The organism is Ignavibacteriales bacterium, from assembly GCA_026390815.1.
In the GTDB taxonomy this organism is placed as follows: Bacteria; Bacteroidota; Ignavibacteria; order Ignavibacteriales; family SURF-24; genus JAPLFH01.
Window position 1 is genome coordinate 57,672 of the sequence record JAPLFH010000055.1, and the last position, 57,671, is coordinate 115,342.

Annotated in this window: 42 protein-coding genes and 1 tRNA gene (2 of these 43 cut by a window edge); 17 read left to right on the plus strand and 26 right to left on the minus strand. The window is 32.5% G+C overall.

The window, feature by feature from the left end:
* Positions 1-552, minus strand: partial view of a TonB-dependent receptor plug domain-containing protein gene (locus NTX22_16880; protein MCX6152203.1) — the 5' portion only. The gene continues 1,497 nt to the left of window position 1, outside the view; only the first 552 of its 2,049 coding nucleotides appear in the window; the start codon lies at positions 550-552; its stop codon lies off the left edge, out of view.
* Between the two features lie 239 nt (positions 553-791).
* On the opposite strand from NTX22_16880, the gene NTX22_16885 reads away from it, so the two are divergent.
* Positions 792-1,088 (plus strand): HU family DNA-binding protein, encoded by a 297-nt coding sequence (locus tag NTX22_16885; GenBank protein MCX6152204.1) that lies wholly within the window; start codon positions 792-794, stop codon positions 1,086-1,088.
* 93 nt (positions 1,089-1,181) lie between these two features.
* On the opposite strand, the gene NTX22_16890 is transcribed toward NTX22_16885, so the two are convergent.
* The 3 genes from NTX22_16890 to NTX22_16900 all read right to left on the minus strand — a co-directional run bounded on the left by NTX22_16890 (position 1,182) and on the right by NTX22_16900 (position 5,047).
* A complete protein-coding gene (locus tag NTX22_16890; GenBank protein MCX6152205.1) occupies positions 1,182-3,443 on the minus strand; it encodes an aconitate hydratase in 2,262 nt (753 codons plus the stop codon).
* A 167-nt stretch (positions 3,444-3,610) separates the two neighbouring features.
* Entirely contained in the window at positions 3,611-4,192 is a 582-nt protein-coding gene (locus NTX22_16895) for a D-sedoheptulose 7-phosphate isomerase (GenBank protein MCX6152206.1), read from the minus strand.
* Between the two features lie 90 nt (positions 4,193-4,282).
* Positions 4,283-5,047, minus strand: a complete 765-nt coding sequence (locus NTX22_16900) for a geranylgeranylglyceryl/heptaprenylglyceryl phosphate synthase (protein MCX6152207.1) — start codon at positions 5,045-5,047, stop codon at positions 4,283-4,285.
* A gap of 115 nt (positions 5,048-5,162) precedes the next feature.
* Between NTX22_16900 and NTX22_16905 the strand changes: the two genes are divergently transcribed.
* The 6 genes from NTX22_16905 to NTX22_16930 all read left to right on the plus strand — a co-directional run bounded on the left by NTX22_16905 (position 5,163) and on the right by NTX22_16930 (position 15,662).
* Entirely contained in the window at positions 5,163-5,357 is a 195-nt protein-coding gene (locus NTX22_16905; GenBank protein MCX6152208.1) for a hypothetical protein, read from the plus strand.
* A 252-nt stretch (positions 5,358-5,609) separates the two neighbouring features.
* Positions 5,610-5,813 carry a hypothetical protein gene (locus NTX22_16910; protein ID MCX6152209.1) on the plus strand — a complete coding sequence of 68 codons (204 nt, stop codon included), beginning with the start codon at positions 5,610-5,612 and terminating at the stop codon, positions 5,811-5,813.
* A 133-nt stretch (positions 5,814-5,946) separates the two neighbouring features.
* The gene (locus NTX22_16915; protein ID MCX6152210.1) at positions 5,947-9,810 is read left to right on the plus strand and encodes a PAS domain S-box protein; all 3,864 of its coding nucleotides are present in this window, start codon (positions 5,947-5,949) and stop codon (positions 9,808-9,810) included.
* Between the two features lie 24 nt (positions 9,811-9,834).
* A complete protein-coding gene (locus NTX22_16920) occupies positions 9,835-13,692 on the plus strand; it encodes a PAS domain S-box protein (GenBank protein MCX6152211.1) in 3,858 nt (1,285 codons plus the stop codon).
* Positions 13,693-14,259: 567 nt separating this feature from the next.
* Positions 14,260-14,886, plus strand: a complete 627-nt coding sequence (locus NTX22_16925; GenBank protein MCX6152212.1) for a sigma-70 family RNA polymerase sigma factor — start codon at positions 14,260-14,262, stop codon at positions 14,884-14,886.
* A 116-nt stretch (positions 14,887-15,002) separates the two neighbouring features.
* Positions 15,003-15,662, plus strand: a complete 660-nt coding sequence (locus NTX22_16930; GenBank protein ID MCX6152213.1) for a response regulator — start codon at positions 15,003-15,005, stop codon at positions 15,660-15,662.
* A gap of 241 nt (positions 15,663-15,903) precedes the next feature.
* On the opposite strand, the gene NTX22_16935 is transcribed toward NTX22_16930, so the two are convergent.
* Both NTX22_16935 and NTX22_16940 read right to left on the minus strand, forming a co-directional pair.
* Positions 15,904-17,067, minus strand: coding sequence for a hypothetical protein (locus tag NTX22_16935; protein MCX6152214.1), 1,164 nt, complete (start codon positions 17,065-17,067; stop codon positions 15,904-15,906).
* Positions 17,064-18,212, minus strand: coding sequence for a hypothetical protein (locus NTX22_16940; GenBank protein MCX6152215.1), 1,149 nt, complete (start codon positions 18,210-18,212; stop codon positions 17,064-17,066). Before NTX22_16940 ends, NTX22_16935 begins: the two co-directional genes overlap by 4 nt.
* Positions 18,213-18,378: 166 nt before the next feature.
* Between NTX22_16940 and NTX22_16945 the strand changes: the two genes are divergently transcribed.
* From NTX22_16945 to NTX22_16965, 5 genes are all read left to right on the plus strand, one after another.
* Entirely contained in the window at positions 18,379-21,216 is a 2,838-nt protein-coding gene (locus NTX22_16945; protein MCX6152216.1) for a S8 family serine peptidase, read from the plus strand.
* Positions 21,213-23,198 carry an oligopeptide transporter, OPT family gene (locus NTX22_16950; protein MCX6152217.1) on the plus strand — a complete coding sequence of 662 codons (1,986 nt, stop codon included), beginning with the start codon at positions 21,213-21,215 and terminating at the stop codon, positions 23,196-23,198. Before NTX22_16945 ends, NTX22_16950 begins: the two co-directional genes overlap by 4 nt.
* 129 nt (positions 23,199-23,327) lie before the next feature.
* Positions 23,328-24,401, plus strand: a complete 1,074-nt coding sequence (locus NTX22_16955) for an aminotransferase class V-fold PLP-dependent enzyme (protein ID MCX6152218.1) — start codon at positions 23,328-23,330, stop codon at positions 24,399-24,401.
* A gap of 143 nt (positions 24,402-24,544) precedes the next feature.
* The gene (locus tag NTX22_16960; GenBank protein MCX6152219.1) at positions 24,545-26,155 is read left to right on the plus strand and encodes a T9SS type A sorting domain-containing protein; all 1,611 of its coding nucleotides are present in this window, start codon (positions 24,545-24,547) and stop codon (positions 26,153-26,155) included.
* A 38-nt stretch (positions 26,156-26,193) separates the two neighbouring features.
* Positions 26,194-29,004, plus strand: coding sequence for an alpha-amylase family glycosyl hydrolase (locus NTX22_16965; protein MCX6152220.1), 2,811 nt, complete (start codon positions 26,194-26,196; stop codon positions 29,002-29,004).
* Positions 29,005-29,082: 78 nt separating this feature from the next.
* Here NTX22_16965 and NTX22_16970 read toward each other — a convergent pair whose 3' ends face one another.
* A complete protein-coding gene (locus NTX22_16970; GenBank protein MCX6152221.1) occupies positions 29,083-29,850 on the minus strand; it encodes an RNA methyltransferase in 768 nt (255 codons plus the stop codon).
* 191 nt (positions 29,851-30,041) lie between these two features.
* On the opposite strand from NTX22_16970, the gene NTX22_16975 reads away from it, so the two are divergent.
* Positions 30,042-30,114: transfer RNA gene (locus NTX22_16975), tRNA-Thr, on the plus strand.
* A 634-nt stretch (positions 30,115-30,748) separates the two neighbouring features.
* Here NTX22_16975 and NTX22_16980 read toward each other — a convergent pair.
* The 19 genes from NTX22_16980 to NTX22_17070 form a co-directional block, all read right to left on the minus strand.
* Complete coding sequence (locus tag NTX22_16980) at positions 30,749-32,008, minus strand: DUF3987 domain-containing protein (GenBank protein MCX6152222.1); 1,260 nt, start codon at positions 32,006-32,008, stop codon at positions 30,749-30,751.
* A 109-nt stretch (positions 32,009-32,117) separates the two neighbouring features.
* The gene (locus NTX22_16985; protein ID MCX6152223.1) at positions 32,118-33,266 is read right to left on the minus strand and encodes a toprim domain-containing protein; all 1,149 of its coding nucleotides are present in this window, start codon (positions 33,264-33,266) and stop codon (positions 32,118-32,120) included.
* A complete protein-coding gene (locus tag NTX22_16990; GenBank protein ID MCX6152224.1) occupies positions 33,259-33,510 on the minus strand; it encodes a hypothetical protein in 252 nt (83 codons plus the stop codon). The genes NTX22_16985 and NTX22_16990 overlap by 8 nt, the downstream gene beginning before the upstream one ends.
* 25 nt (positions 33,511-33,535) lie before the next feature.
* Positions 33,536-34,117 carry a phage tail protein gene (locus NTX22_16995; protein MCX6152225.1) on the minus strand — a complete coding sequence of 194 codons (582 nt, stop codon included), beginning with the start codon at positions 34,115-34,117 and terminating at the stop codon, positions 33,536-33,538.
* 1 nt (position 34,118) lies between these two features.
* The gene (locus NTX22_17000) at positions 34,119-35,081 is read right to left on the minus strand and encodes a tyrosine-type recombinase/integrase (GenBank protein MCX6152226.1); all 963 of its coding nucleotides are present in this window, start codon (positions 35,079-35,081) and stop codon (positions 34,119-34,121) included.
* Positions 35,082-35,274: 193 nt separating this feature from the next.
* Positions 35,275-35,931: a hypothetical protein gene (locus tag NTX22_17005; GenBank protein MCX6152227.1), complete on the minus strand. Its 657-nt coding sequence runs from the start codon at positions 35,929-35,931 to the stop codon at positions 35,275-35,277.
* Between the two features lie 208 nt (positions 35,932-36,139).
* Positions 36,140-36,595: a hypothetical protein gene (locus NTX22_17010; protein ID MCX6152228.1), complete on the minus strand. Its 456-nt coding sequence runs from the start codon at positions 36,593-36,595 to the stop codon at positions 36,140-36,142.
* 22 nt (positions 36,596-36,617) lie between these two features.
* A complete protein-coding gene (locus NTX22_17015; GenBank protein ID MCX6152229.1) occupies positions 36,618-36,827 on the minus strand; it encodes a hypothetical protein in 210 nt (69 codons plus the stop codon).
* 1 nt (position 36,828) lies between these two features.
* The gene (locus NTX22_17020) at positions 36,829-37,884 is read right to left on the minus strand and encodes a tyrosine-type recombinase/integrase (protein ID MCX6152230.1); all 1,056 of its coding nucleotides are present in this window, start codon (positions 37,882-37,884) and stop codon (positions 36,829-36,831) included.
* A gap of 366 nt (positions 37,885-38,250) precedes the next feature.
* The gene (locus tag NTX22_17025; GenBank protein MCX6152231.1) at positions 38,251-40,479 is read right to left on the minus strand and encodes a TonB-dependent receptor; all 2,229 of its coding nucleotides are present in this window, start codon (positions 40,477-40,479) and stop codon (positions 38,251-38,253) included.
* Between the two features lie 179 nt (positions 40,480-40,658).
* Positions 40,659-41,609 (minus strand): hypothetical protein, encoded by a 951-nt coding sequence (locus NTX22_17030; GenBank protein ID MCX6152232.1) that lies wholly within the window; start codon positions 41,607-41,609, stop codon positions 40,659-40,661.
* A 32-nt stretch (positions 41,610-41,641) separates the two neighbouring features.
* Entirely contained in the window at positions 41,642-43,183 is a 1,542-nt protein-coding gene (locus tag NTX22_17035) for a PEGA domain-containing protein (protein ID MCX6152233.1), read from the minus strand.
* Positions 43,184-43,325: 142 nt separating this feature from the next.
* Positions 43,326-44,426 (minus strand): T9SS type A sorting domain-containing protein, encoded by a 1,101-nt coding sequence (locus tag NTX22_17040; protein ID MCX6152234.1) that lies wholly within the window; start codon positions 44,424-44,426, stop codon positions 43,326-43,328.
* 9 nt (positions 44,427-44,435) lie between these two features.
* Positions 44,436-45,395: a DUF4249 family protein gene (locus NTX22_17045; GenBank protein ID MCX6152235.1), complete on the minus strand. Its 960-nt coding sequence runs from the start codon at positions 45,393-45,395 to the stop codon at positions 44,436-44,438.
* Positions 45,396-45,405: 10 nt separating this feature from the next.
* Complete coding sequence (locus NTX22_17050; protein ID MCX6152236.1) at positions 45,406-46,881, minus strand: PEGA domain-containing protein; 1,476 nt, start codon at positions 46,879-46,881, stop codon at positions 45,406-45,408.
* 274 nt (positions 46,882-47,155) lie between these two features.
* A complete protein-coding gene (locus NTX22_17055) occupies positions 47,156-48,592 on the minus strand; it encodes a PEGA domain-containing protein (GenBank protein MCX6152237.1) in 1,437 nt (478 codons plus the stop codon).
* Positions 48,593-48,611: 19 nt separating this feature from the next.
* Positions 48,612-49,565: a hypothetical protein gene (locus NTX22_17060; protein ID MCX6152238.1), complete on the minus strand. Its 954-nt coding sequence runs from the start codon at positions 49,563-49,565 to the stop codon at positions 48,612-48,614.
* A 2-nt stretch (positions 49,566-49,567) separates the two neighbouring features.
* The gene (locus NTX22_17065) at positions 49,568-51,796 is read right to left on the minus strand and encodes a TonB-dependent receptor (protein ID MCX6152239.1); all 2,229 of its coding nucleotides are present in this window, start codon (positions 51,794-51,796) and stop codon (positions 49,568-49,570) included.
* 184 nt (positions 51,797-51,980) lie between these two features.
* Complete coding sequence (locus NTX22_17070; protein MCX6152240.1) at positions 51,981-52,343, minus strand: DoxX family membrane protein; 363 nt, start codon at positions 52,341-52,343, stop codon at positions 51,981-51,983.
* Between the two features lie 409 nt (positions 52,344-52,752).
* On the opposite strand from NTX22_17070, the gene NTX22_17075 reads away from it, so the two are divergent.
* The 4 genes from NTX22_17075 to NTX22_17090 all read left to right on the plus strand — a co-directional run.
* The gene (locus NTX22_17075) at positions 52,753-53,898 is read left to right on the plus strand and encodes a sensor histidine kinase (protein MCX6152241.1); all 1,146 of its coding nucleotides are present in this window, start codon (positions 52,753-52,755) and stop codon (positions 53,896-53,898) included.
* A gap of 3 nt (positions 53,899-53,901) precedes the next feature.
* A complete protein-coding gene (locus tag NTX22_17080) occupies positions 53,902-54,564 on the plus strand; it encodes a response regulator transcription factor (GenBank protein MCX6152242.1) in 663 nt (220 codons plus the stop codon).
* Positions 54,565-54,577: 13 nt separating this feature from the next.
* The gene (locus NTX22_17085; protein ID MCX6152243.1) at positions 54,578-55,003 is read left to right on the plus strand and encodes a hypothetical protein; all 426 of its coding nucleotides are present in this window, start codon (positions 54,578-54,580) and stop codon (positions 55,001-55,003) included.
* A gap of 2,034 nt (positions 55,004-57,037) precedes the next feature.
* Positions 57,038-57,671: the 5' portion of a T9SS type A sorting domain-containing protein gene (locus NTX22_17090; GenBank protein ID MCX6152244.1), read on the plus strand. It continues 362 nt past the right edge of the window; 634 of the gene's 996 nt are visible here — the first part of the coding sequence; the start codon lies at positions 57,038-57,040; its stop codon lies beyond the right edge, outside the window.

Below are 57,671 nucleotides of genomic sequence, written 5' to 3' on the forward strand. Positions count from 1 at the left end.
AACCGGATTCATCAAATTACCATAAAGAAACCCTCTAACCGAAGGAATGATTTCTATTGAATCAATTGATTCTGATTGTACATTGTTCAAATCTAGCGTGTTTGTAAATCTGTTATTCAACAACATTCCATCCTGAAGGTAACTAACACTGTTATACCCGGAGCCATAAATTAATATTTCATTTGGTTGTCCGAGAGAACCGAAGTCCCGAATAAATCCCAGTGGAAACTGATTAATAAAATCACCAGTGTACCGGTAATCATTGGTTAAAAGCTGATTCCGGTTCAGAATGGTTCCAAAATCGTTTGATAAAAGAAAGCCTTTTTGATGAATTGGATTTATAGCCGCGGGCTTTCTTGCTTTTAGTGAATCATTGGAAATAGTAAGTGAGTCTTTTTTTGTGGTAGTATCAGGAATAACAATTATTTTTTTTATTGATAACGAATCGTTAGTAATCTTTTTCTCTTTAGAAAGTTGAAGAGTATCTCGCTGGGCAACAAGATAACCTACATTGCTTAAAAAAAGTAAAATGATGAATAAGATTTTGTTCATAAAAGAGTATTTTGAAATTCAACGATAAAGATAATAATAAAATGAAAAGCGGCAAAGGATAAGTTAAGTAAAAATTGGTGAACCGGCTAAGGATACCGGTTTGGAAGGAAAGTCTACCTGATTATAAGCCGATAAACATTGAATTAAATAAGTCTCAAAATAAAAAAATGATTTGCTTTAATCGCAAAATTAATTATTTTATACAGTGAATTTAAAACCACTAATAAAGGAGTAAAAATATGGCTGATGTAAGACCAATGACCAAGGGTCAAATTGTTGATCATCTTGCTAAAAAAACTGGAACTACAAAAAAAGTATCTACCCAGTTTCTGGAAGAATTAGTTGCCTTAACTTACAAGGAAGCTAAAAAATCTTTTGTAATACCTGGTTTAGGAAAATTAGTTCTGGCACAAAGAAAGAAAAGAATGGGAAGAAATCCTGCCACTGGTGCTGTAATTTCAATTCCTGCAAAGAAAGTTTTGAAGTTCAGAATTGCCAAAGCAGCAAAAGATGCAGTATTAGGTCCAAAGAAATAATTCCTGTTAACGGTAAAATTAAAAGTCCCGAGATCTATCGGGACTTTTTTTATTTTAAAGAGAGAATATTTTAAGAAATTAAATTCTCTAAAATCAATTCATAGCTTTTGCAATTAAGTTAAGTGCGCTGCCAGCTTTGAACCAATCAATCTGGGAAGCATTAAAGGAATGATTCAGCCAACATTCTTCTTTCGATCCATCCGTATGTTTTATTACTAACTTCAATTGCTTTTCTGGTTTGAACTCCGCCAAACCAATTATACTTAATAAATCATCCTCTTTAATTTTTTCGTAATCAGAAGGATTTGAGAAAGTAAGTGGAAGCATTCCCTGCTTCTTCAAATTTGTTTCATGGATACGAGCAAAACTTTTTACAATAATCGCTTTACCACCAAGAAATCGCGGTTCCATTGCAGCATGCTCGCGGCTGGAACCCTCTCCATAGTTTTCATCACCAATTACTATCCAGCCGTGTCCGTGCTTTTTGTATGAACGGGCTACTTCGGGAATTGATTTGTATTCACCTGTAAAAATATTCTTAGTCTTACCGGCATCATCTGTAAAAACATTTATAGCACCAATAAACATGTTGTTGGAAATATTATCAAGATGACCCCGATACCTAAGCCATGGTCCTGCCATTGAAATATGATCAGTTGTGCATTTGCCTTTAGCTTTTAACAGCACCGGTAAATCAATAAAATCTTTTCCGTTCCATGATTCAAACGGAGCAAGTAATTGAAGGCGATCACTTTTTGGATCAACAAAAATCTCAGTTTTGTATCCTTCTCCTGAAGGCGGAATAAATCCATTAATGCCTTTTGTAAACCCTTTCCCAGGTAATTCATCACCCGTTGGTGGAGTTAGTTTTATCTTCTCTCCTTTTGAATTTGTCAATTCATCAGTAATGGGATTGAAGGATAAACTACCGGAAATTGCTAATGCAGTTACAATTTCCGGACTTGCAACAAAAGCAAGTGTTTGTGGGTTACCATCATTTCGCTTGGCAAAATTTCTATTAAATGAAGTTATAATTGTATTCCTTTCCCCATTCTTTAAATCAATTCTTTTCCACATCCCAATGCACGGTCCGCAGGCATTTGCTAAAACTAATCCACCGAATTTTGTTAGTGTACTTAGTTGACCATCTCTTTCGATTGTTGCGCGAACCTGTTCAGAACCAGGTGTAATAGTAAATTGGGATTTTGCTTTTAATCCATTTGCAAGAGCTTGTTGTGCTATATTTGCCGATCGATCAATATCTTCGTAACTGGAATTTGTGCAGCTTCCTATCAATGCAACTTTAATTTCATCAGGGTAATTATTTTCTTTTACTGCTACTTTCATTTTAGAAATTGGAACTGCAAGATCAGGTGTGAATGGACCATTGATATGAGGTTCAAGTTCGCTTAAATTAATTTCAATTACTTTATCAAAAAATTTTACGGGATTTTGTTCTACCTCTGGATCAGCCGAAAGAAAATCTTTTAAACTTCCCGCAAATTCTGCAACATCTTTTCTATCAGTCTTCATTAAATAATTTGCCATCTTTTCATCAAAAGGAAATATAGAAGTAGTTGCTCCAACTTCTGCCCCCATATTGCAGATAGTTCCTTTGCCTGTGCAGGATATTGATTTTGTTCCCTCACCAAAATATTCAATGATGGCACCAGTTCCTCCCTTAACAGTAAGTATTCCGGCAAGTTTAAGGATAACATCTTTTGCAGAAGTCCAGCCATTTAATTTGCCTGTTAAGTGAACTCCAATAATTTTTGGCCATTTTAATTCCCATGGCATCCCAGCCATAACATCAACAGCATCAGCACCGCCAACGCCAATAGCTATCATTCCAAGCCCACCGGCATTAGGTGTATGAGAATCAGTACCTATCATCATGCCACCGGGGAAAGCATAGTTTTCAAGTACAACCTGGTGAATTATTCCCGCTCCGGGTTTCCAAAAACCAATACTGTATTTCCGAGAGGTGGCTTCAAGAAAATCATATACTTCTTTATTCTCATCTTTTGCACGAAGTAAATCATCTGTTGAACCAACCTGTGCCTGAATAAGATGATCGCAATGTACAGTTGATGGAACCGCTGTGGTTTTTCTTCCTGCATGCATAAATTGAAGTAGAGCCATCTGAGCGGTTGCATCCTGCATTGCTACCCGGTCAGGTGCTAACTCAACATAATTCTTTCCTTTAACAAATTCTTTATTTGTATGCCTCCATACGTGTGAGTAAAGAATTTTTTCAGTTAAAGTTAGTGGTCTATCCAGAATTTTTTTTGTGTTCTGAATTTTGTCTTTTAGTGATTGATAAAGTTCTTTGATTCTATCTATATCCGCAGTCATTGTTGTCCTCTTTTTTCTTTGATTCAATATAAAAAAAGTTGGGAATAATTGCAGTACGGAATTGCGAGAACATCAGTTGTAGTTTATAAAAAAGATTGAAGAAAAAATTTTTAAAATTAAGATGAATTGGTAATCCTAATATTTTTTAGCATTCGATAATCTGAATCTTATCCATAAAGTTCAGTTTCTACAAGTTCGCAGATGATATGCGCAACAGTAATGTGTCCTTCTTGAATTCTTTGGGTGCTCTGCGATGGAATAACTATTGCAACATCCACTAATGGTTTGAGCCTGCCACCGCTGCCGCCAAGAAAGCCGATTACTTTAATTCCTTTTTGTTTTGCTGCTTCAACTGCTTTTAAAATGTTTGGAGAGTTACCGCTTGTTGATATTGCAATTAAAACATCACCATTAATTCCTAAACCTTCTACTGAGCGGGCAAATACATTTTCAAATCCAATATCATTTCCGCCAGCGGTTAAGTTAGAAGTGTCCGTGGTTAATGCAATTGCTGGTAAAGCAGGTCGTGTAAGATGATGACTTAATCTAATCATAAATTCGGCGGCAATATGCTGGCAATCGGCTGCACTGCCTCCATTACCACATAGTAAAAGTTTTTTCCCATTCCTAAATGATTGAATAATTAAATCAACTGAAGAAAGAATATCATCTAAACATTCTTTACTTATTTTCAATTTAGTTTCTGAGCTTTCGTTTAATGAATCGATAATAAATTTTTCTTTGTTCATTTCACATCTCAATTCTTTAGTTGGAGGTTAGATTGTATAAGAGAAATAATTTTATTGATCACAGTTTTACAACTTATCATTACAGAAAATTTATGATTGGACAATCATTTTTTGTTTACAATGAACTGCATTTGCAAATTCTGTTACCATATCCCAATTATTTTCATCTTCAAAATGGTTACCAATAACAATAATTTTTGCACCAGCTTCAACTTTTGATTGTGCTGTTTCAGCATCTCTAATTCCACCACCAACTATAACTGGTATATCACAAATTTCAGATACTGCTGTTATCATTTCTACTGGAACAGATAATTGGGCGCCTGAGCCTGCTTCAAGATAAATAAGCTTCATACCAATATACTGGGCTGCAAGTGCTGTGGCACTGGCAATTTCTGGTTTAGTACGAGGGATTGGTTTGCTGGCACTCATATATTCAGCAGCAGTATATCCACCCGATTCAATAAGCATATAACCAGTTGAAATTGGTTCAATTCCAAATCTTTTAATAATGGGTGCAGAAATTACATGTTTACCAATTAATTGATCAGCATTTCTACCACTAACCAGCGATAAATATAAAAGTGCATCGGCTTCTGGAAAAACATGACTTACGCTCCCCGGAAATATAATTGTTGGTTTGTTACATTCACTTTTAATAATACTTATGGTTCTGGACATATCCCCTTTCATCATCAGGCTGCCGCCAATTAAATAGCCATCTACTCCCGCATTATTATTGATGTTTAGAAATGCCGGAAATCTTCCTTCATCAACTTTATCAGGATCAATCAGGATTAGAAATGCAGCGCCCTTCTGGGAAATTGTTTCTAGTAAATAGTTATAGACTTTCATATTCGTCAATAAATTTTTGCAAAATATAGTTATTTTTACACAGTATAACAAAGAGTGCGGAGATACTGTATTTGAGTTTGGATTAAACAATTGAGAATAAAAGAGATTTTAAGTTATGAAGAAACAACTTAACCGAAAAGGAAAAATATATTCTTGGAATAATGGTTTAGTTTACTGTGATTTTAGTTGCGAACACGCGGTCTTTAGTAAACCGGAGGTAAGCGGAGCTTGCAGAAAAGAAATTTCCATCTGGTGCAAGCGAGTTAAAAAATATAATAACAAACACAATAAATGTTTAGTAGGCAACTAATTTCATTTCGAATTTAACCCTGCTTGTTAAGAATTATTTTTCTTCTTCTTCATTAAACTTTGTAAAGATTATTCGATAATCAGATTAATCATTTGCTTTTAATTAGCACTTCCAAACTTCTAAGGGATTTAGGATACTTTATAAGATGATAACAAGGTAAGTAAAACTATTTGGGCTTCACTAACGGAACAAATTAAATCGCAAATTGAAAAATAAAACTTAACACTCAGGTGTATTCAAATTATTACTTATATGAAAAGTAACTATTCGCGAAATATTTTTGATGAAAATGAATTTTTCGCATTTCGAATTTCGGATGATGGAAAAATTGTAAGATGCTGGCGTGGTAATAAAGATTTATCATTGATAAGAGAAAGAATCCAAAATAATTTTTACGATAACGAAGAAATAATTGATTATATTGCCACTCAAATTCTTAGTGATTTAAAATTATAATTTTTTTAATTGTGTCTTAAAATAACTTATCTAAAAACATCAATCCACAGTTATTAGTTTTTGTACCTTGACTTTTCTAATAAAAATACGATAATAGAGTAAGGTTTATTTAATCTTTTCAAATAGAACTTTGATGAAAATATTTAATTTCTTAACAATAATTTTAATCCTCTTAAATCCCATGGTTTCTAACAGCAATGGGAGGGGGAAGTTTGATTCAGTTGTACTTCAATTAAAGTGGTATAACCAATTTCAGTTTGCTGGCTATTATGCTGCTAAAGAAAAAGGATTTTACAAAGAAGAAGGATTAGATGTAATTATCCGAGAAGGCACTCCGGATAACAGAACCATTAGCAATGTTCTTACAGGTAAAGCCAATTTTGGTGTAGGTGATGCTGATGTACTTTATTCAAGATTAAAAGGAAATCCATTAGTAGTTCTAAGTGTAATTTTTCAGCACTCACCTTATGTACTTTTAGTTAATAATAAAGGGAATATAACTGAGCCTTCCGATTTAATCGGGAAAAAAGTGATGATTTCTGAAGAGCAAGGAACTGCCAATATAAAATCAATTTTTTTAGTAGAAGGAATACCATTAGATTCTATTCACTTTGTACCACAATCCTGGAATTTAAATGATCTGACAAGTGGAAAAGTAGACGCAATTTCTGCTTACATAACAAGCGAGTATGTTCAATTAAAAAAAATGGGATATAAACCAAAGGTGTTTTTTCCAGAAGATTATGGGGTGGACTTTTATGGCGATTTACTATTTACCACTGAACAAGAAATTAAAACTAATCCAGAAAGAGTTGAAGCCTTCCGACGTGCAAGCATAAAAGGCTGGACTTATGCGATGAACCATGTTGACGAAATGATTGAAATAATTTTAAGTATGAAAGGAACGAAAGAACATGGTATAACTCGGGAATTATTGCGGGAAGAAGCCGCACGGATACGTAAACTGATATTGCCAGAAATGATAGAGATTGGACATTTCAGTATTGATCGTTTTGAAAAAATAGCCGAAGTATTTAAATCTCTCGGAATGATAAAAGGTAATTATACTCTCGATGGATTTGTTTATGCTCCGGAAAAAGAATCGAGCAAGGAATGGCAGCAAATAATATTAATAACAATAATAATCTCGTTCTTTATTGTGTGTTTTACTGTTCTATGGATTTTGCAGCTAAAACGAGTTGTTAATAAAAGAACTATAGAACTAAAAAAGGAAATTGAACAACATAAAATAACTGAAGTATCTTTGTATCATGAAAGAGAGTTATTGCAAAGTCTTATGGATAACATTCCCGATACAATTTATTTTAAGGATAATAAAAGCCGGTTTATAAAAATAAATAAAGCTCAAGCAGAAACTTTAGGATTAGCAAATCCAGATGATGCAATATTAAAAACAGATTTTGATTTTTTTCCAAAAGAGCAGGCAAGTTTAGCTTTTGAAGATGAGAAGGAGCTTATTAAAAACCGCAAGCCGATGTTAGATAAAGTGGAAAAAATTAGGGTAAGCGATGGAACTTACAGGTATGTTTCCGCAACAAAAGTACCAATTCTTAATAAAAAAGGATTAGTAACTGGTTTGGTTGGAATTTCCAGAGATATTAGCAGTCGCAGAAATGTAGAAGAATCTTTGCGAGAAAGTGAAACTAAATACAGATCTCTTTTTGAAAATATAATAAATGCATTTGCTTACTTTAAAGTTTTGTTTGACGAAAACAAACAACCGGTAGATCTTATCTTTGTTGAAGTAAATAAAATTTATGAAAATATAACCGGCTTAAAACGTGAAAATATAATTAGTCTTTCCATTAGTAAATTTATGCCAATATCAAATATTGATTTACTTGGAATTTATAAAAAACTTGCTGAAAGTGGTGGGAGTACAAGTTTTGAATATTATTCAAATATTATGCGAAAGTGGATTTTTCTTACTGTTTATAGTGATAGGGAGGGCTTCTGCTCAACTTTATTTGAAGATATTACTGAAAGAAAAACAGCGGAAGAACAAATCTTAAATTCTGAAAGAAAATTTAGAACCTTGTTCGATAACTCCTCCGATGCAATTGTTTTAATATCCGAATTTAAATATCTGGATTGTAATGCCCAGGCATATGAAATGTATGGATGTTCCCGAGAACAATTGATTGGGAAATCTCCAATAGATTTTTCGCCGGAATTTCAGCTTAATGGCGGTTCTTCACAGGAACAAGCTTTAGAAAAAATGACTGCTGCTTTGAATGATCAAATGCAGCATTTTGAATGGATCCATTGTAAGTTGAATGGTGATTTATTTTTTGTAGAAGTAAATTTAAATAAGATTGAAATCAACGATAAAATTTTGTTGCAAGGAATTGTAAGAGATATTTCTGAACGGAAACGTGCCGAAGAATCATTAAAACAAAGGCAACTTGAATTTAGATCTCTTGCAGACAATCTACCGGACTTTGTTGCAAGGTACGATCGTCATTTACGCTACATTTATCTTAACAAACAAATGGAATTTTTTACAGGTATACCCAAAGAAGAGATGTTAGGAAAATCAGTTTTAGATCTCGGTATGCATGATAATTCTTTTCTTTTGTCTAAGCACGAAATTGATAGAGTATTTAGTTCCGGCAATATAAACACCTATGAATTTACATCTGTTGTAAGCGGAAAACCATGTCTGTTTGAATCGAGACTTATTCCGGAATTTGGTGTTGATAATACTGTTAAAACAGTACTGGCTATTACAAGGGATATAACTGAAAAGAAGCGATTTGAGGAAGTTCAGAATGCACTCTACAAAATTTCTGAATCAGTAAACGCAGCGGAAAATCTTCCCACCCTTTATAAAAGCATCCATGATACAATAAAGGAATTAATGATTGCTGATAATTTTTATATTGCAATTTATGATCCGCAAAATGATTTGGTGAGTTTTCCTTATTTTGTAGATGAATACGACACTACTCCTGATCCAGTAAAACCACGGCGAGGTTTAACTGAATTTGTTTTAAGAACTGGAAAGGAAATACTTGTTAATGACAAAGTTGACCTTGAATTGCGCGCTTTAGGTGAAGTTGAATTAATTGGTGAACCAACAAAAATCTGGATGGGGATTCCACTTAAACTAAGAGAAAAAACATTTGGAGTTTTAGTAATTCAGGATTATCATGATGAAAACGCTTATGGTGAAGAAGAAATACAAATCTTAACTTATGTTTCTGAACAGATTGCAATTGCAATTGATAAGAAAAGGTCAGAAGAAGAACTTGTTAGATATGCGGATGAACTAAAGGAATTAAATGCGTCAAAAGATAAATTCTTTTCAATCATCTCTCACGATCTAAGAAGCCCATTCCATGCCTTGCTTGGTATTACAGAATTAATTGCTGATGATGGTATGTCCATGGAAAAAGGAGAGATTATTAACTTCAATAAAGAAATCCATAAGGCATTAAAAAACCAATACCGGCTACTCGAAAATCTGCTTGAATGGTCAAGAATTCAAACCGGAAAATTGGAGTACCAGCCTGTAAAAGTTAATTTGTTTGAAAAGGTGAATGATGTAATAAATGTTTTAATGGGTAATGCAGTAAAAAAAGAAATTTCATTAATCAATAATGTAAGCAATGATGTAATTCTTAAAGCTGATCAAAATATGATTCAATCGATTCTTCAAAATTTAATATCAAATGCAATCAAATTTACAAACATCAAAGGGGAAATTAATATTAATGCAGTTGAACGACCTGGATTTGCAGAAATTTCCATCGCGGATAATGGAATTGGAATAGACAGCAAAGATTTAAACTTTTTATTTAGAATTGACGTTCAATATTCGAGGCTTGGTACCGCAAAGGAAAAAGGAACTGGATTGGGATTAGGTTTATGCAAGGAATTAGTTGAAAAACACGGCGGAAAAATATGGGCAGAAAGCAAATTGGGTTCTGGTACAACCTTTACTTTTACTGTACCACTTTTTAATCTAAGTTAAAAATAGTTTTTCTATTGAGGTTTTATGATTCGTATGGGTGATAAACGTGCAATACCATGGGAACTGATTTTAATATTTTCCTTACTTACTGTTATTATTTCTATTGCAGGAAAATTTTACTTCGCAAATTTAGAAAGGGATATTAAAAATGAAACGTACGAAGACTTAGCCGCTATATCACAAATAAAAGCAAATCAAATTGTCCATTGGCGGCAGGAGAGGTTAAGTGACGCCAAATTTATTTTTAATAACAGCTCCTTCAAACATCTAATCACTAAATATCTAAAAAATCCTACATCACATAGTATAAGTAAAGAGATAGCAATTTGGCTGCTACCAATGAAAAATAATCATGAGTATATTAAAATTATTCTTGTGGATACTACTGGAAAAAGCTATCCAATTTTTGATGATACTGGTTATTCTCTTTCTGAATTAGAAAGAACTTCGGTGCAAACATCCTTAACAAAGAATGAAATTATTACAATAGATTTGCACAAGAAATCAGATGGAAAAATAATCTTAGATAATGTTGTTCCTCTTTTATTAGATGAAAATAACAGAACAGAAATTTTGGGATGTTTAATTTTTGAAATTGATCCATATAAAGTACTTTTCCCATTAATTCAATCCTGGCTTACCAAAAGTAAAACTTCAGAAACATTATTAATCCGGCAAGAAGGTAGCGAGGTTATATATTTAAATGAACTTAGGCATAAAAGAAATACAGCACTAAATCTTAGGTTTCCTTTAAGTAAAATAGAATTGCCAGCTGCAAGAGCAATACTTGGTGATTCTGGCATTTTTGAAGGTTTGGATTACCGGGGCATTGCAGTTCTATCCCACATCAGCAAAATTCCAGGCACACCATGGTTTATGATTGCTAAAGTTGATACGAAAGAAATATATTCTCCGATTCGTGAAAAAGCGTTTATTGTTTCAATCTTTGTTGGTCTTTGTATTCTGCTAAGTGGTCTTAGTACTTTTTTTATCTGGAAAAACCAACAGCTTAAATATTACCGAAGACAATATGAAATAGAGATTGAGCGTCAGGCATTAATAAAACATTTCGATTACATGACGAAGTACGCAAATGATATAATTTGGCTAATGGATTTTAACGGTAAGTTTATTGATGTGAATGATAAAGCTGTTAAAGTTTATGGCTATTCTAAAGAAGAATTTTTAAAAATAAATATTAAGAGTTTTAGGCTGAAGGAAGAATTGCAGTTGGTTGAGCAACAAATGCAACTTGCTGATGAAAAGATGGGAATTGTTTTCGAAACCACTCATATTAAAAAAGACAATTCCAAATTTCCGGTTGAAGTTAGCACACGAGCTATTAAAATTGAGGACACAAAATATATTCAAAGTATAATCCGGGATATTACGGAAAGGAAACAAGCTGAGAGAAAAATTCTTCGATTGAACAGAGTTTATTCGGTGCTAAGCAACATTAACCAGGCTATTGTAAGAATAAGAGATAAACAAAAACTTATTGATGAGGCTTGCCGGATTGCAGTGGAAGACGGTTTATTTAAAATGGTTTGGATTGGAATTATTGATGAAAATTCCCACTCTATAAATATTGTTTCAAGTGCGGGTTATTCGGATGGTTACCTTTCTTTGATCCAAGGATTTTTTTATGGAAGCGATAATGAAATTAATCCAATGGTGTCTGCAATTAAAGAAGGAAAATATTATGTATGCAATAATATTGAAAAAAGCATAAATATAAGATCATGGCAGCTTGAATCATTGAAAAGAGGATACAAATCTGCAGCGACTTTTCCTATCAAAGTATTTAACTGTACTGTTGGATGTTATTGTTTATACTCAACTGAAGTAGAGTTTTTTGATGAAAATGAAATTAAACTTTTGGAGGAACTAGGTTCTGATATTTCTTATGCACTTGAATATTTAGAAAATGAAGAACAAAACAGATTAACACGTGAATCACTTGAAGAAAGTGAAGAAAAATATCGCCAGCTTGCAGAAACTGCTAATGATATAATTCTTGTACACGACTTTGAGGGAAGAATACTTTATTCGAATAAAAAAGGGGTGGAAATAAGCGGTTTTACTGAAGATGAATTTAAACAAAAAAAAATAATGGAGCTTATTCCTGTAGAGTATCATTTATTAATGAATAACCACCGGAACGATAGGCTTTCTGGCAATATGGAAACTTTTTTATATGAATGCGAAATAATTAGGAAAAATGGAGAAAGAATTCATTTAGAAGTTAATTCCTGTGTTATCATTAAAAATAATGAACCAAATAGCATTTTAATTTTAGCCCGCGATATTTCTGAAAGAAAATTGTTTGAGGAAAGTATTATAAAATCGGAATTGCAATTCCGTTCTGTGTGGGAAAATTCTTTTGATGCAATGCGTTTAACCGATGCTAATGGAAAACTTGTTTCTGTAAATGGAGCATTCTGCAAACTGTTTAAAATGCCGCAAGAAAATTTAGTTGGCAAGGATTTTAACATAGTATATATCCCAGAACCTGAAGTAGAATATATTTATAGTTATATGAAAAATTTTGCCGAAAGAAATGTAAAAGAAAAAATTGAGGCAGATCTTAAAATTTGGGAAGGAAGCAAAATTTGGGTCGAGTTATCCAATTCGTTTATCGAAATCAAGGATCAATCGGTAATGCTATTAAGTATTTTTAGAGATATTACCGATAGAAAAAAAGCTGAAGCTTTACTTATTGAGGCAAAAGAAAAAGCCGAAGTATTGAACAAGGTAAAATCAAACTTCCTTGCAAATATGAGTCACGAACTTAGAACACCGATGAGCGGAATACTGGGCTTTTCCGAAATGCTTTCAATAGAACTTGAAAATCCTTTGGATCGGGAGAAGGCGAGATTAATTTACGAAAGTGGCAAAAGGCTTACTGAAACACTAAATCAAATTCTCGATCTATCTGATATTGAGACTGACAAATTAATCCTGAATTTTGAAAACGCAAATGTGGTTAGCGTTATTCGTGAATCCTTAAATAAATTTAAATCGCTTGCTGAAAATAAAAATCTCAAACTTCTAACTAATTTTCAAAAAGATGAATTGTATGCAAAGTTGGATGTTAGAATGTTCAACAATGTTGTTACAAACTTATTAGATAATGCGATTAAATATACCAGAACCGGAGCTATTACTATTAAAACCTCTGAAGTTGAAATTGAAAACAATGCTTTTGCTCAAATTGATATAATTGATACCGGTATTGGGATCCCGGAAGAAAGTAAAAAATTAATTTTTGAATCATTCCGCCAAGTTAGTGAAGGATTAAATAGGCAATTTGAAGGCACTGGTTTAGGTTTAACAATTACAAAAAAAATTGTTGAACTTATGAATGGAAAAATATTTGTGGAAAGTAAAGTTGGAGTCGGCTCAACATTTACATTAATGTTTCCTTCAATTACTGAAGAAGAAAGGAGGAAATTATTATTAAAATCTGCTCCAATACAATTTGATGATTCGATAGGCAAATTAAATATAAAAACTGAGCTGCCAAACATACTTTATGTTGAAGATGATTCTGCATGCCAAACTGTAGTGCAAGTATATTTAAAAAACTTTTGCGATTTGCAGCTTACTACAAACGGTGAATCAGCATTGAATATGGTTAAAGAAAAAAAGTATGACCTGATATTGATGGATATAAACTTAGATGGAAAAATGGATGGATTGGAAACTACAAAAAGAATAAAAGAAATATCCTGTTACCAAAATACTCCAGTGGTTGCGGTTACGGCATATGCAACTTCAGGTGATAGAGAAAGGTTTATTTCCGGCGGATGTTCTCATTATTTATCCAAGCCTTTCGGAAAATCGGACTTAACTAATTTAATTTTACAACTGATTAAATGAATTAAATAGTACGTAATTACCCGATTAATAATGGAACTGATTATCGCTGTGCAGAAGCCAGGTTGTTATAACAAAAATCCTCGATCTAACATAATATAAATTCTAATTTTGATGGTCTATATAATTCAATCATCTACAGTATGAATTATCTTTAGAAAATTTTTAGACTACTCCAAATTAAAATTCTTGAATTAAAATTGGAATGTGATCGTATTTGATGGCATGATCAATATTAGTCAACAGAATTTTTTCATAAATAAAAACTGAATCCCTAATTCCAGTATTTTTTGATCAATTCGAATTTAACTCCAAATACTTCCAACCTATTAACCGAAAAGTAATTTAATCTTTCCGGTTAATATTGGTACAATGTTTGTCTGATAAGTTACCAGTTGAGGTGATTTAATGTTGAACAAAAACAATTTTTAGGTAAAACTGGTAAATGTTAGAACAAAAAAGGTAAAAGTTACAAGTAAAGACTCATACCTTACTGAATTTATTCAACATTGCTGATGGGTGTTATGAAAATGGGTTTTGAAAATATTAAACAAAATTTGGAAGGAGAAAATGGATAATACAATGTTATGGTCAAGTTTTAAAGTTACACCAACATCTGACCTTAAAAAACAAATAATAATGAATTATACAAATTTAGTTCACTATGTTATTCGTAAATCCAGGTTTAAGCCGGTAAATATTATTGATGAAAAAGATTATTTTCAATTTGGCATTGAAGGTTTAAGCGAAGCAATTGACCGGTTTGATCCGGATTATGGGACTAAATTTGAAACATATGCCATTCAGAGGATCAAAGGGAAAATAATTGACGAAATCAGAAAGGTTCAAATAAAACCAAGATGGAATAATAATGATGAAAATGAAATTGTCTATACAAACCTGTCATTAACTAATTCTGTTGATGGAGATGAAGGATTCCAGCTATGCGACATTATTCCTAATGATACAGAGTTACCAGATGAAACTTTAAATAAAAATGAATTTAAAAAGGAATTGGTTAAAGCCATTACGGAACTTGATAAAAGAGAAAAACTTGTTCTTACCTTATACTATTATGAGGACTTGAATTATAAGGAAATAGCTCAAATTCTTAATCTAACAGTTTCCAGAATATCTCAATTGCATTCTGGAATTATTCGTAAACTTCGTAGCTCTATAAAGAAAGAGTACTGTTAACAACTAATTTCTGTGGTCGGTAAATATAAATCCATAGGAAATTGAATTTTCATTTACGTATATTTTGTTAAGAATAAATGCTAAAAATGGATTAATGATTTTTTAGAAAAACCATTTTGGAAGAAAAAGACAAAATATTAGTAGTTGAAGATGAAGAAGATACCAGGTATATCCTTGATCGTCTTCTTAATAAAAATTCTTACGAAGTTAAAACCGCAAACAACGGGGAAGATGCTTTAAAAGCACTTAATGAGTTTATTCCAAAAGTAATTATTGCTGATTGGACAATGCCGGGTATTGATGGAATTGAACTTTGTAATATCATCAAGAAAGACGAAAGATATAAATTAATCTATTACATTCTTTTAACCGCAAGAGCCTCACTTAAGGATAGAGTAACCGGTCTTGATATTGGAGCTGATGAATTTTTAGTTAAACCGGTTGAAAACCAGGAATTGTTGGCACGAATCAGATCAGGAGTTCGAATCCATAAATTACAAAGCGAATTAACAAAGATTGAACATAACAGGGCTGTTATTGAAATGGCAACTACTATTGGTCATCAGATTAACAACCCATTAGGAAGTTTAATAATGGCTTTGAAAAATTTGGAACAGGAACTTGAGGTTAGTAAAAAAGAAAACCTGAAAGACGATTTCTACATTATAAACGAATCCATAGATAGAATTAAAAAATTTGTTGAGGCTCTGTCTAAACTGGAAAGCCCCGAAGTTGTGGCTTATATTAAAGATAGTAAGATGATAAAAATCAATTAGAATACAATTCCAGCTTTATAATCATTATTGTTAAAATATCCAACTTGGCTGATCCTGCACAAAACTAATCAACATCCTCCGAAATTTGTATTAATAAATCACCTTACGCTAAGAATTGTAATTGTCATATTTAGCGAAGCGAAATATCTCAAACCAGTTTGAAATCGAGGTGTCGGGATTCTTCACTCCATTCAGAATTACAATTTTGCGTAAAGTGATTTAATAATATTTTGTAAAAAAATTATTTTAGCTGAAGAATGTAATTATCTTTTAAATCATTTGGAAGAATGGAGACCTGAATTTGCTTCGATTCAAATTTGAATATTTGTTGAATGCTTTTGCCGGAAAGTAAAACTATTTCTTTGCCGATCCATTCGTTTGGTATTTCAAGTTTAATAGTTAATGGTTGATTGTAATAATCATTTGGCAAACCATCTGCAAGAGATATTTTTATTTTTACCGGAGAATCATACTTATCATTAACAAGCATTGCAATTGCATTTGCATTCTTCCTTTCAAGTGAATAAAGAACCACATCAGCCAGATGTGTGCACCAAATATCTCTGGACTTTATAGCTCTTAAATCATTTTCAAATTCAGGTAATTCATAATATCCCCATCCCGATTTGTTTCCTATAAAATGATAAGTTGAAATAAGCCATGCTCTTTTTTGAACTGCTTCATCTAAAAATGCAATTAACTCAGAAGTGTTATTAACACACGTTACATTTCCCTGAAAATCTACTGACTGCATTGTTAAACTTGGAAGAGCAAACCAATCTGCTGGCTGCGTTGAAGTGTCTGGCATAATATATGGATCGAGTACATTATCCAGTTCATCAAATCTTCTACCACAAAGAAATCCGGCATCTTTTAATGCAGTTCGTGTTTTAAGAAAAAATCCCCAACCGCCCGGATAAGCATATGCAACAGGTTTTACTCCAATTTCTATCATACTTTCATAACATTTCTTAAATGAAGCTAACGATTGTTCATAACTTAATTTGTCATGATTATCGTGTTTATGTCCGTGTCCAAAAAATCCAAATCCTTTGGGCAACAAATTATTCCGTACATAATTTAAATGAATTGAATCTGCCTGAACTTCAAAGGTTACCAAATCAAAATCCATCGTTAGACCATAATCCAAAATTAATTTTGTAACAGTGGCATTTATTTCAGCATTCCACCAACCATGATCTTCAGTAAGAGACATTGCTGCTTTATGATCATCGTACCATTTTGCAATACTTACCGGAATTTGTACTGAATATTCTTCCGAAGGTGCAAGCAAATCTTTATCGGATAGTTTACAGCCGGGTAAAGTTGTTATGAAGGATACCAGTATTACAACTACAAAAGATTTGAAATTTATTCTATTGCTGAATAAGCAGTTTATCTTCATTTAGAACTTTTGTCTTCCGGTCTTAGTCTATCAATAAGAGAAGGAATGATATTTATTTTAATAAGCAGAATAATTTCGCGTTGCATGGTTTCGTATTTTTCATAGCCGGTCAGGTAACGAATTCCAAGCACCCACCAAGGTAAATCCTTAAGAACCGGTATTCCGTTGCGGATTTTTACATTCTGTTCATAAAGCAAACTACCAACAACTGCTTCTTCATCATTGTACATTATCACTTCAGATGTTGCATTGGTTTTTTTAATTTCTGTACTTAGTGGATCTGGAAAAGCAATACTTCTTTCAACATTTAATTTAAGAAGTGCATAATCAAGAGTATCCAGACTGTAAATTTTTGGATAAACTTCTATTATAATTCCTGTTGGAAAAAAAGTATCCATTACATTTCCAGCAAAATCTCGCTGCTTAATGGAAAAATCGGAACCAACCTGCATTTTACCAGGCTGCCCATTCCTAACAGTTATGGATAGTTTGGAAACAACCTTTCCAAGATTTTCTTCCTCCAGTACCTTTAGAACTGCATTAGTGAAATAAGAAAATTTATCGGCGATAGTTCCTTCAATTTGGAGACTTAGATTATAATCCGGCCCACCAGAATTTTTTGGTGTTGGGGTTATCGAGCGGTAATCGGAACCCAAAACCATTCCGTGCTTGGAAAAAATAGCCTGCCAGTTAATTCCTCTCTCTTTCAATTCACCGGTGTTCACTTCAAACATCAAAGCGGAAACTTTTATTTGCTTTGCATTCAAAACCAGAGAATCTTCACGTACAGATATTGGTTCAATGTTTCTTTTTTCTGTTAAGATGTATGAACTATCTGTTTTTGTAATCTCAAAGTTATTTTTCTCAGAAAGCATTAAGAGTGCTTTTCGGTAAGCGATATTATTTATATCAATTCCAATTTGAGTGTTGTTGTTTAATTCGCTTACAATTCTTCTCTTTTCCACTTCGCGAATTATTTTATCAATCATATCCAGCGCGGAACCTAATGACGTTTGATTAGTAAAGGAAACAAATCGTTCTGCCGGATTATCTGCAATTAATTTCTTTTCAGTTATTGTTTGTGAATAGTTTTGAGTTGATAATAAAAGAAGTAGTAGCAGTAAGAACCATTTACCTGTTTTCATTTTATATTCCTGGTTTTGTTATTCTAAAGTCCAGCAAATAGCTTTTCAATATTATAACTTCCTAAAACAATAGTCAATTATTCAATCTACTTCTTTCCTTTCAGCGCATATTTGCTTAATTTCAACTTCAAAATTACATTAAAATATTATTGAAGGATATAAATAGATGAAGAATAGAATAGTGTTTTTTTTCTTTCTGCTAATTGCTATTCAAATATTTCCACAGGATTCCTCACAAACATTTCTATCCTTAAAATCAACTGGTGTAGAGGATTTTCTTAAAACAAATCCAACTTATGATGGAAGAGGAACAATCATATTTATTTTGGATACCGGCGTTGATATGGGAATTGAAGGCTTACAGAAAACTTCCACAAATGAAACAAAGGTTATTGATGTACGGGATTTTACAGGACAAGGTGATGTTAAACTTACCGAAGCTGAACTTGAAACGGAGAATGGAATTACCGTAGCAAAAGATGAGCAGCAGAAATTGTCTGTAAAAGGAATTAATAAACTGGAACTTAAAGCTGATGATAATAAATATTTCATCGGCAACTTTAATGAAGAACGGTTTAGAAATTCTAATGCCGGCATTAAGGATTTAAACGGAAACGGAAAGGAAGATGACAATTTTGTTGTAGTTGTTTTCCGAACAGCTATTGCTGGTGATACTAACTGGGTTGCTTACTTTGATTCAAATGCTGATGGCGATTTAAGCGACGAGAAGCCTATAAGAAATTATAATGAACATCAGGATACTTTTCAAATTCTAAATCCCAAACAGATTCCTTATTTAACTTTTGCTGTGAACATATTCCCTGATAAAAAATTGATAAGTGTATTTTTTGATGATGGTGGACATGGTTCTCACTGTGCTGGAATTGCTGCTGGTTACAAAATTGGTTCTCAAAATTTAAACGGAGTTGCCCCTGGTGCAAAAGTAATTGCTCTTAAATTAGGGGATAATACAAATTCCGGTGGTGCAACTGTAACCGGAAGTATGAAGAAAGCATATCTTTATGCCGATAAAATTTCCAAAGAAAGAAAAGAACCTTGTATTGTTAGCATGAGTTATGGTGTTGGTTCAGTAATAGAAGGGAATGCTGAGATGGAATTGTTCCTCGATGACTTACTGAAGAAGAATCCGTATTTATATGTTTGTGTTTCTAACGGAAATAATGGACCAGGTATTTCTACTACGGGTTTACCAGCATCTGCAAGATATGTTTTATCCTCTGGAGCTGTTTTAGCTGAGGAAGTTGGAAGAGATGACTATGGTTCTTCAGTAAAAGAAAATATTATTCTTCATTTTAGTTCACGTGGTGGCGAAGTTGCAAAACCGGATGTTTGTTCTCCCGGTGCCGCTACTTCAACAGTTACTAATTGGTCTGGCGGCGATAGAATGTGGGGAACAAGCATGGCTTCACCTTATTCAGCTGGGCTTGTATCGCTTATGTTAAGTGCAGCCAAACAAAAATATCCTGATGTAAAAATTCCATCACAATTGCTTTTTAAAGCGATTAAATATGGTGCAACTAAAATGGATGGATATAATATTCTCGATCAGGGTGCTGGTTACATCAATGCTCCAAATGCTTTTGTAATGATAGAAAAGTTTTTAAAGAATAAGGAAAATGAAAAATTTCAGGATTATAAAGTAAGTTCTTTCGCTCCAAATATGCCTAAGGGAAAAGCACAAAATCTTTATATAAGAAATGGCTCAACGCTTAGCGATAATGATGTTTTTCGATTTAATGTGTCAAGAGTAAATCCCGATGCTAAAGAAAAATTTTACAGAATTTATAACCTTGAAAGCAATAATGATTGGCTCATCCCGATTCAAAAGAAAACCTACATTAGAAATTCCCAGAATGCCACAGTTAATGTTAAGTTCGATAAAAATAAAATGAAAGAACCCGGTTTATACACCGGTAAAATTACAGCGTACAGAGATGATAAATCAAAATTCCCGGAATTTGAATGCATTGCTTCAGTTGTTATTCCTTACGAATTCAATTCATCAAACAATTACATGATGAGCTGGAATAATGAAAAGTTAATGCCTGGCAGACATAAAAGATATTTCTTAAATGTTCCTCCAGGTGCAGGTGTAATTACTATTAAAGTTAGCTCAGAAAAAACAAATTACACAAACGTTGTTTATCGTTTATTCAATCCAGATGGTGTAAATGTTTTTACTTCACCTTCACTGAACGCTGATAAAGAAGAAAATTCTATTATTAATAATAATTCTGATCTGAAGCCTGGCGTATATGAATTAGTTGTTCACGGGCATTTTCTTGCAACTGGTCAGTCAACATATAATTTGTCTGTTGAGTTTGGTGGAGTAAAAGCTGAGGATCAAAACGTAGTTATCCAACATACAATTGGTAAAATGAATGTCTTTAATTATTTCAACCAAATAAAAAATTATGATTTGAGTGGAAACCTATTGGGCTATCAAAAAGAATTTACCGTTAGCTTTAGCAATAGTGACAAATTCGTTTATTCATTTTTTATTCGAAAGGATGAAGAATCAAAAAAGTTCTCCATTTCAATGAGCAAAGAAGATTTTAATAAGTACACAGATTTTTCTGTGCTTATTTTTGATGAGAAGGGAAATGCAATTGAAAAGGATGGTTTAGATTATCCCGATGGCAGCATAGAAATTGCAAACACATTTGAGAATGCTGATAGCACAAAATTGAATCTTGTTATCGTTCCGGCTTTTGTTGATTTTCTTCAGGATGCCAAAGTGAAAATTGTTGAATCAACCTACTTGAAAAATTCGATAAGCTTCCCAGTTCAAAATGAAATGACAAATAAAGTTGAGCTTTATCCTACTATAGAAAAAACAATTGATTGTTTTATTCCGAAGCCGGGCTTTTATTTTCCTAATGACTCCAAGCCTTTTGGAATTATTTATTTCAAATCACCAAAGGCGGATAAGCAAGAATTTGAAATTCCATTTTTATTAAATGTTGAAGGAGATAATAAATGAGTGATTCCCAAGTGCCGAACAACAGCGCCGGCTTACCGGAAAATGCTTACAGAGAATTGAAACCAGGTGAAAACTATATCCCAATTATGCTTCCTGATAAAGTTTATCCGGAAATAAATGTCTGGAGTGTTTCCTGGGGATTGGTTATGGCAGCAGTTTTTTCAGCCGCCGCCGCATATCTTGGATTAAAAATCGGGCAAGTGTTCGAAGCTGCAATTCCTATTGCAATTATTGCTGTTGGTTTAGCAACAGTGTTTAAAAGGAAAAATGCTTTAGGTGAAAATGTAATTATCCAATCAATTGGAGCTGCTTCCGGAGTAATTGTTGCTGGAGCAATATTTACAATTCCCGCATTATATATTTTAAATTTACAAGTACAGTTCTACCAGATATTTCTTGCATCATTGTTCGGTGGATTTCTTGGGATTCTGTTTTTAATTCCATTCAGAAAATATTTTGTTCAGGAAATGCACGGAAAATTTCCGTTTCCGGAAGCAACCGCTACAACAGAGGTTTTAGTTGCCGGTGAAAAAGGAGGCAAGCAAGCGTTGGTTTTGGTTGCCAGTGGTATTATAGGTGGATTGTACGATTTTATTATTGCATCCTTCGGTTGGTGGAGTGAAGTTTTTACAACGCGTGTTCTTACCGTTGGAGAAAAACTTGCCGACAATTTCAAGTTAGTTTTTAGAATGAACATTGGTGCTGCTGTTATGGGATTGGGATATATCACTGGTTTAAAATATACTGCAATAATAGCTGCTGGTTCGTTTGTTTCCTGGTATCTGCTCATTCCTGTTTTTGCATATCTTGGCGGCGGGCAAACACAACCGCTTGGTGTAAATGTTCAGTTGCTGATTAACGATATGACTCCTGAGCAAATCTTTTCTAACTATGTTCGCCACATTGGTATTGGTGGAATTGCAATGGCAGGAATAATCGGAATCATCCGTTCATCCAAAATTGTTTCTTCAGCGTTTTCTCTTGCAATAAAAGAAATCTTTGGTGGAAAGCTTGAAGGAAATAATAATGTTCGTACTCAACGGGATCTTCCAATGAAAATAATTGTTGGCGGTATAATTTTTACAGCAGTTTTAATTTATATCTTTTTCATGGTTGGCGTTGTACATAATGTAACCCACGCTTTAGTTGGATTGGCGATTGTACTTGTAATTGCTTTCTTATTTACAACTGTAGCGGCAAATGCAATTGCAATTGTGGGAACAAACCCGGTTTCTGGAATGACTTTAATGACATTAATTCTTTCATCCATTGTTTTGGTATCGGTTGGTTTAACCGGCGAAGCTGGTATGATTTCAGCGCTTATAATCGGTGGAGTAGTATGTACAGCACTATCAATGGCTGGTGGATTTATCACAGATTTAAAAGTTGGTTATTGGCTCGGTTCATCTCCATACAAGCAAGAAACATTTAAATTTCTTGGAACCGTTGTAGCATCTGCTACAGTTGGCTGGGTGATTTTAGTATTGAATCAAACATATGGATTTACCGGAGATAAAGCATTGATTGCTCCACAAGCAAATGCTATGGCTGCTGTAATCAAACCTTTGATGTCTCAACAACCAGCGCCCTGGATGCTTTACATTGCTGGCGCTTTCATGGCACTTGTTCTAACAATGCTTAAAGTTCCTGCTCTTGCTTTTGCGCTTGGAATGTACATTCCCCTTGAACTGAACACACCGCTTTTGGTTGGTGGTTTAATTTCTCATTTTGTTTCTACAAGAAGTAAAGATGAAAAATTGAATAACGCTAGAAGAGAACGCGGTACATTAATAGCCTCCGGGTTTATAGCTGGTGGTGCTTTGATGGGAGTTGTTAGCGCAATGCTTCGCTTCTGGGATTTTAATTGGGTTCTACAAGAATGGCAGGCAACTCATGCTGCCGAGTTAATTGCATTAATGATGTTTGCACTCATCTGTGCTTATATGATCTGGGACTCACTGCGTGCTAAAGTAGAAGATTAATTTTAAACCTTTATTCCCCTCCTTTGTAAGGAGGGGATTAAGGGGTGGTAGAAACAAATAAATATAACTATGATGCTTATCTCAGAATCTCGGAAATATTTTCCATATCTGAAGAGTGGCAGGATTTATATGAATCACGCTGCTATAAGTCCACTTTCATCACCTGTAGTTGAGCAAATAAATAAATATTTGCACGTTAGAAGCGAAACCGATGTTGAAAACTTCCAGGATTATCTTGGACTTGTAACAGAGACAAAGAACAGAATCAGTGAATTAATTAATTCTTCATCCGATAGAATTGCTTTTGTGGATAATACTTCAAATGGATTAAACATTTTAGCGCAGGGATTGGATTGGAATCCCGGTGATAGGATTCTACTTAACGATGTAGAATTTCCTTCTAACATTTATCCGTTCCTGAATCTTAAACAGCAAGGTGTGGAAATTGATTTTGTGAAATCCAGGGATGGTTGTGTAACCTACGAGGATATTGAGTCGGCAGTTACTGCAAAAACAAAATTAATTTCTATCAGCTATGTTCAGTTTCTTTCCGGTTACCGTGCTGATTTAGAAAAGATTGGTGAGCTTTGCAGTAATAAAGGAATAATTTTTTGTGTTGATTCAATCCAGGCACTAGGTGCAATTACACTCGATGTAAAAAAGTACAAAATAGATTTTCTTGCCAACGGTACTCAAAAGTGGTTGATGGCTTTAGAAGGCTTGGGATTTATCTTTATTACCGAAGAACTACAAGAAAAAATTACTCCAAAGTATGTTGGATGGACTTCGGTTGCAGATGCGTGGAATTTATTGGATTACAAGCTTGTCCTAAAAAGAAATGCTGATCGGTTCCAAAACGGAACTTTGTCTGTTGTAGGAATAAATGCACTTAATGCGTCACTCAAATTTCTTCAATCATTTGGATATAAAAATATTGAAGAAACAATCCTTAACAACACAGATTATTTTTTAAGCTCATTGCTGGAAATTGGAATTACTCCTTTACTAAAAAATGCTGGTAGAAATAATTTATCAGCAATAGTTAGTTTCAAATCAGTAAAGGCAAAAGATATATTTGATAAACTTCTTGCACAAAATATTACCGCCGCAGTACGAGAAGGAATCGTAAGGTTTTCTCCGCATTTCTACAATTCGAAAGAAGAGATAGATAAGGTGATTGTTTGCCTTAGAAAAATTACTTAATCTTCTATGTGTTTGCTAAAAATAAAGTAGTAATATTTCTAATTGAATCGGAGAATGGAAGAATCGGTGAAAAGGAGAAGTTAATTAAACATCTAAATTCCCAGCTTCAAAATTTTACCATCAATAAATTATTTCAAGTATATATGTGTTTAAATCGAAAATTATATTTTGTTTTTATTTTCTTGATATCAGCCAATGTTCTTCTGGCTCAATATCAAAACGTTAGAATAAACAGTATAAAGACAAATGAACCGGAAGAAGTATCAATTGCAATCAATCCAACAAATCCTCTAAATCTTGCAGCAGGTGCAAATATAAATTTAAACTATCATTCAACGGATGGTGGATTAACCTGGCAGGAAGGAAGATTATCTTCTACATTTGGAGTGTGGGGTGATCCGTGTGTTACATTCGATCCTGATGGCAATCTTTACTTTGGGCATTTATCTACACCGCAAACAAACGGTTATTGGATAGACAGAATTGTTGTTCAAAAATCAACTGATGGTGGAACAACATATGATAATGGTGTTGGAATTGGTTACAGTCCTCCGCGGAAAGAACAGGATAAGGAATGGTTGATTGCGGATCATACAAACTCAATCTACCGCGGTAATCTTTATATGGCTTGGACAGAGTTTGATGAATACGGAAGTCCCGATCCGCGCGATAGTTCAAGAATTTTATTTTCATATTCTTCTGATCAAGGTTTAAGCTGGTCTCAACCAACTATCGTAAGCGACAGAAGTGGTGATTGCTTTGACGGCAATAATACCGATGAAGGTGCTGTTCCTGCAGTTGGTCCTAACGGCGAGGTTTATTTAAGCTGGGCGGGTCCGCTTGGAATTATGTTTGATAAATCAACTGATGGTGGACAAAGTTTTGGTAAAGATATTTTTGTATCCAATCAACCTGGCGGCTGGGCTTTTGATGTACCGGGTATTAATCGATGTAACGGTTTACCAGTAACAATATGCGATATTAGCAATTCTCCTTACAAAGGAAATATTTATATAAACTGGTCAGATCAAAGAAGCCGGTACAAGGACACAGATATTTTTCTAATAAAATCAACAGATGGCGGAAAGACCTGGAGTGATGTAAAAAAAGTAAATGGAGACAAAACTAATAGACATCAATTTTTTACTTGGGCAACCGTTGATCCTAAAACCGGCTATCTTTATATCGTTTATTATGATAGAAGAAACACTACCGATAATGCAACTGATGTATATATGGCAAAATCAATTGATGGTGGAGATACATTTACAGAAACAAAAATTAGCAGCAGTTCCTTTACTCCAGTTTCAAATATATTCTTTGGGGATTATACAAATATTGCAGCATATGATGGAAAAGTTTATCCAATCTGGATGAGAATGGATGGAATCAAATTAAGCATTTGGACAGCACTAATTGATGACAAGCAAACTGATGTAAAGCGGATCGGGAATGAATCGGTCCCTGAACTATTTCTTTTAAAGAATTATCCAAATCCTTTTAATCCATCCACTACAATACATTATTCAATTCCTGAACCTGGATTTGTTACTTTAACAGTTTTTGATCAACTTGGAAGAGAAATAAAAAATCTTGTTAATGAATTACAAACCGCCGGAATCCATTCTGTTAAATTTAACGCAACCTACCATTCGGCTGGATTACAAAGCGGGATTTATTTTTATAAGTTATCAGTCAATAATTCAAGTGGAAATATTTTAGTAAAAACAAATAAGATGATTTTACTGAAATAAATCTATATAATTCACCTCCACATTTAAAAGAGTTGTTTATGAAATTGAAAATAATTTCTATGTTTTTATTGTTGATTCCTGTTTTAGCATCAGCACAAGTTGTTACTTTAACTCCAGCTTTTGCTACAGAAAATGATTCAATTGTAATTACGGTAAATATAAAACTGGCAACAAATAAATCTCTTGTTGGATATACAGGTGATCTTTATACCCATACCGGTGTTAAAACAACTGTGGATGATTGGCAGCACGTAATTGGTAATTGGGGCGTTAATAGCGTACAACCAAAATTAAAAAGAATTGGTACCGACTTATACGAATTGGTAATTGGCAAGCCGAGGAAGTTTTATAACGTTACTAGTCCTACTGAAAAAATATTGCAGCTTAATTTCGTTTTCCGCAGTGCTGATGCAACAAAGCAAACCGAAAATATTTACGCAACTATTTACGAACCTGGTCTTAATCTTACAATTCTTTCTCCTCAGAGTTTTCCGTTCTTTGCTGATTTGAACGACACTATCACAGTGAAAGCCGTTGGAAGCAACTCAACTAATATCTATTTGTACTTAGATAATTCTTTAATTAATCAAACAATTGATGATACGCTCTCCTACAACATCATTGCAAATGAGTATGGTAAGAAATGGATTAAAATAGTTGCCCAGGATAATGGTGGAGAAACTAAAGCTGATTCTTTTTATTATGTTGTAAATCCACTGGTTCCAATTCAAGCTTTACCTGCAGGAATTGTAGATGGAATTAATTATATAAGTAACACATCAGTTACACTTTCTTTGTATGCTCCAAACAAGAAGTTCGTTTATATCATCGGCGATTTTAATGATTGGCAGATTGAACCATCCTACTATATGAATATGACTCCGGATCATTCGCGCTATTGGATTACCATTAATAATCTAACTCCACAGCAGGAATATGCGTTTCAATATTATGTTGATGGTGAAATAAAAATTCAGGACCCTTATTCGGAAAAAATTCTTGACCCCTGGAACGATCAATATATTTTATCTTCTACATATCCAAATTTGAAACCATATCCAATCGTAGGAAAGACTGAAGGAATTGTTGGCGTGCTTCAAACTGCTCAAGCACCGTATCAATGGCAGGTAACAAATTACACACGTCCGGAAAATACTGATCTCGTTGTTTATGAATTGCTTCTGCGTGATTTTGTGGCAACACACGATTATAAAACTTTAAAGGATACTCTCAGCTATCTTAAGCGGCTTGGAATAAATGCTATTGAATTAATGCCTGTAAGTGAGTTTGAAGGAAATGAAAGCTGGGGTTATAATTCGATGATGCATATGGCGCCGGATAAATATTATGGACCAAAAAATGATTTGAAAGCATTTATAGATGCAGCTCATCAAAATGGAATTGCAGTAATTCTGGATGTTGTATTAAATCATACTTACGGATTAAATCCACTTGTAAGATTATATTGGAATGCACAACTGAATCGTCCTGCGGCAAATAATCCTTGGTTCAATCAGGTATCACCAAATCCGGTTTACAGTTGGGGTTCTGATTTTAATCATCAAAGTACAGCTACACAGTATTATGTTGATCGTGTAACTTCTTTTTGGCTTAATGAATATAAAGTAGATGGGTATAGGTTTGATTTTACAAAAGGATTTACAAATACTCCGGGTGATGGTTCAGCAAGAGATAATAGCAGGATTGCTATTCTTAAAAGAATGGCAGATAAAATCTGGCAGGTCGATTCTAAGGCTTATGTAATCCTGGAGCATTTTGCAGATAACAGTGAAGAGATTGAACTTACAAATTATGGAATGATGGTTTGGGGAAATTCAAATTATAATTACAGTGAAGCATCCATGGGATACAATGATGGTAATAAATCGGATTTCACTTGGGGCTCTTATAAAGCACGAAGTTTTCAAAAGCCGGGTTTGGTTACTTATATGGAAAGCCACGATGAGGAAAGATTAATGTTCAAAAATATAAAATTCGGAAACATAAATGGAAGTTATACAATTAAAGATACCAGCCAGGCGCTTAACAGAATTAAATTAAATGCGGCTTTCTTTTTAACAATTCCTGGTCCAAAAATGATCTGGCAGTTTGAAGAGCTTGGCTATGATTATTCAATCGATTACAATGGACGCGTTGGCAATAAACCAATTAGGTGGGATTATCAAATCCAACCTAGGCGACAGAAACTTTACAAAGTAATGGAAGCATTAATTAAGCTCCGCGATAATGAAGCATTCCGCTCCTCGAATTATTTTACTTCATTCGGTGGTGCGGTTAAGAGTATTCATATAAATAATTCATCAATGAATGTAACGGTGATAGGTAATTTTGATGTAATAAACAGGAGTATTAATCCGTCATTCCAGAGTACAGGAAACTGGTACGATTATTTTAGTGGTGCAAGCGTAAATGTTTCTGATCCGCAAGCTACTATTTCGCTTCAACCGGGAGAATTCCACATTTACACAAGTGTACAACTTCCAACTCCGGAAACAGATATTTTAAATGATGTTGATGATCAGCGCGATGTAACAATTAAAAACTTTGCGCTTGAACAGAATTATCCAAATCCATTCAATCCAGTAACAAACATTTCTTATATGATAAAACAGCCATCGAATGTAACGTTGAAGATTTACAATCTGGTTGGTGAGGAAATTAAAAATTTAGTTGATGCAAACCAGAATGTTGGCAAATACCAAGTTACCTGGAATGGAAAAGATAATTACGGTGGTGATGTTAGCAGTGGAATTTATTTATATAGATTGACCGCCGCATCATCCGGTAAGATTTTTACAGATGCAAAGAAATTAGTTTTTCTGAAATAAAAAGGAATGATGTAATAGTGAAAAGATATTCTTGAAACAAAGGATTATTCCACGGTTCCGGAATTCTGTAATTCGATTTTAATGATATCGTTTTGTAAGCTCTGCAAGTAATACTGCCGAAGCACTTGCAACGTTTAAAGATTCTGCTTTGCCGATCCTTGGGATTGTAATTTTATCATCAATCAGATTTTGAATTTCCAACGAGGGACCATCTGCCTCATTCGAAAAAATAATAATACTCTTTTTGTCCAACTGAAATTCGAAAATATTTTTTCCTTTCATATCCGCACAAAGAATTGAATAACCTTTTTGTTTCAACTCCCGCAAAGTTAAAATTAAATTATTCACTTCGGAAATCTCTAAATGGAATATTGATCCCATACTGGCACGCAGAACTTTTGGATTATATAATTCAACGCAATTCTCACCAATAATTACTTCCTTGATACCAAACCAATCGCAGTTACGGAGTATAGTTCCAGCATTACCTGGATCAGAAACATTTTCAAGCGCTATAATTAATTCTGAATGTCCAAACGATTTTTGATCAATATTTTTTTTGTTGAAAACTGCAGCTATACCTTGCGGATGTTGGGTTTCACTAAGTTTTTCAAAGTCCTGGTTTTTCAATATTTCCAATCTAACTTTAGTCTGAAGTAATTCTTCATATATTGACTGACTGTTTCCAACAATCGCACTTGACAAAAATATAATTTCACAATTGTTGTTGCTTTGAAGACCTTCCTCTATAATTCTTTTTCCTTCAACGATAAATTTATTTTCTTCTCTCCTTTTCTTTTTTTGAAGAAGCGATTGATAATATTTCATTTCATTATTTGTTAACATTTACCAGTAGATCCTTAAACTAATTTAGAATACAGCTTAATTTAACTCCATCAAAAATAAAATGAATTAAACCGAAGTCCAATTAGAATAAGTAATTTTATTAAAAATTCAACCAAAATATTTTTGGAGCAATTCTTATTTGTAAAATTTGCTTAGCGTTAGAAAAAATGGTAAATTTTCTTCCCGAAAATGCTGGCTTAGCTCAGTTGGTAGAGCAGCTGATTTGTAATCAGCAGGTCGCGGGTTCGAGTCCCATAGCCAGCTCTATAAAAGTCTTAAAACAATCTGTTTTGAGGCTTTTTATTTTGTAGCATTTTATAGTTGACCTGCTAATCATTATAATTTAGTACCTACTTTTGTACCCACTTTAAAAGAACTGATTCTTTAAAAGGAAAAAGCCAGTTAAATGAAAAGTATAGGGATAATCTTAACCCTAAAATTTTAACCGGCTTTTTCAATTCACATATTTTTTTTGCTGCTAAAGATTATTTTATACTTTTCACCCGCAAGATAATTTTAAAATTCCACTAAGTCAATTAATATTTTCAAGATAGCGAAACGAAATAGGACTAAATTCTAATAAAAAAGGGTCAAGTTTTGGGAGTCTAACAGCCCCGTTAATAGATACTCTTAGGAGTACCTTAACACCTTAATATCTATTAATAATAATTATATAATAATAATATATAAGAAAAACAAAGGAATTAGATGAACAGTTGTTAAGGTAATAACAATCTTAATAATACCTTAATACCTTAACAACTAAACTAATTTTAGAAAAGAAAAATTGATTGTAAGATAAAAGGAATGGATTGATTAAAATAACACTTGAATTTCTTTATTAGAGGAACTAAGAAAGGTTTTCGTTATTGAAGCATAGAAAAGTATTGAGTTATATTTAATGTACTACCTTAAGCCTATAACACTTAGCTTTCTTTTTGTTCTTAGGGTTTTCCAAATATGTTTCTTCAATCTTTTCTTTCTGAATAAGATTAGAAATTATTTCATCTAATTCTTTTGCTTTGTAACCCGCATTATTTAATAAGTCCGATCTGCTTAATTGGCCACTTCTATTTTTGATTATTCTTATAACGTGATCTTGTTTCCTAGTGAATTCATCTTGCTTTAATTCACTATTTAAAAGCTTTTCTATATTTGGTTTGAAAAGGCACTCACTTAGATTAATCGCATCTTGAACATTATCTTTTGAAATTGTAAAACTCTTATCAGATAATGCAATAAGACCGGCAAATTTTAACGTGTGAATAAGCAATCTTGCCTTAAAGGAAACTTCGTTTTCATTATCCGAATTTAATAGTTCTTTATAACTTTGAATGTCATATAAAATAAATATTTCAGCAGCATCCTTAGAAATTTCAAGAGGTTTTTCTTCAGATATATTAACCAGGAAATCAAATATTCCCCTGGTGTCAATATAATTTTCCGATCGTTTAGTAAGTTCCTTTAACTTTAAAAGTGGAATATATTCTTTATCTGGTATATTCCTTATTACATAAAGAAACCTTGCAAAGAAACCGCTTCTTAAATCGGTTTCACTACTAAACTCTTGTACCCAATCGATTGTGCTTGCTGCTAATATTGAAAGATAAGGCCGTTCTAAAATTGTATTTTCTTTTGTAACTCTGCTTACTTCATACCATTCAGGAACATCAAATAAATTTGTAAAAAATTGTTTTCCATCCGCATTATAACTTTTATTAAATTGACTAAGGAATGAACCGAATTCACTATGTATTAAAAGACCTCTTTTAGAAACCGATAAAATATTACACAAACTTTCAATAGTTGCATCTTGAGGTATTAAATTATATTCCCTAGTAGGTTTTGGAATGGTGATCTTCTTTTTATTTTCCTTCAAATCGGAAATTTCTTTTTCATATTCATCAAATCTTTTCTTAAAATCTGAATAAGATTTATTTTCAATTCTCTGCAGTTCCTCTTTACAATAATTTATTGCAGTGGTCTTTTTCATTATTGTGGATTTGCCAATTAATATAACCCACGTATTTAAATAAACTCTTATTGATTTAGTAATATCAAAAAAAACATTTTTGCCAACAGCTCCGCTTAATGCTGCTAAAGTGCCTGCTAATAAATACTCCGTTGGACTGATAGAAATTGAATCAAGATATTCCACCATTCTTTTAAAGTTAGATGAATGTAATTTGTTAATATCAAATCTAATTTCAGAATCTTTCGATTGATTCAATTTTTCTATATTAACTTTATCACTTGAAAGCATATCTTCAATTTTTCCCACTGAATAACTCCGTTAAATCTTTATGGATTTTTAATTTTATTGCTTTTACTGGTTTATTGAGTAAAGAAGAAATTTCTTCTAATGCTTTATTTCCAGCTTCGTCATTATCTAATGCTAAGTACAAATCATAGTTCTTTAATAAATCAATCTGATTTTTAGGAAAGTTAGAAACGCCTGCTATAGCTATTGAATTGATTTTATTTTGCTGTGAAATAATACAATCGAATTCACCCTCAGTTATAACTAAAGATTCAAAAGGTTTTATTGAAGAAAGTAGATCAATATTATAAAATCGTTTTGGTGTTAGTGCTAAACTCCAATTATTACAACCTATATATTTCCCTATCTTTTCCGGTTTTGATTGCCCTTCAAAAAAATAACGTCCTCTTAAATAAACTATTTCATTATTCTCTATGTATGGGATAATTATTCTATGCTTTGTAAATAGGAAATACTTTTTAGAGAAAAGACCGGAAATAATAATTTCATCTCTACTGAAATTATTTTTTAAATATTCTATCAGTTCCTTTACACTATGGATTGTAAATAATTTAAAATGTTTAATGCTTGCTTCATTTAAACCGCGTTCCTTTGATGTTAAATATTTATGCGCTCTTTCTTCAAATCCAATAGTATTAGAAAAATTAAAAATCGCTGTAAAGACTTTTTTTTGGATCTCTTTTCTTTTCTGAAGTATTTCACGTATTGCCAAAACTTCAGAATCATTTCTACTAATCTGATTTTCACATTCAAGTATTGAAGCCCTTTCTTCAAAAAACTCTTTTTCACTTTTCAAGAGTTTATAATTTTCTTTTGCTTCAGGTACTTTTTTAAAATCATTTTTTGTATGGATAATATTTTGATCTGAATTTATACCACAAATTGAAGCAAGTTCTTTTATAGCTTGTTTTTTATCTGTGTTATGATAATCCGCGTAAAAAGTTATAATATCCCCACCCTTATTAGTTGCATAACAATAGAAGGAATTTGAACTAGGATAAATTTTTAATGAAGGTGTCTTTTCTGTTTTATAGATACTAAATATAAAATTTCCCGTATGGATTTTAATACCTAACCGATCTAACAAATAAAGGAAAGTCAACCTATATTTTATTTCTTCTATCTGATTATACATTTATCAAGTATTTTATTTTTTCTTCAGTAGTCATTTGACCTACTTCAATAGCAGTTTCCATTTTATGTTGCAACGCTTCCCTAGTCATTTCAACTATTTCAAAAACAGTTTTAAGAAATACCCGATCTATCAATTCGATATTTTCATTATTGATTTTTGATGAAATATCCTTCAACACTATTTCCATTTGAGGACAAAAGCTATATAAAGAATTTACAATTTCATTATAGTTTAGTTTTTCCATTTTAAGACCTCACATTATTTTTTATTTAATATTTAAATTTCCGCTTAATATTATCAGCGAATCTTTTCTCAAATGCTTTTATAAAAGTATCTTCTAGTGTTTTCCTTGCGATGTTCTCTCCGCTTTTTGCACCAATAAGACTTATAACGCTTAATCCAAATAATTTTGCAATTCGTTCTTTGCCTGCTGCATTCTTTTCACTGGTTCGGATAAAAACCTGCTCATTACCTTTTACTTGTTGAATAAACGAAGCACGCTCAGGTGATCTGAATAATTGCCTCTTTCCTCTAACAACTGTAGCTTTAACACCTGAGCTTGCTTTACCAGTCTTGCCCTTCTTAGTTCTGCCTGGTTTACCAAACTGCTCAGCCTTAAAATGAATCAAACCAGATCCTCCACCCTTTATTTTGACAATAACAAACGGTTTTCCATCAACCGCCTTTGATACTATTTCAAAATGCTCATCAAGTTTTGTCTTAGTAAAACTAAAATGTTCTCTAATCTTGGATGACATTTTACTTACTGCAGTTGTAGCAGCCCTGTTTAATGCTTCTATGCTAGCCTCTTTCAAATCTTTACCCAATATTTCTAAACTATATCTAGCCATTTTAGACCTCCATTATTTTTTGATTGATTGATGAATTATTACCCAGCAAATCAACAGCGATCCGCAAAGAACTATTAACCAGATGAGAATAAATTTCAGTTGTTTTGGCTGAAGAATGACCGGCAAGCTTCCCAATTACAAAAAGAGAAACATTTTTATTAACCAGGTTTGAACAAAACGAATGACGCAAGCTGTGAAGGTGTAGCTGTGGATTTAGTCCCGATATTCTAACACATTTCTTAAATTGTTTTGATACATAATCAACAGTTAAAGGAACATCTGAAGCTATCCTATAAAAAACAAATTGATTAAAATTAAGGTGGTGAATCTTAGGAATTCTTTTAACCAGAATATTGAAAGCAAAATCATTCAAGGGAATGATTCTTTCTTTCTTGGACTTGGTGGAATAGTTTTCTTTGTTCCGAATGTGTATAATTCTATTAGTCAAATCTATATCGGAGAGCTGAAGGTTAGTAGCTTCGCCACATCTTAATCCAGTATAAAAAAGCAAGGTGTAAAAATCTTTCAAGAGAAAATTATCAACAAACGAAATGAATAAATTAAATTCATCTTCAGTTAAGAACGTTGGCAGATTTCTTTTTGCTTTTGGTTGTTTAAAACAAAATGGATTTTTCAAAATCAAGTCCCATTCAATAAACTGATTGAAGATTGCTTTTAAAATCCTATAACATAAAAGCCCTTGATATTCCTTCCCCCGTTCAAAGAATGAATTAATAAATCTTTGTGCTATCTGCTTAGTAATAAAATGAAGTGGTAAATCTTGAATTAAAAATTTTTGAAAATACTTTTGTACCGAACTAATATTTCTTTGATAAGACTTTGATTTGGCAGGTAGTACATTAGTATTATATTGCTGAAATGCTGCTAATAAAGTAACCTTCAGCTTTTCAGTTTTAATAACTTTTATAAACTCAATAATACTATCTAAATCATATCCGTTCATTTAACCACCATAATAAAAAAAGTCCTCCAAAGTGGTGGGAAACTTCAGAGGACTTATCAGCAGCAAGGAAAAATATTTTATAAAAATTAAATGTCAATTCTAAAGTCCCACCTTATTACTGCTGGTAGAAATTTAGAAAGGATTATCTGGGATTAGAAATTATTGTAAAAGGATTATCTGAGATTAAGTGGAATTATCTTTTTCTCTCAAATTCTTTTAATGCTTTTTTATTGTTTTTATCTCTACTAATATATTTAACTAATGTTTTTACAACTGTATACTTACTTCCTTCTATTTCTGTATATCCCTCATTTATTATTTTTTGCACCATCTCATTCGCTATATATTTTCGATCTTGATTTGTTAAATCATATCCTTTTATTAATTCATTATATTTTTCTGTTAATAAACCTCTATATACTACTTTATCTTTATTTATTAATTCATCTTTAGGTTCTAATAGTAAGTTATCATTATCAGTTATATTTTCTGATATTACCTCCTCTGGTTCATTATTACTAATATTTCTTTTAATAATTTGAAGGGACTCTTTTATCATTCTCAAATAACCATCGTAACGCGTAGCATCCTTTTTTCTAATTTGACTAGGATTATTATTAAAGGAATTTTGTTCTATGATTGGGATAGACAACCTTCCAACAGCTTGATTAGAATTATTAAATTCTTTTCTTCCATCTTTCCTATTTTTCAGTTTAAGGGATATTCTTTCTATCAAATCTTCAAAGAAATCTTTATTAAATGTCAGATCAATCTTTTCCTTGTCCAGGTAACCATATAAATATTTTATATCGCTATCGGTTAAACCGTCAAAATATTTATTATTATCCACCTAACCACCTTTTATTTTCTTGCTGCTTTTAAGATAGTTGTTAAGATGCTATTAAGATTATAAAAACCTTAACAACTCCACAAGTAAAAATTGGTAATTTACATTAAAAAAGCAATAAGTTATTACCAAAATAGAGTTGTTAAGGTATTAAGGTAGTTTCCCTATGCCTTTTTCTTAATTTCACCTATTATAGGCATAACCTTATAAATTATATTTCCTCAAGGACTAACAATAAAAGCTTATCTATTCTTTCTTTAAGATTTTCAAGGTTATCAATTACAGCTTGCATTGAATCAGAAAAATTCATTATTTTTTCTTCAAATACACTTCTTGTAAAATTATCACATTCCCCCCTTAGATAATCGTTCAAGTCCGGTAATATATCTAAAGAGCACCACACGTTAATAATACCCGTAACTTTTCTGAGTTCTTCATAAAAATAAATTTGGCCTAGATCACCTGGTTTAATTTTTTCTAAAGAATCAATTTCATTAATGTCCATAATTTTTCCTTTTGAATCGGATTCAAAAAAAGAATCTTTAAGACCGTTTTTACCCTGGACAATTAACAGACTTTCATCTTTTTTAATTTTTTGTCTGTTTAAAGTTTTTCTTAATTCACAATCTACATTTAAGTTATCCCCTTGTAAAATATTATTTTCCATTTTGTGCCTCATTTAATTTAGTTTAGTTATTATAATTGGTTAAATATTGCTCTAGTGTTTCTTTAAATTCCTTATATGCAAACCATACTCCGCTTGCTATTTTTGAATCTTTAGCTCCACTTTGATTAATTACACTCATAACTCCCTCAATTGTAACCTCTAAAATTGATAGCTTTATTTCTATGCTATCAACAAAATCCAATTTTGAAGGTAGTTCTTTCATTGTTTCCATTTTAGACCTCCATTATTTTTTGATCGATTGATAAATTATTTCCTAGCAAATCAACAGCGATCCGTAAAGAACTATTAACCATATGGGAATAAATTTCAGTTGTTTTACTAGAACTATGACCGGCAAGCTGTTGAACTGTAAAAAGAGAAACATTTTTATTAACCAGGTTTGAACAAAACGAATGCCTTAAACTGTGTAAATGTAGCTGTGGATTTAGTCCCGATATTCTAACACATTTCTTAAATTGTTTTGATACATAATCAACAGTTAAAGGAACATCGGAAGATATCCTATAAAAAACATATTGATTAAAATTAAGGTGGTGAATCTTAGGAATTTTTTTAAGAAAGATACTAAAAATAATTTCATTCAAGGGAATGATTCTTTCTTTCCTGGACTTGGTGGAAAAGTTTTCTTTATTCCGAATATGTAAAATCCGATTAGTCAAATCGATATCGGAGAGCTGAAGGTTAATAGCTTCGCCACATCTTAATCCAGTATAAAAAAGCAAGGTGTAAAAATCTTTCAAGAGAGGATTATCAACAAACGAAATGAATAAATTAAATTCATCTTCCGTTAAGAACGTTGGCAAATTTCTTTTTGCTTTTGGTGGTTTAAATTTCTTGAATGGATTGTATTCTATATATCCCCAGCATTCAGCATTATTAAACGCTGCTTTCAATGTACGATAATATAATGAAGCTCCGCTTTCCGATCTTTGAAAAGTGATTGAAATAAATTTCTCTATTATTCTTTTATCAATTTTTTGTAGTTCAATATTTCCAATAAAATCAATTAACATTTTTAATGATAGCTTGATAGACCGAATATAAGCCTTACTTTTTACCATTGAAATAGACTCTACATATTCATCTTGAAATGTTTTTAGATGAATTACTGGTTTCAACTTTTTTTTAGTGATCTTATTCTCAAATTCATTGAGGAATTTTAAAGCATCATTTTTATAAATTGCTTTTGTGGAAATCTTAGTTCTTTTTTCACCGTTCAAATAGATAACCTGGTAATAAGGGGAAAGCTTATTTTTGATTAGATACATATAAAAAACTCCCGAATCAGTACCCGAAAGTGTACCTATAAAATAAAATTGCTTTTATTTCAGGTTAAAAAGCAGGTTTCCCCGTTTATTTGTAATCAGCAGGTCGCGGGTTCGAGTCCCATAGCCAGCTCTATAAAAGCCTTAAAATATTGAATTTTAGGGCTTTTTTATTCTTCACACTCAAAGATTCCTGCTGACTTGCTATTACAAAATGTATGGACTTTGTATGGAGTTTGTAAGGCTCTCCACTATTATTTAATTATTATTAAGAACAGAATAAAAATTTGATTATATCTGGAATTGAATTTAGTATCTTAATTTTTATAAATCAATCTTCTGGCAATTTCAATCTCAATGAATGTAACATTATAAGTCTATTCGTATAGATGCTGTGGGCAGAAAGGGAAGCATGTTTACACGCCTGCCAGTTTTTCTCTCAAGATAAAATAAGTTCTTCCTGTCATATACATTTATTATGCTGAAGCTTAATGACAGATCAGAAAAAAATAATCTGAATTTTTTCGATACGCTGAGATCGAGCCTGTGATAATATGGAAGCCTGCCCAGATTTTTATCAGCCAGTATTGTAAATGGTTCATAGTTTTCAAGAATGAACCACATCGAGAAGAGATCTTTGAAATAAAGCTTGTCATAGAATCCTTCTATCTGAGTAAACGGCTGACCAGTGCTGAGCGTCCATATTGCACTTGCATTCCACCTGCTGCCAAGATCATAGCTTAAATTAACTGTAACCTGGTGGCGTGAATCATACCGTGGATAATAAATCCAGTTATTAAGATTTTTATATGCCCAGCTTAACGTGTACGAAACAGTTGCGTTAATTTTTTGATCAAGATAGTTGAGCATAAATTCCCAGCCGTATGATTCCCCGCTTATGCTTACAAGGTCCGGATCTTCTGCATCAACTTTATCTTTATTTAGCTCGGTAATGTTGTGGAGTAATTTGTAATAACCCTCAATATTCAGCATCAGGTTTTCTGTTATGTTGATGTCTGCACCTATTACATAATGCACTGCCGATGGCGTGCGAAGATAATCGGGAACAATAATCCAAGGCTCGAATAATGAGATAATATCATTGTCATCAGAGAGTGTTACCATTTCCTGCGAGTAAATTCCCCATGCTGCTTTAAGTGATATTAGAGGATTCATATTGTACTTAATGCTTACACGCGGCTCAAACAGAGTCTTATTATTCACAGCAAGCGAAGCAGCATTTATTCTTGTCCCTGCATCGGCAATAAATTTATCGAATCTCAGCAGCCTGTACTTTCCATAAATAGAAATGTTCGCACCAAAATCCGAAATGTTTGTCTTTGCATTTCTCAAATTAACAAAGCTGTATTCGGAGTTAAATGATTTAACAGAATAACCAACACGCAGCTCATCACGGCTATCGTAAATATAATTGAAGTCCATCTTCAATGTTATATCATCAACTTTGTTGCGGCGTGGAAGTGCGCTGCTCTCATTGGGTAACACTTCTGCCCTGAAATTGCTGTATGATAAAGTAAGTTCAGAGTAAAGCGGACTTTCCCAAGCTTGAAACCATGTTGCGCCAAAAAGATTGTTCGACCAGCTAAAATCTTCCCGCAGCTTGTTTTCATTCTTTAGCTTATCTCCGCTGTTAAATCCGAACAGCGATACTTTTGTTATTCTCTTCTCATCGGTTGTTACATAGTTAGCTTTGAATGAAAGATCGTGAAAATCGAATGGAGCATCTTTATAGTTAAGGAATTTTTTAAGCACGTTATCAAATAAACTTTTTCTCCCTGTTATTATGAAAGATCCATTCGGGATTGGACCTTCAACAGAAGCTTTGCCTGTAAGAAAGCTTAAGTTGGCAGAACCAGCAAACCTGTTTCGGTTACCGTTTTTTGTTACAAGATTAAGTACCGATGATAACCTGTCCCCAAACTCGGCTGTATAGCCGCCTTTGTAAAACTCAACTACGTTAATCATTTCGGGATCAATTACGCTGAATAATCCCATTGCATGAAAAGGATTATAAACTGAAACACCGTTAAGTAGAATCAGGTTCTGATCACTTGAACCACCGCGTACATAATATCTTGCAGAAACATCTCCGGAAGATTTTACACCTGGCAGTAATTGCAGTGAACGCATAATGTCAGTTTCCACACTTTTAGGCAAAAGCTCAAGCTCTTTAATTGTTATTCGCTGCAGACCAATGTCCGTTTCCTTTTGTCGGGAGATTCTTTTACCTATGGTTTCAATTTCCTGCAGTTGTGCTGTACGTGGATTTAATTCTATTGTAAGCTGTGTAATTTTATTTGCTGTAATATTAAAATGGATTTGTTTTGTTTCATATCCAACGTGGGATACTTTCAAAGTAAGATTTGCAATTGCTGGAATTGCCGGTAATGTAAAGTTACCGTTAAGATCTGCAACAATTCCCTGTTTGGTTTCTTCAACATAAATAGTCACATAAGCAAGAGTCTCTCCATTGGTTGAATCGACAATAACTCCACGGAGAGTACCCGTTTGCTGGGCAAAGGATAGGCTGCCAATAATTATGATTAAGAAAAGCGAAGCATAGAGAATTTTTTTCATAGCGTTTATTTATTTTGGTTGTAAGCAAATGTTTTGTAAACCAACTATAAAAAGTATTTTTACCCTTTAGATAGAAACTCAAGTTTCGCTAATGCCAAATTGTGCTGAATGAAAAATATATTATACATTTCTGTTTTTCATCTCACTACCTTGAGTCCAATGCACTGTAAATAAAATTCTTATGGATAGAATCCGTAAGCATATCCGAATGACAAAACATACTCCTGTCTCAATACCAGGTTGTATTTCTGTCTTATGTATGAGCCGAATATTCCGTAACCACCCTGGATGTTTGTATAATCTTTTTCGTCTATCCTTATTGAGTATTCGTCAAGATAGCCGTTTGTAGATGAAATGTAAGCAGACACTGCATTATCAAATATCAGCAGCTCAAGATATGCATCGTATATTACAATATTTTTTTTGTTTACTTCACCTACTCCTATTTGTTTCATCACTGAATCGAGTGCAGCATTTTCAAAATTCAAAAAAGTGTTCTTTGATAATTTTGGATATAGCGGAACTGAATCATTACCCGATTGCCTGTATGCTAAAGGAACTTCTTTTGATAATCTTTGCACATTTCCCGGCTCATTTAATTTGTAAAATATTTTTAGTCGGGGCATATAGTAAACACCTTCATCAGCGGTATGCCACACGAATGCGATGTCACGTTTGTCTTCATGCGGAATTAAAAATGAAAGTGAATCAAATAATAGTGTTGCAGGAGTCTTGGTAACAGCATATAATCTTTTACCATTTCTAAGAAGAACCCGCACTTCCAGATTTGTATTTTGCTTGGCTTCCAGGTTCAAATAATAATAATGCAGCAAATCCGTATAGCGTGTTGTATCTTTTCTTTCAATTATAGTATCCCGCAGTTGGTAAACCTCACCATCATACCAGAGCCGTATGTCTGCATCAGTTATAGAGGGATCAATCCTGCTGGTATTAGGATCTATCCCTTCAGCATCATAGCTGCGGGTAAGCGTTGCGGTCTGGAAAGTTGTATCTCCTCTCATCAGGAAAGTTAGTATGTACCTTTCTTTAAATGGCGTTTTGGGATCAACATTTTGATCACATGATGCTAACAGTAATATCAGGAGTATAAATGGAATTAATTTCTTCATAGTCTTTTTTCATTCCAGGTGATCAGAAATTTTTATCTCTTTAGTTTTACTAGTCCACTTACCCGTGTACCTATCCAATGTAAATTACCTTTATCATCGGCTATTGAAAGAGGTACATCTTCTGGAAAAGTGGAATTATAGTAACCCCATTCATCTCTTATTCTCCGCCTTTCTACATAACCAAAAGAACTGAGCGTTCCAAACCAGATTAAATTATGTCTGTCACGAGAAAAAAAATTAATACTATGTGATGATAAGAACGTCCAGGTGTTCTCTGATAAATATGCAAAGCTTGTCATACCCATTGCCGCTTCATTATCATCTGTTTTGAAAGACGCATATAGATCATTATTATAATTACATACTAATGCAATTGCCTGTTTCGGGCAGCCGTCATTATTATCATAAAAATCCCATGTATTTCCGCTGTATTTTGCTATACCAAAATTTGTTGCAGCATATACCGTGTTTTCATTATCGATAGCAACATCATTTACTATATTAATGGGTAAGCCGGTATTCTGTTGATTATAAATAGTAGAGTTTACTCCATCAAATGATATCAATCCATTTCCCCAAGTTCCAATCCATATTTTACCTGTATTATCCCCTGTAATTTTCACAATAGTCATTTCGGGTAAAGTAGTATTTGTTGAGTTATATAATATCCACGCTGATCCGGAGATTTTAACTAATCCTCCGCTCGTGGTACCTATCCATTTGTTATCCTGCCCATCAATGTAAATTGATGCTATACGATTGTCCGGCAGAAGTGAATTTGAATTATTATATGTAGTAAACTTCACTCCATCATAAGTACACAATCCTGCCCCGTCTGTACCAATCCATTTCAAATTATTTTTATCTGTCGCAATAGAAAGAACACTGTTGGTAGGAATGTTTGAATTATGAGTATTATAAATAACCATCATTATAGTATCGACCATATCAATATGAGCTTCTGTTACTTTTTGACTCTCAACATTTACATAGACGCTGTCATTAAGATAATTTATTTTGTTATACTTTATTTTATATCGCCCTGGAAGCAATCCTGAAATATAATCTGGTGTAGTTCTGCCAAGAATGCTATCGTTAAAAATTATATTTACTCCTGGAGGTGTACTTGTGCAATAGATAGTACCCAGCATGGCGGGACTTACAGTAAAATCAAGGTTTATATATTTCCTTTCATTAACAGTAAGAAAAACATTTATCAAGGAATCTTTCCAGCCAGGCAGACGTAGAAGAATTTTATAATAACCGCTATCAAGCCAGGTAATACTATCAGGTGTGTTCCTTCCGGTATTCAAACCATTTAAATATATTCTTGCACCTTGCGGCTTAGATTCGATAAAGATGAATCCTGAATTAGGTTGTGGCTCTGGTTGGCTTATGTTTACTTCTTTATTGCAGGAAATAACAAACCCGAGCAAACCTGTTGCTATAAAGAGGGCAATATTTTTAATTGAATACCTTTGAAATCCCGTAAACATTTTACAAATATTTAAGAAATAATCAAAGAAATGAAAAGATATAAGTCTGTTTCTGTCCAGCACCGCTCTATTTCTCATAGCGTTTATTTATTATTAAATATTTTTGGTCAATGCCATTTGCCTTACAGTAAATATGCATTATTCTTATTCATTACATCAAAAATATTTTATTTATTTCAGCGAATATCCCAAAGATAAACTGCAATAATTCCTATTCCTCCTATCTCAGTAAAATCATTTTCTTTAATGCAGTATTTTCTTCTGTTTGAATGCTGTAAAAATATACTCCGCTTGGGAGATTTTCTGCATTGAATTCTACGGTATGGAAGCCCTTGTCTAATGTTGCATTAACAAGTGTTTCAATTTCCTGCCCTATGGAATTAAATACCTTCAGCTTTATATATGTTCTATCAATAAGAGTAAATGTAATCCTCGTTGATGAGTTGAATGGATTGGGAAAGTTTTGCATCAAGGAAAAGCTATCAGCAAACTCTTCTCCATTTTTTACTTCTGTAATTGTCTGGTAGCTTAATTCAGCTTTAGCAATATTTTCTTCAACTTCAGTCCGCGATCTTCCGTATGCAACTGCAAGATATACCGTTGTTGATTCATATGCTTTTATCGTACCACCTGGAATACCAAACGTTAATATTGAGCCGGTCACAGTTGCTTTATATAATGTGTCATGTTTGGTGTTAGTCAGCCAGTCATATAATGTAGTATCCCCTTCAAAGTAATTATAGTACCAATCATTAAAATGCATAGTGAACCCGCCCCGTTCTTTGAAGAATTTAAAGGCAACATATTCTTTCTTGAATATCTCTATCAACTTGTTTCCATTGTTAACACGTACGCTTTCATTCCCATATTCACTTTCTGTTTTGGGAATAATTTCAAGTCCAATATATGTTGCAATATTATTATCCGCGTTGTTTATTACACTCATTTTAATAATTGAATAAGCTTCAGCCCACCAGCCATAAACGCTCATCTCCACAACAATCGGTGGGTTAGATGAATAAATTGAACCTACAATTTCATAACCTGATTTCAATGGAGGATCAGCCAATTGAAATGACTTTAATGGAAGAGCATCGTTCATATAATCAAAAACGTTATTTCTGTTTACGCTAATTAACCAGGAAGCTCTATCAATTTGCGTTTTATTATCTATCTTAGGTCCGTGTATTCTTATCCTTCCAAATTCATTTACCTGCACACCTATTTTACCCGTCTCAAATTCTGCATCTTCTAAAAATCCTTGCGGATAACAGAATACAGGGATTAGAAGAATTAAGGATAATATTTTTATTGAACACATAATCTTTTCTCATTCATAATTGTAGCTGAACGAACGGATATAATCTTCTTTAAGAAAAAAGCTGAAGGTCTGCTTATTGTAAGCCCCAAATATTCCCAACCCACCATCAATATTGGAATAATCAGTTTCATCAAGTCTTACTGAAAACTGGTCAAGGTAACCATGTGTCGTAGTAAAGTAATTTGATAGCTCTTTATCCATTGAATAAATTTCTAATACTGTCCTGTCGATATAGAAATTGCTTTTCTGAGGGTCTCCATCCGAGATTTTTTTCATAACCCAGTTCAGAGTTTCAAGATCAAATTTGATAAAGTTATTTTTTGATATTGCAGGATATACAGGTTCAACTGTATCACCAACAATATTTAAGAACAATGGTATTTCAATTTGCTGTTGCGAATAAGAATATGCTCCATTATTTTTCTTGTAATAAAGTTTATAGCGGCACATATAAAAAGTATTCCCATCGGTAACGGGCTGCCAGGACATTTTAAAGTAATTCAAATCCTCAATAGGAATTTTGAAGAGGGAATCAAGTATAATTTGTTCGGGTACCCTGGTTTCTGATTGCAGCAGCATACCATTTGCAAGACGTGCTTTAATTGTTAATTTAGTTCCAAAACCCGGCTTAAAATTATTTAGATAATAAATACTTAACAATCCTTTATACCTGCTTGTATCTGTCCTGCTAATAGTGCTATCCTTAAACTTCACAACGTTGGTATCTGTCCATATTTTAATATCGGCATCTTTCACTAAAGGATCTTCGGTATTTATGATTGGGTCTAATCCATATACATCATAACTGTGCGATAGAATTGCCAATTGAAAACTTGTGTCTCCCCGAAGAACTGCGTAAAGGATATACCTTTCCCTAAATTCTGTTTTCGGGTTAATAGAATCGTCGCATGATAAAATCAATGCGGTTGATACCAATAGAAAAAGTGCAATCGATGTTTTTCTTATCATACTTCCAGCTTTAGTATTGTGCCTTATATTTAACAAGACCTCCATAAGTTGCCACCCATTTAATATTGTTTTTATCTATGGCAATGCTTTTTACCTGGTCATTGGGCAGAGGAGAATTGTGAGAATTAAACTCTAGAACATGATGAGTGAATAAAAAATTTGGTAACACACCAAAACCTTCATTAGAACAAACATAAATAAAATTATTTTTATCAAAGGTAAAAGATGTAGTTGAAGGACTAAGCCTTGCACCGGGCATTTGCCAATTATCGCCTATCCTCCTTTTTATACCAAACCAGGTATCATCTCCAGAACCATAGAAGCTGGCATAAAGCATTCCTTCCTTAAACACAAGGCAAGTTGTACTAACATTATGAACGGTATCCTTAGTTGTAAAAGCATACTCGTCCCAGCTCTTACCGTCATAAGCAATTACACCTTTAGTCCAGGTTGCAAGAAAAATATTATTTCTGTCGTCAAATTCAATATCATTTATTTCATCATTAGGCATATAAGGATTATTATTAATATTGTAATTAGTCCACTTAAATCCATCAAATTTTCCAAACCCATTACCATATGTTGTAACCCAGATGTTGTTGTCGGGACTTTTCTTAATTGAATTGATATAATTGCCTGGTATCTCTGAATTACTCGTGTTATATATAGTCCAGGTAGCCCCATCAAACCTTGCTAATCCCCCCATCCCTGTACCTATCCATTTTACATTCTGTTCATCAATATAAATGTAATTTATCAGATCGTCTGGTAAAGGACTGTTTGAAGTGTTGTAAATCTTCCATTCCTTTTCATTATAAACCACAACACCGTAGAAATGAGTACCTATCCACTTATCATTATTTATTTTATCTACTGCAACATAGTTGATGAAATTAGTAGGTAACCCTGAATTTGATTGGTTATAGACAACCCAAATGCTCGTGTCTTTAAGAGTTCTAAAAACCTTTGTAACCTTTTGACTTTCAACCACGACATCTGCGCTATCTTCAAGATGAGTTTCCTTAATTAAATTTATTTTATATTCGCCAGGCACCAAATTAGTTATAGTATATGGAGTACTCTGGTTAATAACTGAATCATTGAACAGTATAGCCGCACCTTTGGGATAGCTTTCTATTATGATTGAGCCGCGCATTGCAGGGTTTTTTGTGTTATCTATTAAAATATGCTTCTTAATATCTTCTTCAATTTCAATATTGAAAGTGGTATCCCTGTAAAGAGCTAAGCGTATCATAATTTTGTAATTACCATCAGCAAGCCATTTAACGCTGTCAGGGGTAAACTGACCTGTGTTCCAACCATTTAGATAAATCCTTGCGCCCTGCGGATTGGAATCGACAAATATAAAACCTTTATGAGGAGATCGAGGGGGTTCAGTAACCGATACTTCTTTATCGCAGGAAATAAAAAGAAGAGAAAGAATAATAAATAGAATGAGTAAAATGTTATTTATTAACAGTTTCATTTAATAGTTATTAATTTTAACAGCAAGATATAAATTATAATAGAATAATTAAAGGCTACTAACTTAGTAGCCCTTTAATTACTAGTCTAATATCCAATCATAGTGGTCTGTAACCCAACAATAAATTACGTTCCTGTCAAGTATCTTCCGTGTTGAAATTGTTCATTTTTATTTTCAGAAAACTATAGATTTTATTTTTGTCTCCAACATTTTAATACTTAGATCAGCAAGTAAAGTTATATTGTTAAAAATGTTAAGACCGCCAGTCGAAAAATTATCTGTAGTTCTTAAACTTTACCAAACCACCACCATATGTTCCAATCCATTTGTACATATTTTTATCTATGGCGATTGCATTAACTCCATCAGCATTAATTGGTGAATTATACTTATTAAAAACGCCTTTAAAACCCATGTTATTAAACAATAAACCAAAACCGTTTCCACTTGAACCTATCCAAACATGATTAAATTTATCCACTGAGATTGTTGTAATATTGCTGCTAAAAATATTATCCAAAAGTTTAAACTCACCATTTATTAAAATTGCAATGACAGCCGCTCCAATATAAAGTTCATTCAAAATACCTACTCCAAGTGCAGTTATAGTATTTTCAATAGGTGAATTGGAGGAATTATAAAAAATGGATTTGCCACCTGGTTTGAAATTGACCAAGCCCTCTCTTGTTCCTATCCAAATATTAGTATCGATAATAGCAATAGACGAAATATAATTTGAGGGCAAATCAGAATTATCTATGTCATATGCCTTCCAAATGTCACCGTTAAAAACTGCAACTCCTTTATCGTATGTACCAACCCAAAGGTTACCATTTTTATCTTTAATTATTGCTGTTATCATGTCAGCAGGTAATCCCGAATTGTTTTTGTCATAGATTGTCCAGTTATTATTATAAAATTTTACAAGACCAGCACTTGTCGTTCCAATCCATATATTGTCTTCATCGTCAATGTATAAAACATTAATTCTGTTATCAGGTATTGGTGAATTATCAGTAGCGTAGATTATCCAGTCTTTTTCATCGAACACTGCAAGCCCTCCACCGTCTGTTCCAATCCATTTTAGATTATTCTTATCTACAGCTATGCTTAGGATATAACTGGAAGGCAATCCTGAATTGGATGTCTTAAAATTTACCCAAACAGTTGTATCTACTAATACTTTGTAAATTGATGTTATAGCTTGGCTTTGAACGGTTACATCAATACTATCGTCCAGGTAACGATCCTTTTTAAATTTAACCCTATATTCACCAGGGAATAAATTATTTATTTGATATGGTGTTTTCTGCCCTAAAGCTGAGTCGTTAAGAAATATATCTGCCTCATTTGGATGAGTTTTACAATCAATATAACCACACATTGCTAAGTTTTTAGTAAAATCAAAAAAAAGGTTTAATCTTTCACTTTCAATAATATTCAATTGAAGTGTTGAATCTTTCCATCCTGTAAGTCTTAAAGTTACTGTTTGCTTTCCAGCTTCTAACCATCGCAAACTATCAGGGGTAACTTTGCCTGTGTTTCGTCCATTCAAATAAATTTTTGCTAGATTAGGATTGGATTCAATATAAACGAAACCTGTATGTATAGCTCCTTCAGGAGGACTAACTGTTATTTCTTTGTTACAAAATCCTGCAGTAAAAACTAAATAGAGCACAAGAATCAATATTGTAATTCTTATTCTTTTCATAATCTAGTATTGGGTTGTACTAAAGTCCATATTTATAACCAAAAGATTCAACATAAGATTGCCTTAGGATAATGGGAATGTTTTTCTTTAAATAAGTCGCAAAAATTCCATAACCACCAATTATATTAGAATAATCTATTTCATCTATACGAATTGAATAAGTGTCCAAAAATCCATGCGTAGTAGAATAATATCCTGATAAATATTTATCCATAATCAGAATTTCAAGTTCAGCTTTAATTATTTTATAATTTTTTTTATTCTCATCACCCAAAGAAATTTGCGTCATTGTAGAATCAAGATTTTTATTTTCAAATGTAATTCCTAATTTTTTAGTAATTGTTGGATAAACCGGTTTTTTATCTTCGTATGTTATCGGTACTTCTTTTATTCTATTCACAACATTTCCATTATTTGATTCTTGATAATATATCTTACATCTACTTATGTAATAATAAACTTCATTATCGGTATTGTGCCAGGAATATGAAAAAGACTTTTTTTCTTTAGCTGGAATTATTAAATCCAATGAATCAATATCTATTTGAGATGGTACTTTGGCGGATGATTTAAGAACTTTTCCGTTATTTAACTGTACCTCTATTTCCAGATTTTGTCTTGGCTCAATGTTAAAGTCCTTCAGATAATAAAAATAAACTGGTGTTTCATACCTTGATGTATCCTGGCGAGGTTTAATCGTATCCTTCATAACATAAACCTTATTATCATACCATATATTTATATTAGCATCTATAACTGAAGGATCAATTTTATTATTTAATGGATTAAATCCTTCCATATCATAACTTTTCGTTAATCTGGCAACTTGAAAACTGGTATCTCCTCTAACTATAAAGTATAGGATATATTTTTCAGTAAAATCTTCCTTGGGATTAAAACTATCATCGCAAGAAAGATAACATAAAGAGAGGAAGAAAAGCATAAATACAATTTTTAGATTCCTTAATAGCATTTTTATAAATCCACTTTTAACGAAACTGTTGGTAAAAAAGGAATCATATTTACACGTTTCCCTGTGTCTCTCTCAAAGTAGAATATATTTTTCCGATCATACACATTTACAATACTTAAACTGAGTTTGAATGCAGTAGAAAATAAACTGAATTTATTAGTAACACTAATATCTAGTCTATGATAGTATGGAAGTCTCCTTATATTTTTACTTCCCATGATTGTATATGGCTGATAAGATTCATAAATATACCAGGGTGAAAAAGGATCATCAAAATATAATTTATCATAGTAACCTTTTATTGGTGTAAAAGGGTGACCTGAATTAAAAATCCAAATTGCACTTGCATCCCAGTTTTCACTTAAATTATATTGTAAGCTAAGATTCAAATTATGTCTCGAATCATATTTCGGGTAATAAATTTTGTTGTTCACTTCTTTATAAGCCCAGCTTAACGAATAAGCTAATGATGTTTGAATTTTTCTGTTATCGAATTTCAGTAGTAATTCCCAGCCATATGATTCACCTTTACCTGTTACCAAATCAAAGTCTTCTGCGCTAACTTTATTTTGATTTAACTCGCAAAGGTTATGTAACAGTTTATAATATGCTTCTATATTTAATGAAATATTATCAGTAAAATTAATTTCAGTTCCTGCTACATAATGAATAGCAGAAGAAGGCGTTAAATATTCTGGAATTACAAACCATGATTCATATAAAGATATTATTTCATTTTCATCAGTAAAAGTAGCTACATCCTGAGCATAAATACCCCACGCAGCTTTAAGGGAAATGTTATCATTAAGTTGATATTTGGTATTTAACCTTGGTTCTATCCTTGTATTATTTTTTTCAGCAAGCGGGGCGCCGCATAATCTTGTACCAAAATCAATAACTAAATTATCGAATCTTAATAAAGTATATTTTCCGTATATGTTCAGGTTAGCTCCATAATCGTGAACATTAGTTATAAACCCTCTGGCATTCTCAAAATACAAGTCTGCATTTAATGATTTAATATAATATCCTACTTTTAATTCGTCGCGACTATCATACATATAAGTAAAATCCATCCTCAATGTTATATCATCAATTTTATTATATCTGTGCAGTGCATTGCTTTTATTAGGAAATACTTCTGCACGGTAACTACTTAAAGATACAGTCGTCTCTGAATAAAGCGGGCTTTCCCACGCCTGAAACCATTGCCCGCCAAAAATATTATTTCGCCAGTTAAAATCTTCACGTAATGAATTGTTATTTTTTAGCCTATCGTTACTATTAAAACTAAAAAGAGAAATCTTAGTGATTTTCTTATCATCATTAGTAGAATAGTTTGCCTTAAAAGAAATGTCATAAAAATCAAATGGAGTCTCTTTGTAATTAAGAAATTTTTTTAACACCTCATCAAACAAACTTTTTCTTGCTGTAAAAATAAAAGAACCATTCGGTATAGGTCCTTCTAAAGAAACTTTACCTGTTAGAAAACTTATACTTCCTGAACCTGCAAATTTATTTCTGTTTCCGCTCTTTGTTACAATATTTAAAACAGATGAAAGTCGCTCACCGTATTCTGCTGTAAATCCACCTTTGTAAAACTCTGCTGCATTAATTATTTCAGGGTCAATCACACTGAATAAGCCCATAGCATGAAAAGGATTATAAACTGTTACACCATTATATAACATTAAATTCTGGTCGCTTGAACCACCGCGTACATAGTATCGGGCTGATACATCACCTGTTGATTGTACACCAGGTAATAATTGAAGTGAACGAATAATATCAGTTTCCACACTTTTAGGAAGTAGCTCTAAATCCTTAATTGCTATTTTATGTAATCCAATATTTGTTTTAGAAGAGACTCTTTTCCCTAAAGTTTCTATTTCATCCAATTGAAAATTGCGCGGGGACAATGAGATTTTTATTTGTAATATTTTACCTTCAGCTATTCTAACAGGTAGCTGTTTGGGCTGATAACCAATGTGTGTCACTTTAATGATATAATCCATATTGGCAGGTACAGATCGTAACATAAAATTACCATTCATGTCGGTGGAAACACCAAGCTTTTTCCCATCAAGCACTATGTTAACATATGCAAGCGATTCGCCATTAGTGGAATCTTCTACCGTTCCGCGGAGTGTTCCTGTTTGAGCTAAATAAATCAAAGGAAATAAAAAGTATATAATAAGAGAAATTATTAGAGTGGCTTTGTATTTTAACAAAATATTTATCCCAAATAATATTTAAACATATTAAAATTTTAGTATTACATTTAAATACTTTTAGTTCAATAATAATATTTTAAAAAAAACTTTCGCAAATCTTCAGTTAAATAAGTAAAATAATTCCTCGCAAAAATTAAGCGGAGTTTATTCATCAAACTCAGCCAAAATAATTAATTAAAAACTACAATTGTATGTTTGTTAAGCTTCCAAAACACCCGCAGCTTACTTCTTCCCCTTCAAATATTTTAGCTATTATTACAGCCGTAAAAAGTGAAAGTAAACCTAATGCTGTATTACTTGCAAGATTTGTTTTTATGTTTGTTATAAGTAACATCCCAACTATAACTTCGATAATTGGAAAGAAGTAAGAAAGAAAATCTAACTGCCATTCATTCAGCATTTTAAATTTACCAAGAGCTACTGCAAAAGCATTTAAATCAGTAAATTTCATAATAGCAGAGAATAGGAATACTGCCCCAAAGAATATTCTCAAACCTATTAGTAAAGATTTAGTAGAAATCATTTGTTTAATTTGTACCTGCATTATTACTCCGATTTTAATTAAACATACTTTTGAAATATCTATTCAAAAAGAATCTCTACTTGGAATATTTACTTCGTAAATATTTAATTAATTGAAAGCCTCCGTCACATTGGAAGGCTTTGGGACTCTCCCCTTGTCCCATAGTTTCCTTCTTCGTAAATACTTAATAAATTGAAAGGCTCCGTCACTCATCTTAAAATATTCATGCTCCATCACCTATACTTGCTGTATATTTCTATCTCAGCCTTTACCCTAGATAACAAAGTCCAATATAAAATGAATATAAAAAGCGGTCAATAGTACTCATTACCAATTTATTGGTTCAAAGTTAGTATCCATTACCAATTTTTTCCCTCAATGTTCCGATTGCTATTTTTTTATACTATATTGCCACAAAATTTCCAATAATATGATGAACGAGCTTTACAAATATTTTGATTTATTAAAATCACCAGTTAGTCCAATTTCCTACTCTATCTTACTAACGGCTATAGTACTCTTCGTAATTTATTTTACAAATAAAAAAATATACCTCCCACTCTTGAAAAAACATGCTAAGGAAAAAGAAAATCTATTAGCAGAATATCAGGAAAAAATGGCATTACTTTCTATTCATGATCCGGATCCAATAATAAGAATTGATTCTGAAGGAATTGTTCAATTTGCAAATGTACCGGCAAAGATGCTGTTGGGAATTGATAAAATTGAAGATGAAAGAATAAATTCGATTATTCCTGGTATAAACATTAGTCCTATAGAATTGGTTGAAAAAAATGCTACGCAAGTATTTCATTTATTCTTTAACAATAAATCTTTTAGTGTTTTTGTTACCGGAATATCAGCAATTAACAGCGCACAAATTTACATGCATGATATTTCTGAACTTAAGGAAAAGGAAGTTAACCTGGAGGAATCACAGAATAAGCTCAGTGAATTGAGCAATAGACTACAGGATTTAATTGAAGAGCAGAAACAAAGTTTTGCTGGAGAACTTCATGATAATATAGGACAAACTCTTTTAATGCTTAAAATGAAGCTTAACAAATTAACCCAAAGATACCAATTGTTGCATAAAGATAAAGATTATATCGAAGCTATTGAGCTGATAGACCAATCTGTTAAAGAGATGAAAGAAATAGTCTTAAAATTAAAACCAAAGCTTTTAAAGGAAATGGGTCTGATTGCCGCTTTAAGAGATCTATGTTGGACCATCGCTAGTGAGTGTAATTTAAAAGTAAGTTTTAATGTTTCTCCAGAAACTTTTCGTTTAAATGAAGATTTGGAATTAATGCTTTATAGATTGGCACAGGAAGCGCTCAATAATATTGTCAAGCATTCCAACGCAAAAGAATTTGGGATTCATTTAATAAAAGAAGAACAAAACATTAATCTAATGATTTATGATGATGGCAAAGGTTTCGACTATGATAAAGTGAAAAACAGTGGTTGGGGATTGTACGGAATGAATGAAAGAGTGAAAAGAAATGGAGGAATATTTAAAGTTGACTCCACACCGGGTACAGGAACAAATATTATTATTGAAATTCGAATTTAGCTTATGAAAAAATTAACGCTTATTATAGCTGATGACCATTATATGATTAGAAGAGGTATAAAAAGCTTATTACAAGAACGAGAAGGAATTTATATTTTTGGAGAAGCTGTGAACGGAGTAGAATTAATAGATAAATATTTTACATGCAAACCTGATCTAATCATAGTAGATATTTCGATGCCGATTCTTAATGGTTTGGATGCTGTTAGACAAATAAAAGAAAGAGATAATAACGTAAAGGCTCTGTTTTTATCGATGTATGAAGGTGAAGAATATATGTATTATTGCTATAAATCTGGTGGAAATGGTCTTATAAATAAAAATGTTATAGAAGGAGAGCTTTTCTTAGCTATAAATAAAATAATCAATGGAGAATTATACTTTGGACTTAATTTTGACGTTCATACTTTTAACCAGGTCATTCATAAATATGAGGAGGATAATGAATCTTCTTTAATTCTGGAAATACCTGAATTAACTGATAATGAAACAAAAACTCTTAAGTTAATATCTCAGGGATTTACAAGCAGTGAAATAGCTGATAAATTAAATGTTTCAAAAAGATCTGTTGACCATTACAGATCTGAAATTATGACTAAATTAAAAATTAATAACCTTCCAAGTTTAATTAAATTTGCTGTAAAATTTTCATCAATAAATAAATAATGGGGTTAAAAATATGAAAAACGTTATCTTATTACTTTACTTCTTTTTAACAATTGAATCATTAAACGCACAGGAATATGGCCGCATTTACACAAAAACAGAAGCAAATGCTCTTTACGGAAATGTGTTAGTTTCAATAGAAATCAGTTCTGCAGAACTTAATGGTTATATGTTTCAAACAAAAGATTATCTCATGTTTAATATAATAGATGGGGAACTGATCATCTTAGATAATGAGCGAAAATCGCTCAGACCTGTAGGTGAACAATATAGTTTAAGCATGGTTTTTAAAGTCTATAGTATTTCGAAAATGCAGGAGCTCTTAAATCAAGGTAAAGAAAAGATTGTAAAATTAGAGGCAAGAGAAAATGTAATAAGCATAACAAATGGAGATTTTACACTTGAATTTAGTGGTAACTGCCCACCGGTTTGTCCTTAATGGCTTGGTTAATTTATTATATAGCATTATTTACTTGGCTTCTTCCTCCTTTTAAACAAAGGAAAGGAGAATATTTCTATTATTTTTTAATTATAGCATATGCCGAAAGTACAAGCTATTTGCTTTTGAAATTACTCCATTTACACTTGGATTATTTTTACTTTTGTTTTTCTATAGTACTTCTTCGTTCATTATATAATATTATTAAAATAAATAAATATATTTTAGATATTTTACTAATTGCTGTTTTTATTATAACCTTATTTGTTCCATTGGATTATGTCAAGATATTTATTGCCATTATTCATTTGATAATATTGCTATTATTTATTATAAGATTTACCGAATATTTGGTTACAAATCAAAGAATATTACTTTTTCATACTGCACTAATATTATATGAATCCAGTATAATATTTAAATTTATCTTTAGAGTATTTATGCCTGTTACGGGAATTGATTATTTTTACATTACAAGCGCATTTGAAATATTATTTGCATTCTATTTTTTATTTGATACAGCAGAAAGTTCCAAACTTTTTATTAATTTGAAAAACAAACTGTAACTTATTTAAAATATGAGGTAAAGACTTTTTGCATAACAATATCTTTTCTGTTCATAAATATCTGTTTGTAGTAAGTAATAATAAACGTGATACAAACAATTGCAAATTAAATATTGTTAGAAATTGGTGAACTTTTTAAAGAATTATTGGTATGAATCATTTGTCCAAAATAGATCAACCCATCAGAATGAATAGTGGTAAGTAACCCCTTTTTTCTCCGCTTATTAATTAAAGCTCGATCACCGTATTGATAGCTGTTTTCGGTTTTATAATAAAATTATCGGGCAGCATAAATTTTTTATTCCCAAATATGCTATGTTGATTTATCTAAACGATATTTCCTTGGAATAGATTATTAATTGTTACTCTCTAATAGCAATTGTCACTTTCTATAAACCAGCTTGATAATAAACTTATCAGTTATTGAAAAAACATGCTACTTTTCACGGTGAAGCAGTTCTATAAAAAAGTTGGAATGAAAGAAATTAAATTCTAGTCGCAAAAATAATAGCAATCGGAATATTGAGGGAAAAATTGGTAATGGATACTAACTTTGAACCAATAAATTGGTAATGAATACTATTGACCGCTTTTTATATTCATTTTATATTGGACTTGAATATCTATGTAAAGATTTAGAATAAAACAAAAAGCTGGAAAGAAATCCTATATGAATTAACTGGAGTTGATGTAAGCAGATGCCCGAAATGTAAAGAAGGAAAGATGAAGATGGTGGAAATAATATTGCCAGCATTTATACTTTACAGCAATAAATATTTACTGCCATAAAGAACCAACGGCTGAGTGTGATTTTAATTTTTTAATACTTGTAAAACAGTAATTTTGAAACAAGCGTGGATAGTTATTGTATTAAATTTAATAGAGAGAATAAAAAGAAAAGGAATGAGAAGAATATTTAAAATAATTGATTAAAAAGAATGTCATTTACAGAAAGAAATATTATTAAGACAAATAAATAAAGAATAAAAAAAGAAGATGAGACAAATAAATGCCCATAGTAATCCAAGTACTTATAAAAAGATAATGGCGGCTTCGCACAACGGTGTTTTATCCGAAATTGAGGCAATGACATTCTGCAACGGATATGGATTAATAATGGTTAGTAACTTAGATAGTCTATTATTTTTTTGTCTCAACCCTGCTTGCAGTAGGCAAGTTCGGATAAAACACTAAACGTTAGGCAATTGCAATTTCCCATTTTATAAAAATAAACCGGACGGTGCTCAGAACACCGTCCGTAATTTGGCAAACAAACTTATCTCACCCTGGCAAGGTGAAATGACTATTACCCACGAAGTATTAGCTATTTGTCTGCCATTTAAAATCTAAAAATAATGAAGCAATTTATAAATCCCAAAAAGAGGTAAAAAGCCTGATTTGTTAATGAACGAGTGAACAAGTTTCTATTTTTGTAATTAACTAAATCAAAAAAAATTCGGAGAAAATAATGAAAAAGTTATTCTTTCTTATTTTATTTTTTAGCATCAATATTCTAACGTTTGGTGCTAATGTTTATTTCTTGAATGATGGTTTAGGATACATTTATACTAATGGTCAGACTTTTACTAGTGATGCATCGGGCAGAGCATTAATTCATTATCATCTTTGGGCAGATCCCACTAAGTATAGTGTTAGTGAATGGGGTGCAAGATTTCAAGATCCTGATGGAAATTGGTCAGATTGGAGTCAACTTTCAACTTCGCAAGGACTACACGAATGCTTGAAAGCTGGAACTTGGCATGTTCAAGGACGTGTGTGGGTGGATTATGATATTTATGGCTACAGTGATTATTATATGTATACGAGTTTTACATTATACTTTAATGCTGTTGATAACTATGCACCGTCTGTACCACAAAATGTCTCAGCCTCATGGCAAAGTGGCCATCCGCGAATAACTTGGGCGAATAATAGTGAATATGATATGGGGTCATATATAATTGCAAAACAGGTAGATGGTGTGTCATGGTGGATGGATGTAGCTACCGTTTCGGCTGGAACAACATCCTGGTCGGATCCCTATGCATGGCCATCAGGAAAATTTGATCCTGTGTATACACTTCAATATAAAGTAAAAGCTA

Bases quoted from the DNA above. Each gene is read 5' to 3' on its own strand.
- NTX22_16885 (MCX6152204.1), top strand. From the start codon at position 792: ATGGCTGATGTAAGACCAATGACCAAGGGTCAAATTGTTGATCATCTT.
- NTX22_16890 (MCX6152205.1), bottom strand. From the start codon at position 3,443: ATGACTGCGGATATAGATAGAATCAAAGAACTTTATCAATCACTAAAA.
- NTX22_16895 (MCX6152206.1), bottom strand. From the start codon at position 4,192: ATGAACAAAGAAAAATTTATTATCGATTCATTAAACGAAAGCTCAGAA.
- NTX22_16900 (MCX6152207.1), bottom strand. From the start codon at position 5,047: ATGAAAGTCTATAACTATTTACTAGAAACAATTTCCCAGAAGGGCGCT.
- NTX22_16905 (MCX6152208.1), top strand. From the start codon at position 5,163: ATGAAGAAACAACTTAACCGAAAAGGAAAAATATATTCTTGGAATAAT.
- NTX22_16910 (MCX6152209.1), top strand. From the start codon at position 5,610: ATGAAAAGTAACTATTCGCGAAATATTTTTGATGAAAATGAATTTTTC.
- NTX22_16915 (MCX6152210.1), top strand. From the start codon at position 5,947: ATGAAAATATTTAATTTCTTAACAATAATTTTAATCCTCTTAAATCCC.
- NTX22_16920 (MCX6152211.1), top strand. From the start codon at position 9,835: ATGATTCGTATGGGTGATAAACGTGCAATACCATGGGAACTGATTTTA.
- NTX22_16925 (MCX6152212.1), top strand. From the start codon at position 14,260: ATGGATAATACAATGTTATGGTCAAGTTTTAAAGTTACACCAACATCT.
- NTX22_16935 (MCX6152214.1), bottom strand. From the start codon at position 17,067: ATGAAGATAAACTGCTTATTCAGCAATAGAATAAATTTCAAATCTTTT.
- NTX22_16940 (MCX6152215.1), bottom strand. From the start codon at position 18,212: ATGAAAACAGGTAAATGGTTCTTACTGCTACTACTTCTTTTATTATCA.
- NTX22_16945 (MCX6152216.1), top strand. From the start codon at position 18,379: ATGAAGAATAGAATAGTGTTTTTTTTCTTTCTGCTAATTGCTATTCAA.
- NTX22_16950 (MCX6152217.1), top strand. From the start codon at position 21,213: ATGAGTGATTCCCAAGTGCCGAACAACAGCGCCGGCTTACCGGAAAAT.
- NTX22_16955 (MCX6152218.1), top strand. From the start codon at position 23,328: ATGAATCACGCTGCTATAAGTCCACTTTCATCACCTGTAGTTGAGCAA.
- NTX22_16960 (MCX6152219.1), top strand. From the start codon at position 24,545: ATGTGTTTAAATCGAAAATTATATTTTGTTTTTATTTTCTTGATATCA.
- NTX22_16965 (MCX6152220.1), top strand. From the start codon at position 26,194: ATGAAATTGAAAATAATTTCTATGTTTTTATTGTTGATTCCTGTTTTA.
- NTX22_16970 (MCX6152221.1), bottom strand. From the start codon at position 29,850: ATGTTAACAAATAATGAAATGAAATATTATCAATCGCTTCTTCAAAAA.
- NTX22_16985 (MCX6152223.1), bottom strand. From the start codon at position 33,266: ATGTATAATCAGATAGAAGAAATAAAATATAGGTTGACTTTCCTTTAT.
- NTX22_16990 (MCX6152224.1), bottom strand. From the start codon at position 33,510: ATGGAAAAACTAAACTATAATGAAATTGTAAATTCTTTATATAGCTTT.
- NTX22_16995 (MCX6152225.1), bottom strand. From the start codon at position 34,117: ATGGCTAGATATAGTTTAGAAATATTGGGTAAAGATTTGAAAGAGGCT.
- NTX22_17000 (MCX6152226.1), bottom strand. From the start codon at position 35,081: ATGAACGGATATGATTTAGATAGTATTATTGAGTTTATAAAAGTTATT.
- NTX22_17010 (MCX6152228.1), bottom strand. From the start codon at position 36,595: ATGGAAAATAATATTTTACAAGGGGATAACTTAAATGTAGATTGTGAA.
- NTX22_17015 (MCX6152229.1), bottom strand. From the start codon at position 36,827: ATGGAAACAATGAAAGAACTACCTTCAAAATTGGATTTTGTTGATAGC.
- NTX22_17020 (MCX6152230.1), bottom strand. From the start codon at position 37,884: ATGTATCTAATCAAAAATAAGCTTTCCCCTTATTACCAGGTTATCTAT.
- NTX22_17025 (MCX6152231.1), bottom strand. From the start codon at position 40,479: ATGAAAAAAATTCTCTATGCTTCGCTTTTCTTAATCATAATTATTGGC.
- NTX22_17030 (MCX6152232.1), bottom strand. From the start codon at position 41,609: ATGAAGAAATTAATTCCATTTATACTCCTGATATTACTGTTAGCATCA.
- NTX22_17035 (MCX6152233.1), bottom strand. From the start codon at position 43,183: ATGAGAAATAGAGCGGTGCTGGACAGAAACAGACTTATATCTTTTCAT.
- NTX22_17040 (MCX6152234.1), bottom strand. From the start codon at position 44,426: ATGTGTTCAATAAAAATATTATCCTTAATTCTTCTAATCCCTGTATTC.
- NTX22_17045 (MCX6152235.1), bottom strand. From the start codon at position 45,395: ATGATAAGAAAAACATCGATTGCACTTTTTCTATTGGTATCAACCGCA.
- NTX22_17050 (MCX6152236.1), bottom strand. From the start codon at position 46,881: ATGAAACTGTTAATAAATAACATTTTACTCATTCTATTTATTATTCTT.
- NTX22_17055 (MCX6152237.1), bottom strand. From the start codon at position 48,592: ATGAAAAGAATAAGAATTACAATATTGATTCTTGTGCTCTATTTAGTT.
- NTX22_17060 (MCX6152238.1), bottom strand. From the start codon at position 49,565: ATGCTATTAAGGAATCTAAAAATTGTATTTATGCTTTTCTTCCTCTCT.
- NTX22_17070 (MCX6152240.1), bottom strand. From the start codon at position 52,343: ATGCAGGTACAAATTAAACAAATGATTTCTACTAAATCTTTACTAATA.
- NTX22_17075 (MCX6152241.1), top strand. From the start codon at position 52,753: ATGATGAACGAGCTTTACAAATATTTTGATTTATTAAAATCACCAGTT.
- NTX22_17080 (MCX6152242.1), top strand. From the start codon at position 53,902: ATGAAAAAATTAACGCTTATTATAGCTGATGACCATTATATGATTAGA.
- NTX22_17085 (MCX6152243.1), top strand. From the start codon at position 54,578: ATGAAAAACGTTATCTTATTACTTTACTTCTTTTTAACAATTGAATCA.